The sequence below is a fragment of the Jiangella muralis genome (genome assembly GCF_001270745.1).
In the GTDB taxonomy this organism is placed as follows: Bacteria; Actinomycetota; Actinomycetes; order Jiangellales; family Jiangellaceae; genus Jiangella; species Jiangella muralis.
Window position 1 is genome coordinate 113,563 of the sequence record NZ_KQ434753.1, and the last position, 41,582, is coordinate 155,144.

The 41,582-nt window shown below is 72.8% G+C and carries 41 protein-coding genes and 2 pseudogenes (1 of these 43 running past the window's edge); 25 read left to right on the plus strand and 18 right to left on the minus strand.

Annotation, left to right across the window (positions count from 1 at the left end; genetic code table 11):
• Positions 1-746, minus strand: partial view of an ATP-binding protein gene (locus ACW62_RS06295; protein ID WP_053203242.1) — the 5' portion only. The gene continues 526 nt to the left of window position 1, outside the view; only the first 746 of its 1,272 coding nucleotides appear in the window; it begins with the start codon at positions 744-746; its stop codon lies off the left edge, out of view.
• A 122-nt stretch (positions 747-868) separates the two neighbouring features.
• Between ACW62_RS06295 and ACW62_RS06300 the strand changes: the two genes are divergently transcribed.
• From ACW62_RS06300 to ACW62_RS06310, 3 genes are read left to right on the plus strand one after another with little or no spacing between them, the layout of a single operon-like run.
• Positions 869-2,140, plus strand: coding sequence for an MFS transporter (locus ACW62_RS06300; RefSeq protein ID WP_053203243.1), 1,272 nt, complete (start codon positions 869-871; stop codon positions 2,138-2,140).
• A 9-nt stretch (positions 2,141-2,149) separates the two neighbouring features.
• Positions 2,150-3,085 carry an aldose 1-epimerase gene (locus ACW62_RS06305; RefSeq protein ID WP_053203244.1) on the plus strand — a complete coding sequence of 312 codons (936 nt, stop codon included), beginning with the start codon at positions 2,150-2,152 and terminating at the stop codon, positions 3,083-3,085.
• A gap of 14 nt (positions 3,086-3,099) precedes the next feature.
• Positions 3,100-4,158 carry a trans-sulfuration enzyme family protein gene (locus tag ACW62_RS06310; RefSeq protein WP_053203245.1) on the plus strand — a complete coding sequence of 353 codons (1,059 nt, stop codon included), beginning with the start codon at positions 3,100-3,102 and terminating at the stop codon, positions 4,156-4,158.
• On the opposite strand, the gene cydC is transcribed toward ACW62_RS06310, so the two are convergent.
• The 4 genes from cydC to ACW62_RS06330 are packed head-to-tail and all read right to left on the minus strand — an operon-like array spanning position 4,142 to position 9,720.
• Complete coding sequence (gene cydC / locus ACW62_RS06315) at positions 4,142-5,878, minus strand: thiol reductant ABC exporter subunit CydC (RefSeq protein WP_053203246.1); 1,737 nt, start codon at positions 5,876-5,878, stop codon at positions 4,142-4,144. The two genes, ACW62_RS06310 and cydC, sit on opposite strands and share 17 nt — an antisense overlap.
• Positions 5,878-7,563 (minus strand): thiol reductant ABC exporter subunit CydD, encoded by a 1,686-nt coding sequence (gene cydD, locus ACW62_RS06320; RefSeq protein WP_053203571.1) that lies wholly within the window; start codon positions 7,561-7,563, stop codon positions 5,878-5,880. The genes cydC and cydD overlap by 1 nt, the downstream gene beginning before the upstream one ends.
• Complete coding sequence (locus ACW62_RS06325; protein WP_053203247.1) at positions 7,560-8,513, minus strand: cytochrome d ubiquinol oxidase subunit II; 954 nt, start codon at positions 8,511-8,513, stop codon at positions 7,560-7,562. Before ACW62_RS06325 ends, cydD begins: the two co-directional genes overlap by 4 nt.
• 1 nt (position 8,514) lies before the next feature.
• Positions 8,515-9,720 (minus strand): cytochrome ubiquinol oxidase subunit I, encoded by a 1,206-nt coding sequence (locus ACW62_RS06330; protein ID WP_053203248.1) that lies wholly within the window; start codon positions 9,718-9,720, stop codon positions 8,515-8,517.
• A gap of 72 nt (positions 9,721-9,792) precedes the next feature.
• Here ACW62_RS06330 and ACW62_RS06335 point away from each other — a divergent pair, with 72 nt between their 5' ends.
• On the plus strand, positions 9,793-10,113 hold the full coding sequence (locus ACW62_RS06335; RefSeq protein WP_053203249.1) for a PadR family transcriptional regulator: 321 nt from the start codon (positions 9,793-9,795) through the stop codon (positions 10,111-10,113).
• On the opposite strand, the gene ACW62_RS06340 is transcribed toward ACW62_RS06335, so the two are convergent.
• Positions 10,045-10,752 (minus strand): permease prefix domain 1-containing protein, encoded by a 708-nt coding sequence (locus tag ACW62_RS06340; RefSeq protein WP_053203250.1) that lies wholly within the window; start codon positions 10,750-10,752, stop codon positions 10,045-10,047. The two genes, ACW62_RS06335 and ACW62_RS06340, sit on opposite strands and share 69 nt — an antisense overlap.
• A gap of 153 nt (positions 10,753-10,905) precedes the next feature.
• Here ACW62_RS06340 and ACW62_RS06345 point away from each other — a divergent pair, with 153 nt between their 5' ends.
• Genes ACW62_RS06345 through ACW62_RS06355 form a run of 3 tightly spaced genes read left to right on the plus strand, consistent with a single transcriptional unit; the run spans position 10,906 to position 15,541 of the window.
• A complete protein-coding gene (locus ACW62_RS06345; protein ID WP_083459348.1) occupies positions 10,906-14,712 on the plus strand; it encodes a multifunctional oxoglutarate decarboxylase/oxoglutarate dehydrogenase thiamine pyrophosphate-binding subunit/dihydrolipoyllysine-residue succinyltransferase subunit in 3,807 nt (1,268 codons plus the stop codon).
• Entirely contained in the window at positions 14,712-14,909 is a 198-nt protein-coding gene (locus tag ACW62_RS06350) for a DUF6104 family protein (protein ID WP_053203252.1), read from the plus strand. The genes ACW62_RS06345 and ACW62_RS06350 overlap by 1 nt, the downstream gene beginning before the upstream one ends.
• Entirely contained in the window at positions 14,906-15,541 is a 636-nt protein-coding gene (locus ACW62_RS06355; protein WP_053203253.1) for a GDSL-type esterase/lipase family protein, read from the plus strand. The genes ACW62_RS06350 and ACW62_RS06355 overlap by 4 nt, the downstream gene beginning before the upstream one ends.
• Positions 15,542-15,575: 34 nt before the next feature.
• Here the strand turns inward: ACW62_RS06355 and ACW62_RS06360 are convergent, their stop codons facing one another.
• Positions 15,576-16,541: a zinc-binding dehydrogenase gene (locus ACW62_RS06360; RefSeq protein WP_053203254.1), complete on the minus strand. Its 966-nt coding sequence runs from the start codon at positions 16,539-16,541 to the stop codon at positions 15,576-15,578.
• 186 nt (positions 16,542-16,727) lie between these two features.
• Between ACW62_RS06360 and ACW62_RS06365 the strand changes: the two genes are divergently transcribed.
• From ACW62_RS06365 to ACW62_RS06380, 4 genes are all read left to right on the plus strand, one after another.
• Complete coding sequence (locus ACW62_RS06365; protein ID WP_053203255.1) at positions 16,728-17,117, plus strand: ATP-binding protein; 390 nt, start codon at positions 16,728-16,730, stop codon at positions 17,115-17,117.
• Positions 17,114-18,010: an RNA polymerase sigma factor SigF gene (locus tag ACW62_RS06370; protein WP_205629172.1), complete on the plus strand. Its 897-nt coding sequence runs from the start codon at positions 17,114-17,116 to the stop codon at positions 18,008-18,010. Before ACW62_RS06365 ends, ACW62_RS06370 begins: the two co-directional genes overlap by 4 nt.
• Positions 18,011-18,045: 35 nt before the next feature.
• Positions 18,046-18,972, plus strand: coding sequence for a diacylglycerol/lipid kinase family protein (locus ACW62_RS06375; protein WP_053203256.1), 927 nt, complete (start codon positions 18,046-18,048; stop codon positions 18,970-18,972).
• A gap of 382 nt (positions 18,973-19,354) precedes the next feature.
• Complete coding sequence (locus ACW62_RS06380) at positions 19,355-19,606, plus strand: WhiB family transcriptional regulator (protein WP_053203257.1); 252 nt, start codon at positions 19,355-19,357, stop codon at positions 19,604-19,606.
• A 100-nt stretch (positions 19,607-19,706) separates the two neighbouring features.
• Here the strand turns inward: ACW62_RS06380 and ACW62_RS06385 are convergent, their stop codons facing one another.
• Positions 19,707-21,182, minus strand: coding sequence for a sensor histidine kinase (locus ACW62_RS06385; protein ID WP_420843554.1), 1,476 nt, complete (start codon positions 21,180-21,182; stop codon positions 19,707-19,709).
• 65 nt (positions 21,183-21,247) lie between these two features.
• Between ACW62_RS06385 and ACW62_RS06390 the strand changes: the two genes are divergently transcribed.
• The gene (locus tag ACW62_RS06390) at positions 21,248-22,129 is read left to right on the plus strand and encodes a DUF2785 domain-containing protein (RefSeq protein ID WP_053203259.1); all 882 of its coding nucleotides are present in this window, start codon (positions 21,248-21,250) and stop codon (positions 22,127-22,129) included.
• A 552-nt stretch (positions 22,130-22,681) separates the two neighbouring features.
• Here the strand turns inward: ACW62_RS06390 and ACW62_RS06395 are convergent.
• Positions 22,682-23,539, minus strand: coding sequence for an LLM class F420-dependent oxidoreductase (locus ACW62_RS06395; protein WP_053203260.1), 858 nt, complete (start codon positions 23,537-23,539; stop codon positions 22,682-22,684).
• Between the two features lie 70 nt (positions 23,540-23,609).
• Between ACW62_RS06395 and ACW62_RS06400 the strand changes: the two genes are divergently transcribed.
• Complete coding sequence (locus ACW62_RS06400) at positions 23,610-24,062, plus strand: MarR family winged helix-turn-helix transcriptional regulator (protein WP_053203261.1); 453 nt, start codon at positions 23,610-23,612, stop codon at positions 24,060-24,062.
• Entirely contained in the window at positions 24,059-25,723 is a 1,665-nt protein-coding gene (locus ACW62_RS06405; RefSeq protein WP_205629174.1) for an acetolactate synthase, read from the plus strand. The genes ACW62_RS06400 and ACW62_RS06405 overlap by 4 nt, the downstream gene beginning before the upstream one ends.
• An 8-nt stretch (positions 25,724-25,731) precedes the next feature.
• Here ACW62_RS06405 and ACW62_RS06410 read toward each other — a convergent pair whose 3' ends face one another.
• Complete coding sequence (locus tag ACW62_RS06410) at positions 25,732-26,688, minus strand: GlxA family transcriptional regulator (RefSeq protein ID WP_053203262.1); 957 nt, start codon at positions 26,686-26,688, stop codon at positions 25,732-25,734.
• A 93-nt stretch (positions 26,689-26,781) separates the two neighbouring features.
• Between ACW62_RS06410 and ACW62_RS33825 the strand changes: the two genes are divergently transcribed.
• Together ACW62_RS33825 and ACW62_RS36470 are read left to right on the plus strand one after the other, a co-directional pair.
• Entirely contained in the window at positions 26,782-26,943 is a 162-nt protein-coding gene (locus ACW62_RS33825) for a hypothetical protein (RefSeq protein ID WP_157574447.1), read from the plus strand.
• A gap of 202 nt (positions 26,944-27,145) precedes the next feature.
• Positions 27,146-27,571, plus strand: a pseudogene (locus tag ACW62_RS36470) (MarR family winged helix-turn-helix transcriptional regulator).
• Positions 27,572-27,576: 5 nt separating this feature from the next.
• Here the strand turns inward: ACW62_RS36470 and ACW62_RS06415 are convergent.
• Positions 27,577-27,969: a thioesterase family protein gene (locus ACW62_RS06415; RefSeq protein ID WP_053203263.1), complete on the minus strand. Its 393-nt coding sequence runs from the start codon at positions 27,967-27,969 to the stop codon at positions 27,577-27,579.
• Positions 27,966-28,181, minus strand: a complete 216-nt coding sequence (locus ACW62_RS06420) for a biotin/lipoyl-binding carrier protein (protein WP_053203574.1) — start codon at positions 28,179-28,181, stop codon at positions 27,966-27,968. The genes ACW62_RS06415 and ACW62_RS06420 overlap by 4 nt, the downstream gene beginning before the upstream one ends.
• A gap of 93 nt (positions 28,182-28,274) precedes the next feature.
• On the opposite strand from ACW62_RS06420, the gene ACW62_RS06425 reads away from it, so the two are divergent.
• Both ACW62_RS06425 and ACW62_RS36475 read left to right on the plus strand, forming a co-directional pair.
• On the plus strand, positions 28,275-28,970 hold the full coding sequence (locus tag ACW62_RS06425) for a DUF5317 domain-containing protein (RefSeq protein ID WP_053203264.1): 696 nt from the start codon (positions 28,275-28,277) through the stop codon (positions 28,968-28,970).
• A 52-nt stretch (positions 28,971-29,022) separates the two neighbouring features.
• Positions 29,023-29,097, plus strand: coding sequence for a 50S ribosomal protein bL37 (locus tag ACW62_RS36475; RefSeq protein ID WP_370246331.1), 75 nt, complete (start codon positions 29,023-29,025; stop codon positions 29,095-29,097).
• 77 nt (positions 29,098-29,174) lie between these two features.
• Here ACW62_RS36475 and rsrA read toward each other — a convergent pair whose 3' ends face one another.
• From rsrA to ACW62_RS06445, 4 genes are all read right to left on the minus strand, one after another.
• A complete protein-coding gene (rsrA, locus tag ACW62_RS06430; protein ID WP_053203265.1) occupies positions 29,175-29,450 on the minus strand; it encodes a mycothiol system anti-sigma-R factor in 276 nt (91 codons plus the stop codon).
• Positions 29,447-30,046, minus strand: coding sequence for a sigma-70 family RNA polymerase sigma factor (locus tag ACW62_RS06435; RefSeq protein WP_053203266.1), 600 nt, complete (start codon positions 30,044-30,046; stop codon positions 29,447-29,449). Before ACW62_RS06435 ends, rsrA begins: the two co-directional genes overlap by 4 nt.
• Positions 30,047-30,168: 122 nt before the next feature.
• Positions 30,169-30,804 carry an alpha/beta hydrolase family protein gene (locus ACW62_RS06440; RefSeq protein ID WP_053203267.1) on the minus strand — a complete coding sequence of 212 codons (636 nt, stop codon included), beginning with the start codon at positions 30,802-30,804 and terminating at the stop codon, positions 30,169-30,171.
• Entirely contained in the window at positions 30,804-31,520 is a 717-nt protein-coding gene (locus ACW62_RS06445) for an SOS response-associated peptidase (RefSeq protein ID WP_053203268.1), read from the minus strand. The genes ACW62_RS06440 and ACW62_RS06445 overlap by 1 nt, the downstream gene beginning before the upstream one ends.
• 49 nt (positions 31,521-31,569) lie before the next feature.
• Between ACW62_RS06445 and ACW62_RS06450 the strand changes: the two genes are divergently transcribed.
• Positions 31,570-32,130, plus strand: coding sequence for a DoxX family protein (locus ACW62_RS06450; protein ID WP_053203269.1), 561 nt, complete (start codon positions 31,570-31,572; stop codon positions 32,128-32,130).
• Positions 32,131-32,170: 40 nt separating this feature from the next.
• Here the strand turns inward: ACW62_RS06450 and ACW62_RS06455 are convergent, their stop codons facing one another.
• Positions 32,171-32,761 (minus strand): TetR/AcrR family transcriptional regulator, encoded by a 591-nt coding sequence (locus ACW62_RS06455; protein WP_053203270.1) that lies wholly within the window; start codon positions 32,759-32,761, stop codon positions 32,171-32,173.
• Between the two features lie 57 nt (positions 32,762-32,818).
• On the opposite strand from ACW62_RS06455, the gene ACW62_RS06460 reads away from it, so the two are divergent.
• Complete coding sequence (locus tag ACW62_RS06460; RefSeq protein ID WP_083459354.1) at positions 32,819-33,811, plus strand: DMT family transporter; 993 nt, start codon at positions 32,819-32,821, stop codon at positions 33,809-33,811.
• Positions 33,812-34,244: 433 nt separating this feature from the next.
• Here ACW62_RS06460 and ACW62_RS06465 read toward each other — a convergent pair whose 3' ends face one another.
• Positions 34,245-35,990, minus strand: coding sequence for a glycerol-3-phosphate dehydrogenase/oxidase (locus tag ACW62_RS06465; RefSeq protein WP_240477251.1), 1,746 nt, complete (start codon positions 35,988-35,990; stop codon positions 34,245-34,247).
• Positions 35,991-36,218: 228 nt separating this feature from the next.
• Between ACW62_RS06465 and ACW62_RS06470 the strand changes: the two genes are divergently transcribed.
• The 5 genes and pseudogenes from ACW62_RS06470 to ACW62_RS32970 form a co-directional block, all read left to right on the plus strand.
• Complete coding sequence (locus tag ACW62_RS06470; protein ID WP_420843555.1) at positions 36,219-36,929, plus strand: MIP/aquaporin family protein; 711 nt, start codon at positions 36,219-36,221, stop codon at positions 36,927-36,929.
• 49 nt (positions 36,930-36,978) lie between these two features.
• Positions 36,979-38,487: a glycerol kinase GlpK gene (glpK, locus tag ACW62_RS06475; RefSeq protein WP_053203271.1), complete on the plus strand. Its 1,509-nt coding sequence runs from the start codon at positions 36,979-36,981 to the stop codon at positions 38,485-38,487.
• 44 nt (positions 38,488-38,531) lie between these two features.
• Positions 38,532-39,824 carry a 3-phosphoshikimate 1-carboxyvinyltransferase gene (gene aroA / locus ACW62_RS06480; RefSeq protein WP_053203272.1) on the plus strand — a complete coding sequence of 431 codons (1,293 nt, stop codon included), beginning with the start codon at positions 38,532-38,534 and terminating at the stop codon, positions 39,822-39,824.
• On the plus strand, positions 39,824-40,837 hold the full coding sequence (gene rsgA, locus ACW62_RS06485; protein WP_053203273.1) for a ribosome small subunit-dependent GTPase A: 1,014 nt from the start codon (positions 39,824-39,826) through the stop codon (positions 40,835-40,837). The genes aroA and rsgA overlap by 1 nt, the downstream gene beginning before the upstream one ends.
• 26 nt (positions 40,838-40,863) lie before the next feature.
• Positions 40,864-41,582: pseudogene (locus ACW62_RS32970) on the plus strand (inositol monophosphatase family protein); the annotation flags it as partial.

Below are 41,582 nucleotides of genomic sequence, written 5' to 3' on the forward strand. Positions count from 1 at the left end.
ATCGTGGTGGTCTTGGCCGGCTTGTCCGACTCACCGGCGGTGGCGGCGTCGAGCACGGAGTTGTAGGACGCGCTGCTGGCGGTGGCCGCCGCATAAGCTGCGAGCCAGGCGCGGAGCGTGGCCGGACGGCGCACGCGGTGCCCCTGCTCGGCGAAGTCGTGCTCGACGACGCGCGTGAGGTATCCGTCGAGCTGCGCCCTCCGCGGGCGCGGGGCCAGCTGCCGGATTCCGGGGAACCCCGACCTGAGAATCTCCTCGACGTAGGCCGGCAGATCGAGGGTCGCATCGCCCGCGATCGCGCCGGGTGTCCCCGCCAGCAGTGCGGCAAGACTCACCGTCGGGCGGTCCGGCCCACGTTCCGCAAGGCTCATCGGTCGCATCCTGACCTGCACGATGCGACCGGCGCCGGAGTGCACGGGAGCCTCTGCCGGCGCCGCACTCCCGGTGAGCAGGAAGCGGCCGGGTCGCCCGTCGCGGTCGACCGATCGGCGGACGAGATCCCAGACCGGTGGATATCGCTGCCACTCGTCCACCAGCAGTGTGCCGCCGACCCGATCGATGCGAGTCGGATCGGCGGCGACCAGCCGGCGTAGGTCCGGATCGTCCAGGGCCAGCCCTTCGGCGGCTCGTCGCCGCGCCGTCGCCGTCTTGCCCACGGCCTTCGGCCCTTCGACGGCGACGGCGGGCAGGCCTTGGAGGAACTCGTCGAGCTGGGCATCGACGATGCGGGGCAGGTACTGAGCCACCTTGCCAAGCTACCGTCAGCAGGCGTTCTACGCTACCGTTCGCAGACCACCTGCCCTACCGTTCGCAGGCCGTAAGGCGGCCTGGTGCGATGACGACATCGACGCGCTGGAAGGATGTCCAGGTGCGCCGGCTGCTGTTGGACCTTACGCCGCTCAAGGTCAGTGTCCCGTATCGCCGGCTCTGGATCGGCATCACGCTGTCCGGCATCGGCACCCACCTGACCACCGTCGCCGTCGGGTTGCAGGTGTACGACCTGACCGGGTCGACGTTCCGGGTGGGGCTGGTCGGGTTGTTCGCGCTGGCGCCGCTGGTGGCGCTGGGCCTCTACGGCGGGGCGATCGTCGACGCGTACGACCGGCGGCGGGTGGTGATCGTCAGCTCGGCCGGCCTGCTGGCGGTGGCGACCGGGTTCGCGGTTCAGGCGTGGCTGGACCTCGGGAACGTGTGGCTGCTGTACGCGCTGGTCGCGGTGCAGAACGGGTTCTTCGCGGTGAACTCGCCCGCGCGGACGGCGATCATCCCGCGGCTGCTGCCCGGCCCGCTGCTGCCGGCGGCAAACGCGCTGGGCAGCATGTCGATGAGCTTCGGCCTGACGATCGGGCCGCTGCTGGCGGGCGTGCTGATCGACTCGGTCGGCTACGGCTGGACGTACAGCATCGAGGCGGTGCTGCTGACGTTCGCGCTGACGACGCTGCTGGCGCTGCCGCCGATGCCACCGCAGGGGACGGTGCGCCGGGCCGGGCTGCGGTCGGTGCTGGAGGGCCTGTCGTACCTGCGGACCCGGCCGAACGTGCGCATGACGTTCCTGGTGGACCTGTGCGCGATGGTGCTGGCGATGCCGCGGGTGCTGTTCCCGGCGGTCGCGGCGGCGGTGCTGGGCGGCGGGCCGACGACGGTGGGCATCCTGGTGGCCGGGATGGCGGTCGGCGCGTTCCTGGCGGGGCTGTTCTCCGGGCCGCTGGGGCACGTGCGCCGGCAGGGCCTCGCCGTGGTGGTGGCGATCATCGCGTGGGCGCTGGCGGTGGTCGCGTTCGGCCTGGTGCTGCTCGTCGTCAGCGGCCCGGAGGACGGCGTCGTGCACTGGGCGCTGTGGCCGGCGGCGTTCTGCATGGTGCTGGCCGGCGCCGCCGACACCGTCAGCGCGGTGTTCCGGATGACGATCCTGCAGGCGGCCACGCCGGACGAGCTGCGCGGGCGGCTGCAGGGCGTGTTCATCGTCGTGGTGGCCGGCGGGCCGCGGCTGGGCGACCTCGTGCTCGGCTCACTGGCCGAGCTCAGCGGCGAGGCGTGGGCGGCAGTGCTGGGCGGGCTGGCCTGCGTCGCGATCGTCAGCGCGCTGGCGGTGACGCAGCGCCGGTTCCTCCGCTACGACGCCCGGCACCCCGAGCCCTAAGGTGACCGGGTGAGCGAACCGAACGTGTCGACGCACCGCGGCTGGGAGATCGTCCACCTCACGTCCGACGAGCTGAGCGTCGACGTCGTGCCGGGCAAGGGCGGCGACGTCACGTCGGTGCGCTGGCGCCCGCTCGACGTCGAGGTGATGTGGCGGACCCGGTGGGGGCTGCGCCCGCGCGGCGAGCACGTCACGACCGGCAGCAGCGAGGCGCTGCTCATGCAGGCCTACCCGGGCGGCTGGCAGACGGTGTTCCCGAACGCGGGCGCGCCGAGCCGGGAACACGGCGTCGAGTGGGGCATGCACGGCGAGGCCTGGCTGGCCTCCTACGACTGGACGGCGACCGGCCCGGCCGCCGTCGAGCTGCGCACCGACCTCGTCCGCAGCCCGTTCTCCCTCGTCAAGCGCATCGAGGTCGACGGGCCCGCGGTCACGGTGACGGAGACGGCAGGCAACGACGGCGCCGAGCCGGTCGAGGTGATGTGGAGCCAGCACCCGGCGTTCGGCGCGCCGCTGGTCGGCCCGGCGACGCGGGTCGAGGCGGCCGCGCGGACGATCTGGCTGGACCCCACGACGCCCGCGGCGTGGCCCGGCGACGGGTTCGATCGCGTCCCCGCGCCGGGGTCCGGGGTCAGCCGGCTGGCGTTCCTGTCCGACTTCACCGAGGGCCGGGCCGGCATCGTCAACGACGAGCTGGGGCTGCGGGCCGACCTCACCTGGGACACCGCGCTGATGCCGCACGCGTGGTACTGGCTGGAGGCGGGTGGGCGGGCCGGCTTCCCGTGGTACTCGGGTGCGTACGTGCTCGCGTTGGAACCCGCGACCAGCTGGCCCGACGCCGGGGTGGCGGGCGTGCGGTCGACGACGGGGACGCAGGTCACCATCGCTCCGGGCGAGGAGCGCACGGCGACGGTGACGCTGACACTCGGGCCCACGGCGACGTGACCGATACTGGCGGCATGTCGCACTCCCCCGCCACGCGTGTCGTCACCACCGGCCGTCCCGCCCGCGCGGCCGACGCCGCGTTGAACGAGCCGGTCACGTTCGCCTCGACGTTCCACGCCGGCGGCAACGTCGGCTACGGCCGCTACGGCAACCCGACGTGGACGGCGCTGGAGTCGGCGCTCGGCGACCTCGAGGGCGGCCGCGCGCTCGCGTACGCGTCCGGCCTGGCCGCCTCCGACGCCGTCATGTCGCTGCTGCCGGAGGGCGCCGTCGTCGTCGCGCCCGACTGCGCGTACCTCGGCGTGCTGGACCTGCTGCGCGAGCGGGCCACGCAGGGGCGGCTGACGCTGCGGCAGGTGGCGGTCACCGACGCCGACGGCATCGCCGCGGCGGCGAAGGGCGCGGCGATGGTGTGGCTGGAGTCGCCGACCAACCCGAACCTCGACGTCGCCGACATCGCGGCGGCGGCCACGGCGGCCCGCGCGGCCGGCGCGCTCACCGTCGTCGACAACACGTTCGCGACGCCGCTGCTGCAGCGGCCGCTGGAGCTGGGCGCCGACATCGCCGTGCACAGCGTCACCAAGCTGCTGGCCGGCCACTCCGACGTCGTGCTCGGCGCGGTCGTGACGGCCGACGACACCCTGTACGACCGCCTCGACGCGCACCGCCGGCTGCACGGCGCGATCCCCGGCCCGATGGAGGCCTACCTCGCCGTGCGCGGGCTGCGGACGCTGTCGGTGCGGCTGGAGCGGGCCCAGGCCAACGCGACGGAGCTGGCGTCGCGGCTGCGCGCGCACCCGGCCGTGAACGTCGTGCGCTACCCCGGCTCCGGGACGATGTGCTCGATCGAGGTGGCCGGCGGCGCGGCCGGCGCCGACGCCGTGGTCGCGGCGGTCCAGTTGTGGGTGCACTCGACCAGCCTCGGCGGCGTCGAATCGTCGCTGGAGCGGCGGCGGCGCTGGCCCACCGAGAGCCCGGCGGTCGACGAGTCGCTGCTCCGGCTGTCCGTCGGCATCGAGGACGTCGAGGACCTCTGGGACGATCTGTCCCGCGCGCTCACGTCGGCGAGCTGACCGGCCGCGACGCCCACCACAGGTCCTGGTAGGCGCCGTCGGCGGCGACCAGCTCGGCGTGGGTGCCGCGCTGCACGACCCGCCCGGCGTCCATCACCACGATCTCGTCGACGGCGTCCAGCCCGGCCAGGCGGTGGGTGACGACGACCGTCGTACGGCCACGGGTGGAGGCGAGCAGGTCGGTCATGAGGTCGTCGGCGGTGCGCGGGTCGAGGCCCTCGGTCGGCTCGTCCAGCAGCACGACCGGCGGGTCGAACAGCAGCGCCCGGGCCAGCGCCAGCCGCTGCCGCTGGCCGCCGGAGACCTGCCCGCCGGACTCGCCGACCATGGTGTCCAGCCCGCCCGGCAGCGACTCGACCCAGTCGCGCAGCCGGGCCGTCCCCAGCGCGGCCAGCAGGTCGTCGTCGGACGCGTCCGGCCGGGCGAGGCGCAGGTTCTCGCGGATCGACGTGTGGAACAGGTGCGCGTCCTGGGTGACGCCGGTGATGACGGCGCGCACGTCGTCGCCGTCGTAGTCCTGCATCGGACTGCCGTTCAGCAGCACGGTCCCGGCCGACGGCTCGATGAAGCGCATCAGGCAGGCCAGCAGCGTGCTCTTGCCGGATCCACTGGCCCCGACGACGGCGACCCGCCGGCCCGGCGTCAACGTGAGGTCCACGCCGTCGACCGCGTCGACGTCGGCGCCCGGGTAGCGGACGGAGACCCCGTGCAGCGCCACCGTCACCGGCCCGGACGGCGCCGGCAGCGCGGACGCGCCGGGCTCGGCCACCGGCGCCGGGGTGTCCAGCACGGCGAGCACCCGGCGCAGCGCCGACCGCGCCTCCAGCAGCCGCTGCACGGCCGGCACCAACGGCAGCACCGGCTCGAACGAGATCAGGGCGACCAGCGCGACCACCGGCACCATGACCCCGGCCAGCCCGCCGTCGTGGCGCGCGCCCAGCGCCAGCACCGTCACCGCGACCGTCGTCAGGCCCTGCACCAGCATCGCCGCGGCCCCGGCGAGCGCCGTCGTCAGCGCGGTGCGCCGCTCCAGCCGGGCCAGCCGCTCGCTGGCCCGCTCCGCGTCGGCCAGCGCCGTCGCCGTGGCGCCGAACACCGCGAGGTCGGCGCTGCCCTGCAGCAGGTCGGTGTGGTGCGCGGCCAGCTCGGCCCGGGTCGGCGCCAGCCGCCGGGCGGTGCGCCGCTCCGTCGCCACCACGAGCAGCGGGACGACCAGCCCGGCCAGCACCAGCCCGGCCGCCAGCACGACGGCCGCGGACGGCAGCACGACGGCGGAGAACCCGATGGCGACCCCGGCCACCACGATCGCGGTGCTCACCGGCACCAGCACCCGCACGACGAGGTCCTGCACGGCCTCGACGTCGGACACCATGCGGCTGAGCAGGTCGGAACTGCGGTAGGCGGGCAACCCGGACGGCGCCAGCGGCACCAGCGCGTCGTAGACCCTTCCACGCAGCGTCGCCAGGGCCCGCAGGGCGGCGTCGTGGCTGGCCAGCCGTTCGGCGTAGCGGAACACGCCGCGGCCGGTCGCGAACCCGCGGACACCGACGATGGCCAGCGACAACGCGGCCAGCGGCGGCTGTTCGGCGGCCCGGGCCAGCAGCCAGGCGGCGGTGCCCATCAGCGCCAGCGCGGCCAGCTCGGTCGCCACCGACGCCGACACCGCGACCAGCAATCGGCCCACATGAGCCCGGAGCAGACCCGCCAGCCGCCGCACCATCAGCCCACCTCCGCGGGCGTCGGCCCGGCGATGCGGCCGCGCTCCAGCGTCACGACACGGCCGGCGTCGAGGACCATCGCCGGGCGGTGCGCGACCACCAGCACCGTCCGGCCGGACATCAGCCGCGCGGTCGCCTCGACGACGACGGCCTCGCTCCCGGCATCGAGCCCGGCGGTCGGCTCGTCCAGCAGCAGCAACGGGGCGTCGCGCAGGAACGCGCGGGCCAAAGCGACGCGCTGGCGCTGCCCGGCGGACAGCCCGGCGCCGCGCTCGCCCAGCGGCGTCTCGTAGCCGCGCGGCAGCCGGCGGACGAACTCGTCGGCGTGCGCCAGCGTGGCGGCCCGCACGACCTCGTCGTCGGTGGCGCCGGGGCGGCCGAGCCGGATGTTCTCGGCGACGGTGCGGGCGAACAGGTGCGGCCGCTGCGGAACCCAGGCCAGCTGCCGCCGCCAGTCCTCCGGGTCGGACGCCGCGAGGTCGACGCCGCCGGCCAGCACCCGCCCGGACGTCGGCGGCACCAGCCCGAGCAGCACGTTCACCAGTGTGCTCTTGCCCGCGCCGCTGGGCCCGACCAGCGCGACCCGCTCACCCGGGGCGACGGCGAGCGTGACGGCGTCGAGCGCGGCCTCGTCGCGGCCGGGATAGCGCACCGTGACGCCCTCGAACCGGATGCCACCGGCGGCGTCGGGCGCGACGGCCCCGGCGACGGTCACCCGCGCCGGGCGCCCGTCCTCGGCGTCGACCACCGCGAAGCAGCGCTCCGCGACGGCCAGCCCTTCGGTGCTCGCGTGGAACTGCGAACCGAGCGCCCGCAGCGGCAGGTACGCCTCGGGCGCGAGCAGCAGCACCAGCAGCGCCGTCTCCAGCCCGAGCCCGCCGTTGAGCGTCCGCAGCCCGATCGGCACCGCGACCAGCGCGACGGACAGCGTCGCGACCAGCTCCAGCACCAGCGACGAGAGGAACGCGATGCGCAGCGTGCCCATGGTGGCCGAGCGGTGCTCGTCGGCGATACGGCGGACCTGCTCGGCCTGCGCCTTGGCCCGGCCGAACGCGCGCAGCGTCGGCAGCCCGGCGACGACGTCGAGGAAGTGCCCGCCGAGCCGCTCCAGCGCCCGCCACTGCCGCTCGGTGGCCCGCTTCGTCGACATGCCGACCAGCGCGCCGAAGATCGGGATCAGCGGCAGCGTGACCAGGATGATCACCGCGGACGCGAGATCGGCGACGGCGATGCGCACCAGCACCGCGAGCGGGATGACCGCCGCCAGGAACAGCTGTGGGAAATAGCCGGTGAACCACGGGTCCAGCGCGTCGAGGCCGCGGCCGAGCGTCGTCGTCAGGCCGCCGGTGTGCTGGCCGGACAGCCAGCCCGGGCCCAGCTCCTGGGTGCGCCGCAGCACCCGCCGCCGCAGCGTGGCCTTCACCGACGCCGCGGCCCGCTGCGCCAGCGCCTGCTGCGCCCACGACAACCCGGCCCGGACCGCGAACACGCCGGCCAGCAGCGCCAGCGTCGCGGCGAGCGAGCCCGCGGACGGCCCGTCGAGGACGCCGTCGGCGAGCAGCCGGGCCAGCAGTTCGGCCTGCACCAGGATCGCGACGGCCGCCGCCACCGCCAGCAGGGTGAAGGCGGCGGCGACGACGCGGTAGCCGGGCAGTCCGGCCAGCAGCCGGCGGGCGAGCTGACTCAGAAGAACACCGCCGATCCGACGCCGACGCGGTGCCGGAACGTCCACCACATCCACGCCTGGACGGCGAGCAGGACCGGGACCAGCGGGGCGACGACGACCGCCAGCAGGTCGAGGGTGCCGGACGTGGCGAGGCCGTCGAGCAGCCGCGGCGCCGACGCGACGCCCGCGGCCAGCACCGGCGCGGCCGCGGCGACGGCGGTGCAGACGTAGGCCCAGCCGTCGCGCCCACGCTCGTACAGCCGCAGCGCCAGCAGCACGGCCGCGGCGGCGGCGACGCCCAGCACGGCGGCCGGCAGCGGCCGGTCGAGGCCGGCGCCGAACACGGGCGTGGCGACGGCGACGGCCGCCAGCAGCGCCAGCGCGGCCATACCGGACCGGCGCACCGTGACGGCGGTGCGCGTACGGTGCCCAGGCGGCAGCCGCAGCGCGGCGAACACCGCGCCGTGCAGCGTGAACACGGCGACCACGACGGCCCCCCACAACAGTGAATACGGCCCGAACAGTGTCTCAACCCCTGGCCGCCCGTCCGTCGGCACCCCCTGGACGACATTTCCGAGCAGTAGCCCCCAGGCGAACGGCATGGTCGTGCTGGCCACCACGACGACCCGCTCCCAGCCGCGCCGCCACGACGGCGACGGACGCCGGCTGCGGAACCAGATGCCGATGTCGCGCAGGATCCACGACGCCACCAGCCCGACGACCACCGGGTAGTAGGCGGACAGCAGATCCTTCTCCAGCCCGGGGAACGCGCCGATCAGGATGCCGAACGTCGCGACCAGCCATACCTCGCCGCCGAGCAGGAACGGCCCGAGCGCGGTCAGCAGCAGCCGCCGCTCCGGCCCGTCGCGCCCGATGCGACGCAGCGACGCGCCCAGCCCGAGGACGGCGCCGTCGAGCACCGACCAGCCGGTGACCAGCAGCCCGAGCAGGCCCAGCCAGAGCACGTCCATCTCAATCCTTCCCCGCGAGCACGAACTCGGGCTCCTCGCGGCCGATGCCGTCGGAGCCGAGCACGAGGTCGTGCGGGCCGCGCCTGGCCAGCCGGGCGATCAGCCACCAGTCCAGCACTGCCAGCGTCGCGAACAGCAGGCCGAACAGCACGAGGCTGGTCAGCACGGTGCCGGCCGCATGATCGGAGACCGCCTCGGCCGTGGTCAGCTCGCCGTAGACGACCCACGGCTGCCGGCCCACCTCGCGCAGCAGCCAGCCGCAGGCCACCACCACGAACGGCCAGGGCAGCGTCCACACGTAGAACCGGTGCCAGAACCGGCGCAGCCAGGCCGGCCGCGCACGGTCGAACGCGTTCTTGATCAGGAAGAACGCCAGCCCGAAGAAGATCATCATGTACAGCGTGCCGCTGATCTCCATCAGCGGCCACGCGAACGAGACCCAGTGGCCGCCGTCGAAGACCTGCGACTTCTCGTCGGTGAGGTAGCCGAACTGGGCGTACCCGTTGCCGACGGCGAACACCGACGACACCGCGCCCACGACGACCGCGACCCGCAGCGAACGCCGGAAGAAGTCGACGTCGGGGGTGCCGCGCAGGAAGTGCCACGAGCAGATCCCGACCATGACGACGCTGCCGGTCAGCAGGCAGACCGGGACGATGTGCAGCAGCGCGCCGACGGCCTGCGGGTTGGTCAGCAGCGCGCCGAAGTCGTCGATGCGGGCGACGCCGTTCTCGACGACATGGCCGACCGGATCCTGCAGGAACCCGTTGGCGACCATGACCCAGTACGCCGACAGGTACGCCGTCAGCACGACCAGCCAGATCAGCGTCGTGTGCACCCAGCGGTTCAGCCGCCCCCAGCCGAAGATCCACATGCCGAGGAAGGTCGACTCCAGGAAGAACGCGACCAGTGTCTCGGTGGCCAGCGGCGCGCCGAACACGTCGCCGGCGAACGTCATGAGACCGCTCCAGTGCAGGCCGAACTGGAACTCCATGGCCAGCCCGACGACGATGCCCATGGCGTAGTTGACGATGTAGAGCTGGCCCCAGAACCGCGTCAGCCGCTCGTGGATCTCCTTCCCGGTGACGGCCCAGCGGGTCTGGAGGAACGCCACGATCGGCGCCAGCCCGAGCGTGAGCACCACGAACAGGAAGTGGAAGATCGCCGTCAGCGCGAACTGCAGCCGCGACAGGTCCAGCACGCTCAATTCTCGCACCTCCCGCGTAGATTCGGCTGTCTACATGTAGGCACGCTACATGATGATGCGTAGACTACCGACATGAAGGCCGACGCCCTCCGCGGCAACCTCGACGCGCTGATCCTCGCCGTCGTGCGCGACCGGCCGCTGCACGGCTACGGCGTCTCCGAGGCGCTGCACGAGCGCAGCGACGGCGCCGTCGACCTCCCCACGGGCACGCTCTACCCCGCGCTGCGCCGGCTGGAGCGGCTGGGCTACCTGCGCAGCTCCTGGGACACCGTCGGCGGCCGCAAGCGGCGCACGTACGAGATCACCCGCGGCGGCAGGGCCTACCTAGCCGCGCAGCAGCAGGCCTGGAGCGAGATGAGCAGCGTCATGAACGCCATCCTGGGCCCGGCGTGACGTCAGCCGCAGGCAGCTCACCGCCAGCCAGCTGATCCACAGCGTCGACCCCACCGAGAGCAGCGACATCGCCACCAGCTCCGGCCCGTCCCACACCGCCATGCTGGCCGGCGCGAACGCGCTCAGCAGCGCGCCGCTGACGACGTGCAGGACGACGTCGACGAGCGTCACGACGGCCATCACCCGCACCACGCGACGCGTGGGCAGCAGCCGGGCGCCGCGCCCCAGCGCCAGCACCGCGACGGCGGCCAGCGCCATGAACGCGAAGCTGGAGAGGTCGACGGCGCGCGACAGCATGCCGTACCACGGCGCCGGCTCCGGCCAGCCCTGCGCCGCGGCCGCCGTGGTCCACGTATAGGTGGCCAGCGCGAACTGCACGGAGCCGAGGACGACGACCAGCCCGGCCAGGTAGCGCGCGGCCACGGCCGCCAGCTCGGTGCGCAGGTCGGCCGCGACCACCTCGACCGGCCCGAACTCCTCGACGGCCAGCCGCTGCGCCTCGGGGTCGGAGGCGCCGGCCGCCCGGTGCGCGTCGGCGGCGTCGAGCAGGCCGTCGCGCAGTTCGCGGAGCATGCCGCGCCGGGGCAGCAGCGGTCCGCGCACCTCGCGGCGCAACTGGGCCACGTACTGGTCGATCACTCGGGCACCCCCAGGGTTCGCCGCCAGCGTAACGGCCGTGCGGGACCGGGTAGAAGGCCCGGACCGGCATCTCCGGGACCGGTCAGGGATGCCCCCGACGGTGGACAGGATCTCGACTTGTCGGCCCGAGTGATCTAGGCCACGATTGCGCCGATGCGCGGAGGCGGTGACCCCGACTACCCTGTACCAGAGCAGCCGCGCAGATTCGAACGGAAGAAGGCGAACGCGACAGTGGCCCCTACCGGCCCGGAATCGGGATTCGGACCGAACGAGTGGCTCGTCGAGGAGTTCTACGAGAGCTGGCTCGAAGACCCCTCCAGTGTCGACCCTCAGTGGGCGGAGTTCTTCGCCGGCCGCAAGGCCGCCGATGCCGCCCCGGACGCGCCGCCGGGCACCGCCACCGCCGCCACACCGAACCCCGCCCCGACCGCCACTGCCACGTCCCCCGCGAGGACCACCGTGACTACCCAGCCCGCCGCCGCGCCGGCGCAGGCCGCAACGACGCAGGCCGCCCCGGCGAAGCCGACCACCACCGCCGCCAAGGCCGCGCCGCGGCCCACCCCGGCGCAGCCGGCCAAGGCGCCGGCCCAGCCGCAGGACACCTCGGCCGGCCAGCCCGAGATCGTCCCGCTGCGCGGCGCGCCGGCCCGCACGGCCACCAACATGGAGACCAGCCTCGAGGTCCCGACGGCCACCAGCGTGCGCGCCGTCCCGGCCAAGCTGCTGGTCGACAACCGCATCGTCGTCAACAACCACCTCGCCCGGTCCCGCGGCGGCAAGGTCTCGTTCACGCACATCATCGGGTACGCGCTGGTCAAGGCGCTGCGCCAGATGCCCGACATGAACTACGCCTTCGCCGACAACGACGGCAAGCCGGCGCTGGCCAAGCCGCAGCACGTCAACCTCGGCCTGGCCATCGACATGAAGAAGCCCGACGGCACCCGGCAGCTGCTGGTCCCCAGCATCAAGGGCGCCGAGGCCATGACCTTCGCCGAGTTCTGGGCCGCGTACGAAGACGTCGTCCGCCGGGCCCGCGACAACAAGCTCACCGTCGCCGACTTCCAGGGCACCACCATCACGCTGACCAACCCGGGCACCATCGGCACGGTGCACTCGGTGCCGCGGCTGATGAAGGGCCAGGGCACCATCATCGGCGTCGGCGCCATGGAGTACCCGGCCGAGTACCAGGGCGCGGCGCCCGAGACGCTGGCCCGGGTGGGCGTCTCCAAGACCATGACGCTCACCAGCACCTACGACCACCGCATCATCCAGGGCGCCCAGAGCGGCGACTTCCTGCGCATCGTGCACGGGCTGCTGCTGGGCCAGGACGGCTTCTACGACGAAATCTTCCGCGCGCTGCGCATCCCGTACGAGCCGATCCGCTGGGCCATTGACGTCACCACCAGCCACGAGGACGAGGTCAGCAAGCAGGCCCGGGTGCTGGAGCTCATCCACGCCTTCCGCGTGCGCGGCCACCTCATGGCCGACACCGACCCGCTCGAGTACAAGCAGCGCACGCACCCCGACCTCGACATCAGCACCCACAACCTCACGCTGTGGGACCTCGACCGCGAATTCGCCACCGGTTCGTTCGGCGGCACCAAGCGGTTCATGCTGCTGCGCGACATCCTCGGCGTGCTGCGCAACGCCTACTGCCGCACCGTCGGCATCGAGTACATGCACATCCAGGAGCCCGAGCAGCGGCGCTGGATCCAGGAGCGGGTCGAGAAGCCGGTCGACCTCACCGCGCGCGAGGACCAGCTGCGCATCCTGCTCAAGCTCAACCAGGCCGAGGCGTTCGAGACCTTCCTGCAGACGAAGTATGTCGGGCAGAAGCGGTTCTCGCTCGAGGGCGGCGAGTCGCTGATCCCGGTACTCGACGAGGTCGTCGAGGCCGCCGCCGAGGCCGGGCTGCAGGAGGCCTGCATCGGCATGGCCCACCGCGGCCGGCTGAACGTGCTGGCCAACATCGTCGGCAAGAGCTACGCGCAGATCTTCGGCGAGTTCCAGGGCAACATCGACCCCCGCACCGTCCAAGGCTCCGGCGACGTCAAGTACCACCTGGGCGCCGACGGCGAGTTCACCGCGCTCGACGGCTCGAAGATCAAGGTGTCGCTGACGGCGAACCCGAGCCACCTCGAGGCGGTCAACCCGGTGCTCGAGGGCATCGCGCGGGCCAAGCAGGACATCCTCGACCGCGGCGAGGAGTTCCCGGTGCTGCCGATCCTGGTGCACGGTGACGCCGCGTTCGCCGGCCAGGGTGTCGTGGCCGAGACGCTGAACCTCTCGCAGCTGCGCGGCTACCGCACCGGCGGCACCGTCCACGTCGTCGTCAACAACCAGGTCGGCTACACCACGTCGCCCGACCAGTCCCGCTCGTCGATGTACTCCACCGACGTCGCGCGCATGGTGCAGGCGCCGATCTTCCACGTCAACGGCGACGACCCCGAGGCATGCACCCGGGTGGCCCGGCTGGCCTTCGAGTTCCGGCAGACGTTCAAGAAGGACGTCGTCATCGACATGGTCTGCTACCGCCGGCGCGGCCACAACGAGGGCGACGACCCCAGCTACACCCAGCCGCTCATGTACGACCTCATCGAGGCGAAGCGGCCGGTGCGCAAGCTCTACACCGAGGCGCTGATCGGCCGCGGCGACATCACCATCGAGGAGGCCGAGCAGGTCCTGCTCGACTACCAGCAGCAGCTGGAGCGGGTGTTCGCCGAGACCCGGCAGGCGGCGCCGACCACCGTCACCACGGTGCCCACCTACCCCGACAAGCCGGCGCCCGAGGGCGCGGTCGTCACCGCCACCACGCCCGAGGTGCTCAAGCGCATCGCCGACGCCTACCTCACGGTGCCCGACGGCTTCACCGTCCACCCGAAGGTGCTGCCGCAGGTGCAGCGCCGGGCGCAGGCGCTCACCGAGGGCAACATCGACTGGGCCACGGCCGAGATCACCGCTTTCGGCGCGCTGCTGCTCGACCGCCGCCCGGTGCGGCTGGCCGGCCAGGACTCCCGCCGCGGCACGTTCGTCCAGCGGTTCGCGTCGCTGGTCGACCGCAAGACCGGCGAGTCGTACCTCCCGCTGCAGCACCTCGACGAGTCGCAGGCGAAGTTCTACGCCTACGACTCCCTGCTGTCGGAGTTCGCGGCCATGGGCTTCGAGTACGGCTACTCGGTGGCCCGGCCCGACGCGCTGGTGCTGTGGGAGGCGCAGTTCGGCGACTTCGCCAACGGCGCGCAGACCATCATCGACGAGTTCATCAGCGCCGGCGAGGCCAAGTGGGGCCAGTACTCCGGCGTCGTGCTGCTGCTGCCGCACGGCTACGAGGGCCAGGGCGCCGACCACTCGTCCGCGCGCATGGAACGGTTCCTGCTGATGGGCGCCGAGGACGCGTTCCGGGTGGCGCAGCCGTCCACGCCGGCGTCGCACTTCCACCTGCTGCGCTCGCAGGCACTCGAAGCGCAGCACCGGCCGCTGGTGGTCTTCACGCCGAAGTCCATGCTGCGCAACAAGCGCGCCGTGTCCGTACCCGACGACTTCACCGGCACCACCACCTTCCGGCCGGTGCTGCCCGACCCCGAGCCGCTGGACGCCGCGAAGGTCGACCGCGTGCTGCTGTGCAGCGGGAAGATCACCTGGGAGCTGCTGGCCGAGCGCACCAAGCGTTCCGACGACCACACCGCGATCCTCCCGGTCGAGCAGTTGTACCCGCTGCCCGCGCAGGAGATCGCGACGGCGCTCGCGGCGTACCCGAACCTGCGTGAGATCCGCTGGGTCCAGGACGAGCCCGAGAACATGGGTCCGTGGCCGTTCATGGCGCTGCACCTGGCGCCGAAACTGCCCGACGGCGTCCCGCTCCGGCCGGTCACCCGGCCGGCCAGCACGTCGCCGGCCGTCGGCAACCACAGCGTCCACCTCGACCAGCAGAAGGCGCTGCACGACGCCGCGTTCGCCTGATGTACTTCACCGACCGCGGCATCGAGGAACTCGACGAGCGCCGGGGTGACGAACAGGTCACCCTGAGCTGGCTGGCCGAGCGGCTGCGCTACTTCGTCGACCAGAACCCCGAGTTCGAGACCCCGGTCGAGCGGCTGGCCACCTGGCTGGCCCGCGCCGACGACGAGGACGACGACACCGGCGGCGACGCCGAGTGACGGACCCCCGCGACGTCCGGGTGTGCGTCTTCGGCGACTCCTTCGTCGCCGGGGTCGGTGACCCGAAGGCGCTCGGCTGGGTCGGCCGGGTGGCCGCGCGCACACCGTCGTCCACCGGGGTCGCGCTGACGGCGTACTCGCTGGGCGTGCGCGGCGAGGCGACCGAGGAGATGGTCGTGCGCATGCCGATGGAGTGCGCGCCCCGCTTCGCCCGCGGCGACGAGCACCGCGTCGTGCTGGCGCCCGGCGTGGCCGACGCGTTCCGGGGCGTGCCGGTCGCACGGTCGGTGGCGGCGCTGGAGTTCGGGCTCTCCTCGGTGAGCGTCCCGGTGCTCGTCGTCGGGCCCCCACCCGTCGGCGATGACCCCATGCTGGCCCGCATCGGCGAGCTGGACGCCGCGTGGGCGCGGCTGTGCGGCGACCGCGGCGTCCCGTACATCCCGACGTTCGGCCCGCTCTCGGCCAAGGACGCCTGGCGGACCGCTCGCGCCGACGACGGCCTGCACCCCGACCAGACCGGCTACGGCCTGCTCGCCTACCTCGTCCTCAACGGCGGCTGGTACCCCTGGCTGGGCATCGAAGCGCCGATCACACCGGTGAAGGACCGCCGGGCGCCCCGCGCCGAGTCCTGAGTTCGCTGGGGTCTCACGTCACGTCCTCGCCCCGCTACGGCGTGAAGACGACCTTGCCGAAGACGTCGCCGGCGTCGAGCGCGGCGAAACCGTCCCGGGCGTCGGCCAGCGGCAGCACCCGATCGACCACCGGGCGCAGGCCGGTCCGCTCGCAGAACGCCAGCAGCCGGGCCAGTTCGTCGCGGGTGCCCATCGTGGAGCCGACGACCCGCAACTGCAGGAAGAACACCCGGTTCAGCTCGGTCTCGGCGACGTATCCGGACGTCGCGCCGGACACCACCAGCGTGCCGCCCGGCCGCAGCGACCGCACCGAGTGCTGCCACGTCGCCGCGCCCACCGTCTCCATGACGGCGTCGACCCGCTCGGGCAGCCGCGCGCCCGTGGCGAACACCTCGTCGGCGCCCAGGGACGTCACCCGCGCGGCCTTCGAGGGGTTCCGCGACGTCACCCAGACCCGCGCCCCGGCCGCCGCGCCCAGCGCCACCAGCGCCGTCGCCACCCCGCCGCCGGCGCCCTGCACGAGCACCGTCTGCCCGGGCACCACCCGAGCCTGCGTGAACAGCATCCGGTACGCCGTCAGCCACGCGGTCGGCAGGCACGCGGCCTCCTCGAACGACAGCGCGGACGGCTTGGGCACCAGGTTCCGCGACGGCACCGCGACCCGCTGCGCGAACGTGCCCGGGTGCAGTTCGGACAGCAGCGTCCGCTTGGGGTCGAGCGTCTCGTCGTCACGCCAGTCGGGGTGGGAGACGACGGCGTGGACGAGGACCTCGCGGCCGTCGTCGGTGACGCCCGCGGCGTCGCAGCCGAGGATCATCGGCAATCGGCTCGGGTCGAGGCCGACGCCGCGCAGCGACCAGAGGTCGTGGTGGTTGAGCGCCGCCGCCCGCACCGTCACCGCCGTCCAGCCGTCCGGGACCGGCGGCTCGGGCCGCTCCCCCAGGGTCAGCCCGGCGAGCGGGTCGGCGGCGTCCAGGGAGGAGGCGTAGGCGGCGAACATCCCCTGAGCCTAGTAAAGCGCCGACCGCGAGGTCCCTGGCAGCCGCGAGGCCCACAAGGGAAAGGAGACCAGCGATTGGATAGGGACCCACCGGGTTCACTCCGACCGGCTCGGATGGCAGGATGCGTCGGGGCGTCGAGGGCCAGGGTGTGACACTCTGGTCGGGAGCACCACACACGAGGAGGTTTGGTGAGCGAGTCCGGTTCGTCGTTCGGTGACCTGGTAGAGCTTCAGGTACCGGCGTCCAGCGCTTACCTCACCGTGCTGCGGACCACCGCCGCCCGGCTGGCCGCCAGGATCGGGTTCACACTCGACGAGATCGAAGACCTGCGCATCGCCGTCGACGAAGCCGGCGCCATGCTGCTCCCGCTGGCCGTCCCCGGCTCGAACATGCACTGCAGCTTCCAGTTGCACACCGACATCCTCGACGTCGTGGTGTCCGTTCCGGCCGCGAAGACCGACCTCCCCAGCCGCGACAGCTTCGCCTGGACGGTGCTGTCGGCGCTGGCCGGCGAGGTCGCCTCGCGGGCCGAGGACGGCAGGGTGTCCATCATGTTGCGGAAGAAGCGGGGTTGAGTCAGGCGGTGGGCGCTGCTGAGGCGAGGCTGACCAGCGAGGCCAAGGAGGAGCTCGCCGGTCCGATCGTCGACGTCGTCCGGCCGGTCGTGGCGGTCGGCCCGGTCGAAGTCGAGCCGGCGGACGGCGAGCCCACCCGCGGCACGGTCGACCGCGTCACCAGCCGGGCCCTGCTGCAACTGCTGGCCGGCCTCGACGCCGACGACCCCGCGCGCGGCGAGATCCGCAACCGCCTGACGACGCTGCACCTGCCGCTCGCCGAGCACCTCGCCCGCCGCTTCGCCGGCCGCGGCGAGCCGTACGAGGACCTCGTCCAGGTCGCCACCATCGGCCTGATCAAGGCGATCGACCGGTACGACCCCGGCCGCGGCGCCGAGTTCTCCACCTACGCCACGCCGACGATCCTCGGCGAGATCAAGCGCTGGTTCCGCGACAAGGGCTGGGCCATCCGGGTCCCCCGCCGGCTGCAGGAGCTGCGGCTGTCGATCAGCACGGCGACGACGGACCTGCTGCAACAGCTGGGCCGCTCGCCGACCATCGCCGAGCTGGCGCAGGCCACCCGCACCACCGAGGACGAGGTGCTGGAGGCGCTGGAGACGGCGTCCGCCTACAGCACCGTCTCACTCGACTCCCCCGAGCCGGGCGAGAACGCCCCCAGCACCATCGAGACCATCGGCAAGGACGACGAAGCGCTCGAGGGCGTCGAGAACCGCGAGACGCTGGCCCGCATGCTCGAAGGGCTGCCCGACCGCGAGCGGCGCATCATCGTGCTGCGGTTCTTCCGCGGCATGACGCAGTCGCAGATCGCCGGCGAGATCGGCATCTCGCAGATGCACGTGTCCCGGCTGCTGGCCCGGACCTTGATCCAACTTCGTGAGAGCATGTTCCGCTGACCGGCAGCGGTTCCGCGAACCGTAGGCTGTCAGGCATGCGCGCCCTCGTCGTCCTCAACCCGAACGCCACGACGACGTCCGTGCGCACCCGCGACGTGCTGCTGGCGGCGCTGAGCAACGATCTCGACCTCGAGGTCGCCGAGACCACGCACCGCGGCCACGCCATCGAGCTGACCAGGAAGGCCCGGGCCGACGGCGTCGGCCTGATCGTGTCGGTCGGCGGCGACGGCACCGTGAACGAGGTGGTCAACGGCCTGCTCGACCCCGCGCCGGCCGACGGCGAGACCGTCCCCGACATCGCGATCATCCCGGGCGGCAGCACCAACGTGCTGGCCCGCAACCTCGGCATCCCTGAGAACGCCATCGAGGCCACCGGCCTGCTGCTGGACGCGCTGCGCGCCGGACGACGGCAGAGCATCGGGCTCGGCCGGCTCGACGACCGGTTCTTCACCTTCACCGCCGGGTTCGGGCTCGACGCCGACGTCATCCACGCCGTCGAGGACGAGCGCGAGCGCGGCCGCGTGTCCACCGTCCAGCTGTACGTGCGCACCGCCGTCCGCCGGTTCTTCGCCCAGCCCGAGCGGCGGCGCGGCACCATCGAGCTGACGGCCGACGGGGCGACGCCGGTCGCCGGGCTGGCCGTCGTCATCGTCACGAACTGCACGCCGTGGACGTATCTCGGCGCCCGGCCGCTGCGGCCCACCCCGTTGTCCGACCTCAACGCCGGTCTCGACGTGTTCGGGCTGACCAGCCTGCGGCTGGCGCCGACGTTGCTGCACCTCGCCCAGCTGACGACCCGGCGGGGGCCGCGCGGGCGGGCCGTCGTGTCCCTGCACGACCGCAAGGAACTCGTGCTGCGCGCGCCCGCACCACTGCCGGTGCAGGTCGACGGCGACTACATCGGTGAGCGGACGGAGATCACGCTGACCTCGGTGCCGCGGGCGCTGCGCATCGCGTACTGAACGCCGGTTTCCGTCGATCCGAAGCCGGTGAGCACGTCGAACCTGCCAGATGCAGGTCCGCAGGACCCTTGCCAGGGCCAGAGGTGCCAGTTATCGTCCCATCTTGGCTGTTTTGAGCCGATGCTGTGACCGACGCTACACCGACCTTCATGAGACGGATTACACAAAGCCCTTGTAGATGCATCACGAACTTGTCACCCTGGTAGGGCGACGCGGTGAGCCGCGCACTTCGAGCGCGCAGCAGACCGCCGTAAGACTTCGCGTCATCCCCTCGGCCCACGAAACCACAGGGCCGGGCAGGGATTCGTGAACGAATTCACGTACTGCAACGTGGCTGGTCGGCAGAGCCGCCCGGCACCACCATAAAGGAGCTGTGAGAACCATGGATTGGCGCCACCGTGCCGCCTGTCGAGACGAGGACCCAGAGCTGTTCTTCCCCATCGGGAACACCGGGCCCGCGCTGCTCCAGATCGAGGAGGCCAAGACCGTCTGCCGCCGCTGCGACGTACGCGAAGCCTGCCTGAGCTGGGCTCTTGAGAGCGGCCAGGACGCCGGCGTGTGGGGCGGGCTGTCCGAGGACGAGCGTCGCGCTCTCAAGCGTCGCAATGCCCGAGCCCGCGCGCGAGCCTACTGAGCCGGAACACCCGAAGCCGACACTCGCGCCTGAACGCTACGCCCCGCCAGCACCCCGGATTGGCGGGGCGTCGGTACGTCCGCACCCGGCCGCCCGTTCCTCAGCGGGGCGACTCCGCCTCGACCGGCAGGTCCAGCACGACCCGGGTGCCGCCGCCGGCGCGCGGCCCGATGTCGAGCGTCCCGCCCAACTCCCCCACCACCAGTGACCGGACGATCTGCAGCCCGAGGTTCCCGGTGGTGGTCGCGTCGAAGCCGGGCGGCAGGCCGACGCCGTCGTCGTCGACCGTCACCAGCAGCCGGCCGTCCGACCGTTCCGCCGTCAGCAGCACCGCGCCGCCGCGCCGGCCGAGGCCGTGCTCGACGGCGTTCTGCAGGACCTCGGTCAGCGTCATGGCCAGCGGCGTCGCGGTCTCGGCGGCGAGGATCCCGAACGTCCCCGACCGGGTCGCCCGCACGTCCGACGTCGTGGCGGCCACCTCGGCGACCATGCCGAGCAGGCGGTCCGCGACGTCGTCGAAGGCGACGGTGTCGTCGACGGTCTGCGACAGCGTCTCGTGCACGATCGCGATCGAGCCGACCCGGCGCACCGCCTCGTCCAGCGCCGCCCGTCCCTCCGCCGACCCGATGCGCCGCGACTGCAACCGCAGCAGCGCCGCGACCGTCTGCAGGTTGTTCTTCACCCGGTGGTGGATCTCGCGGATCGTCGCGTCCTTGGTCAGCAGCTCCCGCTCGCGCCGCCGCACCTCGGTGACGTCGCGGCACAGCGCCAGCGCGCCGACGTGCTGCCCGCCCGGGTCGAGCGGGATGATCCGCAACGTCATGACGGTGCCGTTGCCCTCGATCTCGGTGCGGATGTGCTGCCGTCCGCCGAGCACGTCCTCCAGCGGCTCGTCCCGCGCGCCCGGCGGCGGCGCCAGGGCGGCGGTCGCCTTGCCGAGGTGCTGGCCGACGAGGTCCGCGGCCAGGCCGAGCCGCCGGTAGACGGACACGGCGTTGGGGCTGGCGTACAGCGCCTGGCCGTCGGCGTCGAGTCGGACCAGGCCGTCGCCGACCCGGGGCGCGCCGCGGCGACCCATGTCGGTGCGGGTGGAGTGCGGGAACCGGCCCTCGGTGATCAGCGTGGCCAGCTGGCTGCCGCACTCGAGATAGGACAGCTCCAACCGGCTCGGCGTGCGGACCGCGATGAGGTTGGTGTGCCGGCCGATGACGGCGATGACGCGGCCGTCGTGGCGCACCGGGATCGCCTCGACCCGCACCGGGACGTCGTCCCACCACTCCGGGTCGCCCTCACGGCGGATGACGCCCTCGGCGTAGGCGGTGTCGATGAGCGGCCGGCGGCCCTTCGCCAGGTACGTCCCGACGAGGTCCTCGACGTAGGCGGTCGGGCCGGTGGTCGGACGCATCTGGGCGACGGCCCGGTAGCCGTCGCCGTCGCGGTCGGGCACCCAGAGGACGAGGTCGGCGAAGGAGAGGTCGGCCAGCAACTGCCAGTCGGCGATGAGCGCATGCAACCAGTCGAGGTCGGCCTCGGAGAGATCGGTGTGACGCTGGACGACGTCGTTGAGCGACGGCACGTCACTGAGCGTAGCTCTCGTCACGTCGCTTCCCTCCATGGAGGTGGTTCTGCGAGGATTGCTCCGTGCAGCAGTCCTACTGGGAGCAGGTCGTCGCCGACGGCTTCCGGCTACCCCAGGGTGCTGCCCTCGACGAGCTCACGATCGAGCTGGTCACCATGCTCGGCGACACCGACCCGCACGTGCGCGAGGACATCGCCCGCTCGGTGCTGCAGACCTGGATCCGCGAGGGCGTCTACGACGACCTGCTGATCGGGCTCGGCGACGGGCTGGCGCTCGGGCTGAAGAAGGGCCTCGGCGAAGAGAGCACCGACACCGTGCTGCGCCGCTCGTTCTCCGCGAGCGTGCTGTCCGAGGTCATCGCCCGCGACAACACCACCCACGGGCTGCACCCGGCCGCCGTCCTGACGTGGGCCGACCAAGCGGTCGGCTGGCTCCTCGGCGAGCGCGACCTCCGCGGCTGGACCCCCAACCAGGGCTGGGCCAACGCCCTCGTGCACGGCGCCGACGTGCTCGGCGCGCTGAGCGCGTCGCGGCATCTGAGCGCCGACGAGTTACGCGTCCTGCTCGACGTCGTCGCCGAGCGGCTGACCACGCCGACGCGGCACCGGTTCTCCGCCGGCGAGGAACAGCGGCTCGCGTACGCGACCATGTCGGTGCTGCACCGCGACCTCGTCAGCATCGAGCCGCTGGAAGGCTGGCTGGAGCGGCTGGCCCAGGCCTGGCGCGACGACGCCCGCCCGCCGTCGTCGCGGGCCGCGGCGCGCGAGAACACCCTCGACTACCTGCGGGCGCTGCACCTGCAGCTGCTGCTGGGCGTGCAGGGCACTCCGGCGCAGAACGTCGCCAGCACCGTGCGCCCGATGCCTGCGGTCCGCTCCGACCTGCTGCTCGCGCTGCAGGCGACGCTGCGCTCCAGCGCGCCCTGGCTGTACCGCCAGCGTTGACAGCGATCGCTTCGCGTTGACTGGCCGGCCGTGCACCCGGGTCTGCCACGTTCGCCCTGGTCCGCACGTTGGCCGTCCCCCTGGCGCCCATTCTCTTAGCCTCGAAACCGCGCCTCAAGTCCGCCCAAGGGGGTCGCTTCGCGACGACGGGGCGTACTTGACCCGCGGCCCCGCGGCCCCGGGCCCTATCAGGGGGACGGGGGCAGTCTGGGCACACCTCGATGCCCGGAGCCGTCTTCGATGGCGAGAAACGTCCGAAAGGCTCCTCGAACACGACCCCCGCCATCGAAGACGGCTCCGGGAATCGAGGACACCCAACGGCGCACCGGCACGAACGGCCAACGGACATCGGCCAACGTTCGCCCACTGCCGCAAACTGTGGCCGACGCGTCCTTTGCACGATCCCCCAACGCCACTGTGTGAGATCGCTGCGTCGAGTGGGGTAGATCACTGTTCCCCTGGCAACAGCGACGCCACCCGGCACACACAGTGATCCCACCCAGTGACGCGCCGGGGGGCACAGTCGTGCCGGGGTTCGGAGACCAACCGAACCTAGACGGCCGTCGCGGCCGCGACGGTCTCGACCTGCTGCTCGGTCCAGGCGCTGCCGCGGACGATGACGCCGATGTGCTCGAAGCCGAGGTCGCGGGCCGCGCGGGCGCGACCGGCGAAGGAGCCGGCGGACTCGCCCGGTTCCAGCGCCATGGCCAGTGTCTTCTCGATCTCGTCGAACGGGCGGCCGACGGTGTCGCAGTGGCGGGCCAGCACGTCGAGCTTGTGCCGGACGGTCTGCCCGCCGTCGGGGATGTCGAACAGGTTGCAGGCGTCGGCGTACTGCGCGACCAGCCGCAGCGTGACCTTCTCCCCCGTCCCGCCGATGACGATCGGCGGGTGTGGCCGGGTGGCCGGCAGCGGGCTGCCGATGGGCCGGTCCAGCTGGTAGTGGACGCCCTGGAACGGCGACTCGTCGCCGGCCCACATCTGCTTCGCCAGCCGCAGCAGCTCCTCCAGCCGCTCGAACCGCTCGGCGACCGACGGCAGGAACAGCCCCATCATGCGGGCTTCCTCGCCGTGGTAACCGGCGCCGACGCCGAACCATGCGCGGCCGCGCGAGAGCACGTCGAGCGTCGTGACGGCCTTGATGAGCAGCGCCGGGGCACGGAAGGTCGCGGCCGACACCATGGTGCCCAGCCTGATCCGCTCGGTCTGCCCGGCGAGATAGCCGAGTGTGGTGTACGCCTCGAGCATCGGGTCCTCGAGCTGCGCGGTCGGGTCGCCCTGCAGTAGATGGTCGGCGACCCAGAGGGTGTCGATGCCGGCGTGGTCGGCGGTGCGCACGACGCGCGTCAGGTCGTCGGTGAGGCCGCCGCCGGGCCAGGTGTAGTTGGTGACGCTGATGCTGACCTTCATGACTCGACCCTAGAACCAAATATTTGGATTCGTCAAACTATTGGAGTCATCCAAGCAGTATGCTGGCCACGTGACCGACCACGCCACGCTCGCCGCCGACACCTGGCGGCTGATGTTCGACCTGCTCATCGGCTCCCGGCCCGAGCGCGACGCCGTCCTGGCCCGGCTCGGACTGACGGCGAACGAGTACAAGGCGCTGCACTCGCTGGACGCCGAGGACGGCCGGACGCTGAAGGACCTCGCTGCCGAGTGGCGGTGCGACGCGTCCACCGCCACCTGGACGGTCGACCGCCTGCAACGCCTCGACCTCGCCGAGCGCCGGGTCCACCCGACCGACCGCCGGGCCCGGCTGGTCGTACTGACGGCGCGCGGCGCGGCGATGCGAACGGAGCTGCTCAGCGCCATGTACGCGCCGCCGGCCGAGCTGCTCCGGCTGGACGACGCGCAGCTGCGGGCCCTGCACGAGGCGCTCGGACCACTTGCCCACGATCGGAGCATGGATTCCGGTACGGTGAACGCGTGAGTATTTCGCAGCGCAAAGACCTCACCCTCAGCGGCCACGCCGGCCAGCACGCGCTGGCCGTCGCCGAGGCGCACGGCGTCGGCACCATGTGGACACTGTCCGGCGCCCACGTGTTCCCGCTGTACGACGCCGTCGTCAAGGCCGAGTCGCCCACCCGCATCGTCGACGTGCGGCACGAGCAGACCGCCGTCTTCGGCGCCGAGGCCACCGCGAAGCTCACCCGCGAGCCGGGGCTGGTCGTGCTCACCGCGGGCCCGGGCGTCACCAACGGCGTCAGCGGCATCGCGCAGGCCTACTTCAGCGGCGTCCCGCTGCTGGCCGTCGGTGGCCGCGCCCCCGCCTGGCGCTGGGGCACCGGCGCGCTGCAGGAGCTCGACCACCCGCCGCTGCTGGCGCCGGTCACGAAGCTGTCGACGACGGCGGCCAAGGCGGCCGACGTCGGCCCGGTGGTCGACCGCGCGCTCAGCGTGGCCCGCTCGGCGCACCGCGGGCCGGTCTTCGTCGACGTCCCGATGGACGAGCTGTACAGCTTCGCCGACGTCACGCTCGAGCTCACCCCGCCGGCGCCGCGGGCCGAGCCCGATCCCGACAGCCTCGCCGCCATCGGCGGGCTGATCAGTGCGGCGCGGCACCCGGTCATCGTCCTCGGCTCGGACGTCTGGATGGACGGCGCCGAGGCGGCCGCGCTGCGCTTCGCCGACGAGACCGGCATCCCGGTCGTGGCCAACGGCATGGGCCGCGGCGTGCTGCCGAAGGGGCACCGGCTGCTGGTCAACCGGGCCCGCTCGGCCGCGTTCAAGAACGCCGACCTTGTCGTCGTGGTGGGCACGCCGCTGGACTTCCGGCTCGGCTTCGGCACCTTCGGCGGCTCGGACGGCGCCGCACCGGCCAAGGTCGTGCACGTCACCGACTCCCCCGAAGGCCTGGCGACGCACGTCGAGCTGGCCGCCAGCGCGTCCGGCGACCTCACCATGATGCTCGACGGCATCCTGCACTCGCTGCGGGCGACGCGACGCTGGGACGACTGGGCGAACGGCCTGCGCGACCAGGCGGCGGCGGCAGTCGAGCGCGACGCCCCGCTGCTGGCGTCGGAGGGCGAACCGATCCATCCGGCGCGCATCTACGGCGAGCTGAACCGCCTCCTCGACGACGACGCCGTGGTCGTCGGCGACGGCGGCGACTTCGTGTCGTGGGCCGGCAAGCTGATCGAGCCCGGCCGGCCCGGCTGCTGGCTCGACCCCGGCCCGTACGGCTGCCTCGGCGCCGGCGCGGGTGCCGCGGCGGCCGCCCGGCTGGCCCGTCCCGACAGCCAGGTCGTACTGCTCTACGGCGACGGCGCCGCCGGCATGTCGCTGATGGACGTCGACACGCTCGTCCGGCACGACCTCCCGGTGGTCATGGTGGTCGGCAACAACGGCGTGTGGGGCCTGGAGAAGCACCCGATGCGGTTCCTGTACGGCTACGACGTCGCCGCCGATCTCCGCCCCGACACCGGCTACGACGCCGTCGTCGAGGCGCTCGGCGGGGCCGGCGAGACCGTCACCGAGCCCGGCGACGTCGGCCCGGCGCTGCGCCGCGCGTTCGACTCCGGCGTCCCCTACCTCGTCAACGTCCAGTGCGACCCCAAGGTCGCCTACCCCCGCTCGACGACGGGCATCTGAGCCGCGTCCTAGGATGCCGGGCGGCGCTCGCAGAAGGCGGCCCGGTAGGCCTGCGGCGTCGTGCCCAGCCGCTTGGCGAAGTGGTGCCGCATGGCCGCCGCCGTGCCGAAGCCGGCCCGGGTGGCCACCGTCTCGACGACGTCGTCGCCGCGTTCGAGCATGCGCTGCGCCGCCGCCAGCCGGGCCGTCAGCAGCCATTCGTACGGCGTGGTGCCGGTCTCGGCGCGGAACCGGCGGGCGAACGTGCGCGGTGACATGTTCGCCAGCGTGGCGAGGTCCTCGACGGTGAGGTCCTGGTCGAGGTGGGCCGTCATGTAGTCGACGACGCCGGCCAGCGTGTGGGCGGTGGTGGCCCGGATCGGCGCCTCGATGAACTGCGCCTGGCCGCCGTCGCGATGCGGCGGGACGACCATGCGCCGCGCGACCATGGCCGCGGCGTCGGCGCCGAACTCCTTGCGCCACAGGTGCAGGCTGGCGTCGAGCCCGGCGGCCGTGCCGGCGCTGGTGATGATCGGGTCGTCGTCGACGTAGAGCACGCCGGGGTCGACCTTGGCCTCGGGGAACCGGGCGGCCAGTTCGGCGCTGTACATCCAGTGCGTGGTGCAGCGGCGGCCGTCGAGCAGGCCGGCGGCGCCCAGCACGAACGCGCCGGAGCAGACCGACATCGCCCGCGCCCCGCGGTCGACGGCGGCGCGCAGCGCGTCGAGCACGTCGTCGGGGATCGGGTTCACCCGCGGCACGGCAGGGATGCCGATGAGGTCGGCCGACGCCAGCCGGTCGAGGCCGTGCTCCATCGTCACCCCGAAGCCGAGCGACGTGCGGACCTGCGGGGACGGCCCGCACAGATCGAAGTCCATGACCGGCAGACCCTGGTCGGAGCGGTCGATGCCGAACGCCTCACAGAGCACACCGAGCTCGAACGGGGCGACCCCGTCGAGCACCAGGACAGCGACATTTCGCAGCATTCCAACAGTCTGCCAGACGACTGGCAGGAAGTCGATGCCTACTGGCAGTCCTGCCACTGTTGGCAGGATCCCGTCGAGAGCAGAATTACTGCCATGAGCACATTACTCGTTCTCCTGGTCCTGGCAGTCGCACTCGCCGCCGCGGGCTCCGCGGCCCGGTGGGCGGTCTCCGGCGGCGGCCCTCGGCGCGACCCGCTCCCGCGGGCCGAAGACGACTGGTCGCCGACCCTTCCGACCCACCCCTACGCCCGCTGACCCCAGTGGCACAGCCCGAAGCCGCGGTATGCACCGTTCGCCGGGTTCTCCGCCGTCGGCGTCCTGGTCTCACGTCACGTCCTGGTTTCCTGTCACGCTTCTGCGCTCGAAACCGCCCGCTGGGCGTGACGGTGGACCAGGACGCGACAGCAGACCAGCACGCGCGGTGCCCGCGAGCGTGAGGTAGGCGTAGCCGGCGAGGTTGCGGCCGTGGGCACGCGCTCCTCGGCCGGACCTCGAGACCACGCCCATGGAGATCTACGGCCGGGTCTACCGCACCGCTGACGCCGTGGCCGAACGGGTCGAGCGGACGCACGCGAGGTGGGCACCACGCGCGGCGAGTTCGACGTCCTCGCCACACTGCACCGCAGCGGCGAGCCCTACACGCTCTCACCCCGCCAGCTCGCCGCCACGCTGATGCTCACCAGCGGCGGCATGACCGGCCGTCTCGACCGCCTGGAACGGGCCGGCCTGGTCCGCCGCTCCCCGACCCGCACGACCGGCGCGCCCTGGTGGCGGGCCTCGAGGCCCAGCGCGCCGCCTGCGGGCGGCCGGCCTCACCCCCGACGAGTCGGCACGGCTGGCCGCGCTGCTGCGCAAGCTGCTCGCGGGCGCCCAGACGGCCTGAGCTCCCTACGCCCGCTGCGCCCAGCGCGCCAGGAACCGCTCGCGCCCCACAACGGCCCGGGTGATCGTCCCACGACCCACCGGCTCGCCGTCGGCGCCGAGAGCGACGACGGAGAACCGCAGGGCCCGCCCGTCGACGGCGGTCAGCTCGCCGCGCACCTCCACGAGGGCGCCGAGCGGGCTCGCCGCGACGTGATCGACCTCCACCCGGGTGCCCACCGTGGTGTCACCGTCCGCGAGCGCGTCGTCGACGGCGGCCACGGTCACGGCCTCCATCCACGCCACCAGCCGCGGCGTCGCCAGCACGGGGACGTCGCCGGACCCGACCGCCAGCGCGGTGTCGACCTCGGTGACGGTGTGCGATTCGGCCGCCGTCAGGCCCGGTGCGAGCGCGGTCACGAGATGACGACCAGCACGTCGCCCTCCTGGACGACATCGCCGGGCCCGACCTTGATCTCGGACACCAGGCCGGCGTCCTCGCACAGGACCGGGATCTCCATCTTCATGGACTCCAGGATCAGCAGGGTCGCCCCCGCATCGACCCGCTCGCCCACGGATACCGCCACGGAGTGGACATTGGCCACCATCTCGGCGGCCACCTGCTCGGCCACGTGCTGACTCCTCTCGCCGCTGAGCAGCATTCCACCACGGCCCCCGGGCGTGGCGTACCCCGGTTCCGCGGCGGTCCGGGTCAGGATGATGATATGGCGCTCCTCCTGCTCGCCCTGGCCGCCGGCCTGGCGGCAGGGTACGCACGCGGCGGGCGGCTGCGCCGGCTGGGCGAGCGCCCGCCCGTCCGCAGCCGGCTCATCCTCACCGCGCTGGGCGCCTATGCCGTCGGCGTGGCCGGCAGCTGGGTCTGGGAGCCATTGCTGCCCGCCATGACGGCGCTGTGCTGGTGCACGCTCGCGTTCTACGCCTGGCTCAACCGCTCCTACCACGGCGCGCGGCTGATCGCGCTCGGCCTGGCGGCGAACGGCCTGGTCATCCTGCTCAACGGCGGCATGCCGGTGTCCGCGCCGGCGCAGCAGCGGGCCGGCGTCGAGACCACGGTGGCGGAGCGGCCGGACGAGGGTGTCGTCACGCTCGCCGGCGACGACACCCGGCTGCCGTGGCTGGGCAAGGCCATCCCGGTCGCGTTCCCGCCCCGCCCCGAGGCGGTCAGCCCGGGCGACCTCGCGGTGGCCGCCGGCGTCGCGGCCGCGCTGGCCACGGCGATGACCGGACGGCGCACGGCGCCGGCCCGGGAGCGTGCCGAGACGCCGCGACGTCCGCAGCAGCGGCCCGTGCCGCGGCCACGGCCGGCCACCCCGCCGCCGCCCCCGCCGGAACCGGCCGACGACCGTGCGACAATGGACGACGACGCGACCGCGGCGGAGTCGCCGCGCGTCACCGCGTGACGGTCTACCGTCCGCCGGCAGCACACCGATCCCGGAGAGGAGTCAGCTCGCCATGGGCAAGAAGGCACGCAAGCGCCGTTCGCGCAAGAAGAGCGCCGCCAACCACGGCAAGCGCCCCAACTCCTGATTGAGGCGCCCCTAGGCGACGAGAGCCCCGAACCTGCGACGGCAGGTCCGGGGCTCTCGTCTGTGCGAAGCCTGTGGTCAGGGCGTCCGGGTCATCTGCACCCGGACCTCCTCGATGCGGGCTCGGATCTTCAGCCGCAGGTCGTCAGGCGCGTGGTCGCAGCCGCAGGCCCGGGCCAACGCCTCGCGGATGACCCGCTCGATGTCGTAGGTCGACAGGCACGGCTGGCAGTCGTCGAGGTGCGCCTTGATCTCGTCGTAGGTGAGGGCGCGGTCATCGAGCTCGTGGTCGAAGAAGACGTAGACCCGATCGAGTACCTCAGCGCAGTCGACTTCGTCGTCGTTGCAGCTCATCCTCCGACCTCCTGAGTGACCTTCGGCACCAGCCCACGCTCACGGGCGTAGTCCTCGAGCAGCCCGCGCAGCTGACGCCGCCCACGGTGCAGCCGGGACATCACCGTGCCGATGGGCGTGCCCATGATGTCGGCGATCTCCTTGTACGGGAAGCCCTCGACATCGGCGAGGTAGACCGCGATGCGGAACTCCTCGGGGATCTCCTGCAGGGCGTTCTTCACGTCGGAGTCGGGCAGGTGCGCCAGCGCCTCAGCCTCGGCCGAGAGCAGGCCGGACGAGGTGTGCGCCTCGGCCCGCGCCATCTGCCAGTCCTCGATCTCCTCGGTGGCGCTCTGCTGCGGCTCGCGCTGCTTCTTCCGGTAGGTGTTGATGAAGGTGTTGGTCAGGATGCGGTAGAGCCACGCCTTGAGGTTCGTTCCCTCCTTGAACTGGTGGAACGAGGCGTAGGCCTTGGCGAACGTCTCTTGGACCAGGTCCTCGGCATCGCTCGCGTTGCGGGTCATGCGCAGCGCGGCCGAGTACAACTGGTCGAGATACGGCAACGCATCGCGCTCGAAGCGCTGCGTACGCTGCTCGGCACTCTCCTGATCAGCCATCACCGTCAAGTCTACCGGCGCGACGGCATCGGCTGCCGGTCGCTCCAAGCACGTGGCACTCACAGTTAGCTGAAACCTCCAAGCTCGGTGTTCCGCTGGCGTCAACGGCGACCGTGCCCGGTTCATTCCCCGAGCGGGGCCAGGAACGCGCTGACGGCGGCCACGACGGCGTCGACGGCCGCGCGCTGCGACTGGCCCTTGAGCACCTTCATCCCGTGGTCGGCGCCGGGGACGGTGACCAGCCGGTGCGGGCCGGACGGGAACTCGTCCGGGCGGCCGAAGGTGTCGCGCTCGCCCTGCACGACGAGCACCGGCAGCTTCTCGGCGGCGCCGGTCAGCTCGGGCAGCCGCGACGCCTCCGGCTTGCCGGGCAGGTGCAGCGGAAACGCCAGGCAGACGACGGCGGCGGCGTCCAGCTCGGCGGCCGTTCGGCAGGCGACGCGCGCGCCGGAGCTGCGTCCGCCCAGCACCAGCGGCACGTCGCGCGGCAGGGTCGCGAGCGCCGCCAGCCACGCCTCGTCGAGCACCGGCGGGCGCGGCGCGACCTTCTTGCCGGCCAGTCGCCACGGCTGCTCGAACCGGACGACGGTGACCCCCTCGGCAGGCAGCGCCAGGGACAGCGCCTCGAGGTCGGCCGCCTTCGGGCCGCCGCCGGCGCCGTGCCCCAGCACCAGCCGCAGCCGCGGTTCGTCGGCGGCGTCGGTCCAGAACGCCGCGTCGCCGATGGGCGTGCTCACCGTCGTGCGGGCCGGCGCCATCACAGCTCCACCGGGTCGACGAGGTGCGGCCCGTTGTTGCCGACCTTGTTGACGTCGGTCGACACCGGGTAGGCGTCGAGCACGCCGGGCACCGCCGGAGTGAGCAGCCGCGTGACGTCGTCGGCGTCCTTGATGGTGGGGTCGAGCCAGCGCTCCCAGCTGTCCGCGCCGACCAGCATCGGCATGCGGTCGTGGATCTGGCCGACGTCGTCGGTGGCGTCGGTGGTGAGGATGACCACCGACCACACGAACGCGTCGTCGGCGTCGTCGGGCTTGCTCTTGTCGCGCCAGATCTCGTACAGCCCGGCCATCGCCAGCGAACCGTCCTTCGGGTGGATGAAGAACGGCTGCTTCTGGCCCTTCTCGCCGCGCCACTCGTAGAAGCCGTCGGCCGGGAGGATGCACCGGCGCAGCTGGAACGCCTTGCGGAAGGCCGGCTTCTCGGCCGCGGTCTCGACCCGGGCGTTGATCAGCCGGTTGCCGATGGCGACCTCCTTGGCCCACGACGGCACCAGGCCCCAGCGCAGCGTGCGCAGCCGGCGCGTCGGCGGCACGTCGGGCTCGTCCTTCTTCCCGCGGGTCATCACCGCGTAGACCTTCTTCGTCGGCGCGACGTTCCAGTCGGGATCGAGGCGCTCGCGCACCTCGTCCCGCTCGACGCCGAACTCGTCGGCGAGGTCGTCGGCGCTCTGGCTGACCGCGTACCGTCCGCACATACGCCCATCCTCGCACCGGCACGCGCGGGTTTCATGGTAGGCAAGGGGTATGAGCCTCGTCCGAATGATCGCCCGCCCGATGCTCGCGACGATCTTCGTCGTCCAAGGCGCGCAGCGCCTGCGCGACCCCGAGCCGGGCGTTGCGGCCGCCACCACGTTCGCCGACCGCTTCGGCCCCACGCTGCAGAAGAGCGCGCCGCAGCTGCCGACGGACCCGAAGGCGCTCGTGCGCATCAACGCCGGCGTGCAGATCGGGGCCGGGCTGGCGCTGGCCACCGGCCGGTTCCCCCGGCTGGCGTCGGTGGCGCTGCTCGCCTCCCTGGTCCCGACCACCTGGGCGGGACACCCGTTCTGGACCGTCGAGGACCCCGCCCAGCGCAACACCCAGCGCATCCAGGCCATGAAGAACGTCGGCCTCGCCGGTGGGCTGCTGCTGGCCAGCGTCGACACCGAGGGCAAGCCGGGGCTGTCGTGGCGGGCGCGGCGCGCGGCCAAGGACGCGAAGCGGGCGACGAAGACGGCCAAGCGCGAGGCCCGGCTGGCCGCCAGGGCCACCGCCGGCCAGGCCAAGGCGGGTCTGCGCTCGGTGCAGCACCGCGCCAAGCCCTGACGGCTCGGGCCCGGCGCGTCACCGCTGGGTGAGCGGCGCGTCAGCGCAGGGCGGCCGCCAGCAGGTCGGCGGCGGCGGCGCGGGCGCGCCTCAACGCGTCGGGCTGCCCGCCGGCCGTCATCGTGACCAGGGCGCCCTCGTGCAGGAGGGCCAGCCGCAATCCCAGCTCCGTCGCCGCCGCCTCCGGGACGCCGGCCTCGGCGACCAGGCGGACGTAGAGCGCGCGGACCGCCTCCTTCTCCGCCCGGATCACCGCGACGCCGGGATGCTCGGTGCCGCCGATCTCGGCGAACGCGTTGACGAACGCGCACCCCCGCTCGGCGTCGCGCTGCCACTCCGCGAGCGCGTCGTACACCGCCAGGACCCGGCCGGGCCCCTCGTCGGGCGCGTGCTCGTCGAGGTACGCGGCGACGAACGCGCTCCACCGCTCGAACCGGCGGCCCAGATACAGCGCGACCAGCGCGTCCTTCGAGCCGAACCGGTCGTACAGCGTCTTCTTCGTGGTGCCGGCCGCCTCGGCGATGGCGTCGACGCCGACGGCGCGGATGCCGTGCTGGTAGAACAACGCGCTCGCGGTGTCGAGCAGCCGCTGTCCCGCCGGTGTGAGGGTGCCCGGTTGCCGTGCGGCCATGCCTGCCTCCTTCGTGGACACTGACAGTATACCGACCGGTGTGTTTACATCGACGGCATGACCACGACGCAGCGCGCCTCCGGTCCGAACGGCCCCGGTCAGGGCAGTCCCGCTCCGGGCAGTTCGGCCTCGGGCGGCCCGGCCTCGGGCAGCCTGGCTCCGGGCGGCCCGGCCTCGGGCACCGCGCGCGCATCCGCCGTCGACGTCGGCGCGGCGGCCGCTCTCGTCGTGTTCTGGAGCAGCGGGTTCATCGGCGCCCGGCTCGGCACCGAGCACGCGCCCGCGGACACGCTGCTGGCGTGGCGTTACCTCGTCGCCGCGGCGCTGCTGCTGCCCGTCGTCGCGCCGACACTGCTCCGGCTGGCCCGCCGCGACCTCGGCCGGCACGCCGTCGTCGGCCTGTTGTCGCAGACGCTGTATCTCGGCGGCGTCGTCACCGGCATCGGTCTCGGCGTGCCGGCGGGCACGGCGGCGCTGATCGCGGCCCTGCAGCCACTGGTCGTCGCCACCGCCGCGCGCCGGCTGCTCGGCGAGACGGTCAGCGGCCGCGCGCGGCTCGGGTTGTGGCTCGGCCTGGCCGGCGTCGGCATCGTCGTCGCCTCCGACATCGGCGGCGGTGGGCCGGTGTGGATCTACCTGCTGCCGGTCGGCGGGATGCTGGCGTTGTCGGCGGGGACGGTGCTCGAGCAACGCTGGCGGCCGGCCGGCGGGATCGCGGCGGCGTTGAGCGTGCACGTGGCCGTCGCCGCGGTGGCGTTCACCGGCGAGGCGGTCGCCTTCGGGCGGCTCACCGTGCCGGAGTCAGGCGGGTTCTGGTGGGCGGTCGCGTGGGTGCTGGTGCTGTCGACCGCCGGTGGATACGGCGCCTACCTGCTGGTGCTGCGCCGCGGCGGGGCGACCCGGGTGAGCAGCCTGCTCTACCTCACTCCCCCGACGACCGCGGTGTGGGCGTGGGTGATGTTCGGGGATTCGCTCGGCCTGGCGACGCTCATCGGGTTCGCTGTGTGTGCCGTGGCCGTGTGGCTGGTGCTCCGGCGGCCCCCGCCATGATCATCGGCGATCCACCACACCATAGTGGGGTGAATCGCCGATGATCATGGAAAGGTCGGCCTACACGACCGGTTCGGCGACGCCGGGGCCGCGTGCGCCGGGCGACCGTGCGTTGAGGCTGCCGCGTTCCGCCAGCCCCCTGCTGCTCTCGCATTGTCGGGGGCGCGATCGGCCGCCTCAGCGGACTCGGTTGGGCGCTTCGCGCGACGGAGGACCGCTTGACCCGCGCCGCGCCGTGGTAGATCGACCCCTCCCGGCCCGGGTGGGGCCCACCCTACGGGCGGGCACTGACAGAGCCGCGCGCGAACCGGCTACCTGCCGACTCGCCCGCCGCTGTGCGCCCGAAACCCGCAGTCGGGCGTCCGTCATGATCATCAACCTTCTGAGCTGTCATGACGACCGAAAAGGTGGATGATCACGGTCAACGCCCGGACTAGACGACTGGTTCGGCGACGCCGGGGCGGAACTCGGGGGCGGCGGAGCGGGCGTCGTCGGCGGCTTGGTCGTCGGGCTCGGTCTGGGAGGCGCGTTCGGCTTCGACGCGCTTGCGGTAGACGTCGACCTCGCGGGCGATGGTGGCGTCGTCCCAGCCGAGGGTCTCGGCCATGAGCCGGGCAACGGCCTCGGCGGATTCGAGGCCACGGTGGGGGTACTCGATGCTGATGCGCGTCCGCCGCGTCAGCACGTCGCTGATGTGCAGCGCCGCCTCGTGGGTGACCGCGTAGACGACCTCGACCTGGAGGTAGTCGGCGGAGCCGGGGATCGGCTGCAGCAGCTCCGGCCGGCCCTCGGCCAGCGCCAGCACCTCGTAGACCATCGAGCCGTAGCGGTCGAGCAGGTGCCGCAGCCGGTGCGGGTGGACGCCGTACTCGTCGGCCAGGCGATCGACCTGGTTGACGAGGGCGTGGTAGCCGTCGGCGCCGACGAGGGGCACCTTGTCGGTGATGGACGGGCGGATCCAGCCACGAAGATCAGAGCGGGCGGCGTCGATGGCGTCCTTGGCCATGACCCGGTAGGTGGTGTACTTCCCGCCGGCGATGGCGACCATGCCAGGCGCCGGCCGGGCCACCGCGTGCTCGCGCGACAGCTTCGAGCTCTGCTCGCTCTCACCGGCCAGCAGCGGCCGCAGCCCCGCGTAGACGCCCTCGATGTCGTCGTGGGTGAGCGGCGTGGCGAGGACGGAGTTGACGTGCCCGAGGATGTAGTCGATGTCGGCCTTGGTGGCGGCCGGGTGGGCGAGGTCGAAGTTCCAGTCGGTGTCGGTGGTGCCGATGATCCAGTGGCTGCGCCACGGGATGACGAACAGCACCGACTTCTCCGTGCGCAGGATCAGCCCGCTCTCGGCGGCGATGCGGTCGCGCGGGACGACGATGTGCACGCCCTTGCTGGACCGGACCCGGAACCGGCCGCGGGTGCCGGCCAGCCGCTGCATCTCGTCGGTCCACACGCCGGTGCAGTTGACGACGACGTCGGCGGTGACCTCCTGCTCGGCGCCGGTCTCGACATCGCGCACGCGGACGCCGGTGATGCGGTCGGCCTCGCGCAAGAACGCGATGACCTGGGTGGACGACCGCACCACGGCGCCGTAGTGGGCGGCGGTGCGGGCGACGGTGAGGGTGTGGCGGGCGTCGTCGGACTGGGCGTCGTAGTAGCGGACGCCGCCGATGAGGGCGTCGTGGCGCAGGCCGGGGAACAGCCGCAGCGCCCCGGCCCGGGTGAGGTGCTTCTGCCCCGGTACGGACCGTGCGCCGCCCAGGGTGTCGTACATGAGCAGGCCGGTCGCCGTGTACGGGCGCTCCCACCAGCGGTGCTTGAGCGGATAGAGGAACGGCACCGGCTTCACCAGGTGCGGCGCGATGAGAGTGAGCATCAGCTCGCGCTCGTGCAGCGCCTCGCGGACCAGGCCGAACTCGAACTGCTCGAGGTAGCGCAGGCCACCGTGGAACAGCTTGCTCGACCGGCTGGACGTGCCGGCGGCGAAGTCGCGCGCCTCGACCAGCGCCACCCGCAGCCCGCGGGTGACGGCGTCGAGCGCGGATCCGGTGCCGACGACGCCGCCGCCGATGACCACGACGTCGAAGTGTTCGGAGCCGAGCCGGTCCCAATTCTCCTGCCGAGCCTGCGGCCCCAGCCGGCTGCTCGGTCCGGCGGTATCGGCCCGCTCACTCACACCGGTCACGTCGATCACGTCTCCTTGCAGCTCAGAGCGCATAAGCGGTCGAATGCCACCAAGGTTCGCTTCCCGCCAGCGGCACCCAGCAACACGCTACCCGCTCAGGTCGCGAAGAACGTAGACAGTTGCTCTACGCACCAGTAAGTTCCGAAGAGACCCTTGGCAACGTTGCCGAGACCAGCCGGGTTACCGGGGACGCCACGGCCGTTGTCGTCAACGGAAGCGGAGGTTCACATGGACCTGAGTTTCGGCGACATCTTCCAGAGCGAGTTCCTCGGCACCGCGATGCTGACGCTGCTGGGCTGCGGTGTGGTCGCCACAGCGATCCTGACACAGAGCAAAGGACTCGGCGGGGGCTGGCTGCTCATCAACTTCGGCTGGGGGCTCGCGGTCTTCTCCGGCGTGTATGTGGCGTTCGATTCCGGCGCCCACATCAACCCGGCCGTGACCCTCGGTCTGGCGATCGAAGGCACGACCGAGTGGTCCGACGTCCCGACGTACTGGCTCGCCCAATTGTGTGGCGCGTTCGTCGGTGCCGTCGTCGCCTGGCTGGCGTTCAAGCAGCACTTCGACGCCGAAGAGGACCAGGGCAAGCAGCTCGGCGTGTTCTCGACCGGCCCGCAGATCCGCAACCCGCTGTGGAACACGATGACGGAGGTCATCGGCACTTTCGTGCTGCTCTTCGTCATCCTCTCGTTCGGCAACTCGCCGGTCGACCTCGGTCCGCTGCCCGTCGCCCTTCTGGTCGTCGGCATCGGCGCCTCGCTCGGTGGCCCGACCGGATACGCCATCAACCCGGCCCGTGACCTCGGCCCCCGCATCGCGCACGCGCTCCTGCCCATCCGGGGCAAGGGTTCGAGCGACTGGGGTTACTCCTGGGTGCCCGTGGTGGGCCCGCTCATCGGTGGCGCCCTCGGCGCGCTGCTGGCCAAGGCGATCTACTGAGCACCCGCCTGGGTACTGCCTGCCCCGTACGACGATGTGAGGAGAAGGGATGAGTCAGTACGTAGCCGCCATCGATCAGGGGACGACGTCGACCCGGTGCATGATCTTCGATCACTCCGGTCGCGTGGTCTCCGTCGACCAGCGGGAACACAAACAGATCTTCCCGCAGGCCGGCTGGGTCGAGCACGATCCGGAAGAGATCTGGCGCAACACCCGTGAGGTCTGCGCGGGGGCACTGGCCAAGCGCGACCTCGTCACCAGCGACGTCGTGGCCGTCGGCATCACGAATCAACGCGAGACGGCCGTCGTCTGGGATCGCACGACCGGGAAGCCGGTCTACAACGCCATCGTGTGGCAGGACACCCGCACCGACCGCATCGTCGACCAATTGGCGAAGGACGGCGGACCGGACCGGTACCGCGCCCGGACCGGGCTGCCGCTGGCGACCTACTTCTCCGGGCCGAAGGTGAAGTGGATCCTCGACAACGTCGACGGCGCGCGAGCCAAGGCCGAGGCCGGCGACCTGGTGTTCGGCAACATGGACACCTGGGTGCTGTGGAACGCCACGGGTGGGCCGGACGGCGGGCTGCACTACACCGACCCGACCAACGCCTCGCGCACCATGCTGATGGACCTCGACACGCTGTCGTGGGCCGAGGAGCATGCCGCCGACATGGGCATCCCGATGTCGATGCTGCCGGAGATCCGGTCGTCGTCGGAGGTGTACGGGAACATCCGCGAGCGCGGCGCGTTCGGCGGGCTACCCGTCGCCGGAATCCTCGGCGACCAGCAGGCGGCCACGTTCGGCCAGGCCTGCCTGTCGCCGGGTGAGGCGAAGAACACCTACGGCACCGGCAACTTCGTCCTGCTCAACACCGGGACGGAGAAGGTGATGAGCGAGAACGGCCTGCTCACCACCGTCTGCTACAAGATCGGCGACAACGACGCCATCTACGCGCTGGAGGGCTCCATCGCGGTCACCGGCTCGTTGGTGCAGTGGTTGCGCGACAACCTCGGCATCATCGGCGCGGCGCCCGAGATCGAGCCGCTGGCCCGCAGCGTCGACGACAACGGCGGGGCGTACTTCGTGCCGGCCTTCTCCGGCCTGTTCGCGCCGTACTGGCGGTCCGACGCTCGGGGGGCGATCGTCGGGCTGACCCGGTTCGTCAACAAGGGGCACATCGCCCGCGCGGTCCTGGAGGCCACGGCCTTCCAGTCCCGCGAGGTCATCGACGCCATGAACGCCGACTCCGGGGTGGCGCTGACGTCGCTCAAGGTCGACGGCGGCATGGTGGCGAACGAGTTGCTCATGCAGTTCCAGGCCGACATCCTCGGCGTCCCGGTCATCCGGCCGGTCGTCGCGGAGACGACGGCGCTCGGCGCGGCCTATGCGGCCGGCCTGGCCGTCGGGTTCTGGGGCAGCGAGGACGACATCCGCACCAACTGGGCGCAGGACAAGCAGTGGGAGCCGTCAATGGACGACGCCCACCGCGAGAAGATCTACGGCACCTGGAAGAAGGCCGTCACGAGGACCTTCGACTGGGTGGAAGCAGAGTAGATCCCCAGGTTCGGTCGTCGGGCACCCGATAGGCTGGGTGCCCGATGACCGACACCACTGCCCCGCTCTGGCCTGCACCGACCGCCGCCGCGCCGGTCGACGCCACCGTCGCGCTGCCCGGCTCGAAGTCCATCACCAACCGCGCGCTCGTGCTCGCCGCGCTCGCCGACGGCCCGTCGCTGGTCCGCTATCCGCTGCTGGCGCGCGACACCCGGCTGATGCTCGAGGCGCTGCGCACGCTCGGCGCCGGCATCGAGACCGAGGGCGACGCCGTGCGCGTCACGCCCGCTCCGGTCCGCGGCGACGCCGCCGTCGACACCGGCCTGGCCGGCACCGTCATGCGGTTCGTGCCGCCGGTCGCGGCGCTGGCCAGCGGCGACGTCCGGTTCGACGGCGACGCGCAGGCCCGGCTGCGGCCCATGGGCACGGTGCTCGACGCGCTGCGAGCGCTCGGCGTCGCGATCGACGACGGCGGGCGGGGCGTGCTGCCGTTCACCGTCGCCGGAACCGGCGCGGTCCCCGGCGGCGACGTCACCATCGACGCGTCGGCGTCGTCGCAGTTCGTCAGCGGGCTGCTGCTGTCGGCGCCGCGCTACGACAAGGGCGTCACCGTCCACCACGACGGCAAGCCGGTCCCGTCGCAGCCGCACATCGACATGACGGTGGCCATGCTGCGCGAGCGCGGCGTCGAGGTCGACGACGCCACGGCGAACACCTGGCGGGTCGAGCCCGGCGCCGTCCGCGCCGTCGACACCGTCATCGAGCCCGACCTCTCCAACGCCGCGCCGTTCCTCGCCGCCGCGCTGCTCACCGGCGGGACGGTCCGGGTGCCGCGCTGGCCGTCGGCCACCACGCAGCCGGGTGCGCAGCTGCGCGACCTGCTGGCCCGCATGGGCGCCGGCGTCTCGCTCGACGACGGCCTGCTGACGGTGCGCGGCACCGGCACGGTGCTCGGCCTCGACGCCGACCTCCACGACGTCGGCGAGCTGACCCCCGTCCTGGCCGCGCTCGCCGCCGTCGCCGGCACGCCGTCGCACCTGCGCGGCATCGCGCACCTGCGCGGGCACGAGACCGACCGGCTGGCCGCGCTGGCCGCCGAGATCAACGGGCTGGGCGGCGACGTCACCGAGACCGCCGACGGCCTCGACATCCGGCCGGCGCCGCTGCGGGCGGGCGTGTTCCGCAGCTACGCCGACCACCGCATGGCGCAGGCCGGCGCCGTCCTCGGGCTGGTGGTGCCGGGCATCGAGGTCGAGGACATCGCGACCACCGCGAAGACGCTGGCCGACTTCCCCGGCATGTGGGCCGCCCTTCTCGGTGCGGAGCCGGCCGCGTGATGGCCCGGCGGACCGCCGCCTCGTCCTACGACGAGCGCGACGTCAAGGTCCGCCCGGGGCGCGGCTCGCGGCCGCGCAGCAAGCTCCGCCCGGCCCACGCCGACGCGATACCGGCGCTGGTGGTCGCCGTCGACCGCGGCCGGTACACCTGCGTGCTCGACGGCCGGACCGTGACGGCGATGACGGCGCGCGAGCTGGGCCGCAAGGCCGTCGTCGTGGGCGACCGCGTCGGCTTGGTCGGCGAGGTGTCCGGCGCGCCGGGCACGCTGGCCCGCATCGTGCGGGTCGAGCAGCGGGCCACGGTGCTACGGCGCAGCGCCGACGACGACGATCCGGTCGAGCGGGTCATCGTCGCCAACGCCGACCAGCTGATGATCGTCACCGCCGTCGCCGACCCCGAACCCCGGCCGCGGCTGATCGACCGCGCCCTCGTCGCGGCGTTCGACGCCGGCATCGAGCCGCTGCTGTGCATCACCAAGGCCGACCTCGCCGACCCCGCGCCACTGGTCGACGCGTACGCGCCGCTGCAGGTCCCCGCCGTCGTGGCGCGCCGGTCGCCGGGCACCGAGACAACAGACGTCCGCGAGGTGGCCGAGCATCTGCGCGACCACGTCACCGTCCTGATCGGCCACTCTGGCGTCGGCAAGTCAACACTGGTGAACCAGCTGGTGCCGGGCGCCGACCGCGCGACCGGCAAGGTCAACGTCGTCACCGGGCGGGGCCGGCACACGTCGACCAGCGCGGTGGCGCTGCCGCTGCCGGATGGCGGCTGGGTCATCGACACCCCGGGCATCCGCTCGTTCGGCCTGGCGCACGTCGACCCCAACCGCCTGATCCTCGCCTTCCCCGACCTCGCCGCCGAGACGCCGGCGTGCCCGCGGGGTTGCCACCACTTCGACGGCGCGCCGGAGTGCGCGCTGGACGTGGCGCTGGCGGCCGGGCGCGTCGACCCGGACCGCTTGGCGTCCTACCGCCGGTTGCTGGCCAGCCGGGACGGTCAGGCCGGCGACTAGGGGTCTCGGACCGTGTAGGTTGACCGATCGTGGCCTACGACGACGACCTCCGCTTCGCTCACGTCCTGGCCGACGACGCCGATTCGCAGACGATGTCGCGGTTCCGGGCCCCCGACCTGCGCGTCGAGACCAAGGCCGACCAGTCTCCGGTCACCGACGCGGACAAGGCGACCGAGGAGGCGATCCGGCGGACGCTGGGACGCGCCCGGCCCCGCGACGCCGTCGTCGGCGAGGAGTTCGGCGCCGGCGGCTACGGCGCCCGCCGCTGGGTCATCGACCCGATCGACGGCACCAAGAACTATCTGCGCGGCGTCCCCGTCTGGGCCACGCTGATCGCGCTGATGGTCGAGGACGAGGTCGTCGCCGGCGTCGTCTCGGCCCCGGCGCTGAGCCGGCGCTGGTGGGCGGCGCGCGGCACCGGCGCCTACACCGGCCGGTCGCTGTCGTCGGCCACGCGCTGCCGGGTGTCGGCCGTGACGTCGCTCGAGCGGGCGTCACTGTCGTACTCGTCGCTGTCCGGCTGGGAGGAGCGCGGCCTGCTGCCGGCCTTCCTGGACCTCACCCGGGCCTGCTGGCGCACCCGCGCCTACGGCGACTTCTGGTCGTACATGCTGCTGGCCGACGGCGCCGTCGACATCGCGGCAGAGCCGGAGCTGGCCCTGCACGACATGGCCGCCCCGTCGATCGTGGTCGAGGAGGCCGGCGGCCGCTTCACCGCCCTCGACGGCGTGGCGGGGCCCCCGGG

Excerpts from the sequence above, each read along its gene's own strand:
- rsrA (WP_053203265.1), bottom strand. The coding sequence starts at position 29,450 with ATGAGCTGCAACGACGACGAAGTCGACTGCGCTGAGGTACTCGATCGG.
- ACW62_RS06470 (WP_420843555.1), top strand. The coding sequence starts at position 36,219 with ATGGACCTGAGTTTCGGCGACATCTTCCAGAGCGAGTTCCTCGGCACC.
- ACW62_RS33825 (WP_157574447.1), top strand. The coding sequence starts at position 26,782 with ATGAGCACATTACTCGTTCTCCTGGTCCTGGCAGTCGCACTCGCCGCC.
- ACW62_RS06435 (WP_053203266.1), bottom strand. The coding sequence starts at position 30,046 with ATGGCTGATCAGGAGAGTGCCGAGCAGCGTACGCAGCGCTTCGAGCGC.
- cydC (WP_053203246.1), bottom strand. The coding sequence starts at position 5,878 with ATGGTGCGGCGGCTGGCGGGTCTGCTCCGGGCTCATGTGGGCCGATTG.
- ACW62_RS06310 (WP_053203245.1), top strand. The coding sequence starts at position 3,100 with ATGTCGCACTCCCCCGCCACGCGTGTCGTCACCACCGGCCGTCCCGCC.
- ACW62_RS06445 (WP_053203268.1), bottom strand. The coding sequence starts at position 31,520 with ATGTGCGGACGGTACGCGGTCAGCCAGAGCGCCGACGACCTCGCCGAC.
- ACW62_RS06375 (WP_053203256.1), top strand. The coding sequence starts at position 18,046 with ATGCGCGCCCTCGTCGTCCTCAACCCGAACGCCACGACGACGTCCGTG.
- aroA (WP_053203272.1), top strand. The coding sequence starts at position 38,532 with ATGACCGACACCACTGCCCCGCTCTGGCCTGCACCGACCGCCGCCGCG.
- ACW62_RS06440 (WP_053203267.1), bottom strand. The coding sequence starts at position 30,804 with ATGGCGCCGGCCCGCACGACGGTGAGCACGCCCATCGGCGACGCGGCG.
- ACW62_RS06395 (WP_053203260.1), bottom strand. The coding sequence starts at position 23,539 with ATGAAGGTCAGCATCAGCGTCACCAACTACACCTGGCCCGGCGGCGGC.
- ACW62_RS06450 (WP_053203269.1), top strand. The coding sequence starts at position 31,570 with ATGAGCCTCGTCCGAATGATCGCCCGCCCGATGCTCGCGACGATCTTC.
- ACW62_RS06460 (WP_083459354.1), top strand. The coding sequence starts at position 32,819 with ATGACCACGACGCAGCGCGCCTCCGGTCCGAACGGCCCCGGTCAGGGC.
- ACW62_RS06335 (WP_053203249.1), top strand. The coding sequence starts at position 9,793 with ATGAAGGCCGACGCCCTCCGCGGCAACCTCGACGCGCTGATCCTCGCC.
- ACW62_RS06350 (WP_053203252.1), top strand. The coding sequence starts at position 14,712 with ATGTACTTCACCGACCGCGGCATCGAGGAACTCGACGAGCGCCGGGGT.
- ACW62_RS06325 (WP_053203247.1), bottom strand. The coding sequence starts at position 8,513 with ATGGACGTGCTCTGGCTGGGCCTGCTCGGGCTGCTGGTCACCGGCTGG.
- ACW62_RS06425 (WP_053203264.1), top strand. The coding sequence starts at position 28,275 with ATGGCGCTCCTCCTGCTCGCCCTGGCCGCCGGCCTGGCGGCAGGGTAC.
- ACW62_RS06380 (WP_053203257.1), top strand. The coding sequence starts at position 19,355 with ATGGATTGGCGCCACCGTGCCGCCTGTCGAGACGAGGACCCAGAGCTG.
- glpK (WP_053203271.1), top strand. The coding sequence starts at position 36,979 with ATGAGTCAGTACGTAGCCGCCATCGATCAGGGGACGACGTCGACCCGG.
- ACW62_RS06345 (WP_083459348.1), top strand. The coding sequence starts at position 10,906 with ATGCGCGGAGGCGGTGACCCCGACTACCCTGTACCAGAGCAGCCGCGC.
- ACW62_RS06410 (WP_053203262.1), bottom strand. The coding sequence starts at position 26,688 with ATGCTGCGAAATGTCGCTGTCCTGGTGCTCGACGGGGTCGCCCCGTTC.
- ACW62_RS06360 (WP_053203254.1), bottom strand. The coding sequence starts at position 16,541 with ATGTTCGCCGCCTACGCCTCCTCCCTGGACGCCGCCGACCCGCTCGCC.
- rsgA (WP_053203273.1), top strand. The coding sequence starts at position 39,824 with ATGGCCCGGCGGACCGCCGCCTCGTCCTACGACGAGCGCGACGTCAAG.
- ACW62_RS06455 (WP_053203270.1), bottom strand. The coding sequence starts at position 32,761 with ATGGCCGCACGGCAACCGGGCACCCTCACACCGGCGGGACAGCGGCTG.